Source organism: Armatimonadota bacterium (genome assembly GCA_029907255.1).
Lineage (GTDB): Bacteria > Armatimonadota > UBA5829 > DTJY01 > DTJY01 > JAIMAU01.
Genome location: JARYMF010000009.1, coordinates 115343 through 161670, shown reverse-complemented (window position 1 = coordinate 161670; position 46328 = coordinate 115343). Strand labels below are relative to the sequence as shown.

At 47.5% G+C, this 46328-nt stretch carries 37 protein-coding genes and 1 tRNA gene (1 of these 38 cut by a window edge); 24 read left to right on the top strand and 14 right to left on the bottom strand.

The features are described from left to right. Positions 1-3324: hypothetical protein (locus tag QHH26_10060; protein MDH7482299.1), on the bottom strand; the 3324-nt coding region annotated here is incomplete at its 3' end. 165 nt (positions 3325-3489) lie between these two features. Between QHH26_10060 and QHH26_10055 the strand changes: the two genes are divergently transcribed. From QHH26_10055 to QHH26_10030, 6 genes are all read left to right on the top strand, one after another. Then, positions 3490-5151, top strand: coding sequence for a hypothetical protein (locus tag QHH26_10055; GenBank protein ID MDH7482298.1), 1662 nt, complete (start codon positions 3490-3492; stop codon positions 5149-5151). Between the two features lie 182 nt (positions 5152-5333). After that, complete coding sequence (gene pfkB, locus QHH26_10050) at positions 5334-6266, top strand: 1-phosphofructokinase (protein MDH7482297.1); 933 nt, start codon at positions 5334-5336, stop codon at positions 6264-6266. Positions 6267-6275: 9 nt separating this feature from the next. Then, on the top strand, positions 6276-6605 hold the full coding sequence (locus tag QHH26_10045) for a hypothetical protein (GenBank protein MDH7482296.1): 330 nt from the start codon (positions 6276-6278) through the stop codon (positions 6603-6605). A gap of 85 nt (positions 6606-6690) precedes the next feature. Next, complete coding sequence (locus QHH26_10040; GenBank protein MDH7482295.1) at positions 6691-7272, top strand: sigma-70 family RNA polymerase sigma factor; 582 nt, start codon at positions 6691-6693, stop codon at positions 7270-7272. A 2-nt stretch (positions 7273-7274) separates the two neighbouring features. Next, positions 7275-7790: a zf-HC2 domain-containing protein gene (locus QHH26_10035; protein MDH7482294.1), complete on the top strand. Its 516-nt coding sequence runs from the start codon at positions 7275-7277 to the stop codon at positions 7788-7790. Next, positions 7780-8802, top strand: a complete 1023-nt coding sequence (locus QHH26_10030) for a MucB/RseB C-terminal domain-containing protein (GenBank protein ID MDH7482293.1) — start codon at positions 7780-7782, stop codon at positions 8800-8802. The genes QHH26_10035 and QHH26_10030 overlap by 11 nt, the downstream gene beginning before the upstream one ends. 73 nt (positions 8803-8875) lie before the next feature. On the opposite strand, the gene QHH26_10025 is transcribed toward QHH26_10030, so the two are convergent. After that, positions 8876-9151, bottom strand: a complete 276-nt coding sequence (locus QHH26_10025; protein MDH7482292.1) for an acylphosphatase — start codon at positions 9149-9151, stop codon at positions 8876-8878. A 398-nt stretch (positions 9152-9549) separates the two neighbouring features. Here QHH26_10025 and QHH26_10020 point away from each other — a divergent pair, with 398 nt between their 5' ends. The 5 genes from QHH26_10020 (at position 9550) to QHH26_10000 (ending at position 16356) form a co-directional block, all read left to right on the top strand. Further along, a complete protein-coding gene (locus QHH26_10020) occupies positions 9550-10461 on the top strand; it encodes a hypothetical protein (protein MDH7482291.1) in 912 nt (303 codons plus the stop codon). Positions 10462-10538: 77 nt separating this feature from the next. Continuing rightward, the gene (locus QHH26_10015) at positions 10539-11219 is read left to right on the top strand and encodes a hypothetical protein (GenBank protein MDH7482290.1); all 681 of its coding nucleotides are present in this window, start codon (positions 10539-10541) and stop codon (positions 11217-11219) included. Positions 11220-11633: 414 nt separating this feature from the next. Continuing rightward, positions 11634-13289, top strand: coding sequence for a diphosphate--fructose-6-phosphate 1-phosphotransferase (locus tag QHH26_10010; GenBank protein MDH7482289.1), 1656 nt, complete (start codon positions 11634-11636; stop codon positions 13287-13289). A 222-nt stretch (positions 13290-13511) separates the two neighbouring features. Continuing rightward, entirely contained in the window at positions 13512-15332 is a 1821-nt protein-coding gene (gene glmS, locus QHH26_10005) for a glutamine--fructose-6-phosphate transaminase (isomerizing) (protein MDH7482288.1), read from the top strand. 145 nt (positions 15333-15477) lie between these two features. Continuing rightward, a complete protein-coding gene (locus QHH26_10000; protein MDH7482287.1) occupies positions 15478-16356 on the top strand; it encodes a diacylglycerol kinase family lipid kinase in 879 nt (292 codons plus the stop codon). A 113-nt stretch (positions 16357-16469) separates the two neighbouring features. On the opposite strand, the gene QHH26_09995 is transcribed toward QHH26_10000, so the two are convergent. Continuing rightward, complete coding sequence (locus QHH26_09995) at positions 16470-19490, bottom strand: GerMN domain-containing protein (GenBank protein ID MDH7482286.1); 3021 nt, start codon at positions 19488-19490, stop codon at positions 16470-16472. A gap of 339 nt (positions 19491-19829) precedes the next feature. Here QHH26_09995 and QHH26_09990 point away from each other — a divergent pair, with 339 nt between their 5' ends. Beyond that, positions 19830-20666, top strand: coding sequence for a phosphatidate cytidylyltransferase (locus QHH26_09990; protein ID MDH7482285.1), 837 nt, complete (start codon positions 19830-19832; stop codon positions 20664-20666). A gap of 148 nt (positions 20667-20814) precedes the next feature. On the opposite strand, the gene QHH26_09985 is transcribed toward QHH26_09990, so the two are convergent. Continuing rightward, positions 20815-20889, bottom strand: a tRNA-Gln gene (locus QHH26_09985). Between the two features lie 35 nt (positions 20890-20924). Then, positions 20925-22625, bottom strand: a complete 1701-nt coding sequence (locus QHH26_09980) for a glutamine--tRNA ligase/YqeY domain fusion protein (GenBank protein MDH7482284.1) — start codon at positions 22623-22625, stop codon at positions 20925-20927. A gap of 200 nt (positions 22626-22825) precedes the next feature. On the opposite strand from QHH26_09980, the gene QHH26_09975 reads away from it, so the two are divergent. From QHH26_09975 to QHH26_09960, 4 genes are all read left to right on the top strand, one after another. Continuing rightward, positions 22826-23788, top strand: coding sequence for an ATP-binding protein (locus QHH26_09975; GenBank protein ID MDH7482283.1), 963 nt, complete (start codon positions 22826-22828; stop codon positions 23786-23788). Positions 23789-23906: 118 nt separating this feature from the next. Next, on the top strand, positions 23907-25100 hold the full coding sequence (locus QHH26_09970; GenBank protein MDH7482282.1) for a Gfo/Idh/MocA family oxidoreductase: 1194 nt from the start codon (positions 23907-23909) through the stop codon (positions 25098-25100). A gap of 207 nt (positions 25101-25307) precedes the next feature. Beyond that, on the top strand, positions 25308-26510 hold the full coding sequence (locus tag QHH26_09965) for a DUF1343 domain-containing protein (GenBank protein ID MDH7482281.1): 1203 nt from the start codon (positions 25308-25310) through the stop codon (positions 26508-26510). Between the two features lie 117 nt (positions 26511-26627). Next, complete coding sequence (locus QHH26_09960; protein ID MDH7482280.1) at positions 26628-29318, top strand: beta-galactosidase; 2691 nt, start codon at positions 26628-26630, stop codon at positions 29316-29318. An 80-nt stretch (positions 29319-29398) separates the two neighbouring features. Here QHH26_09960 and QHH26_09955 read toward each other — a convergent pair whose 3' ends face one another. Then, complete coding sequence (locus QHH26_09955; GenBank protein ID MDH7482279.1) at positions 29399-31174, bottom strand: hypothetical protein; 1776 nt, start codon at positions 31172-31174, stop codon at positions 29399-29401. A 62-nt stretch (positions 31175-31236) separates the two neighbouring features. Next, positions 31237-31845 carry a YIP1 family protein gene (locus tag QHH26_09950; protein ID MDH7482278.1) on the bottom strand — a complete coding sequence of 203 codons (609 nt, stop codon included), beginning with the start codon at positions 31843-31845 and terminating at the stop codon, positions 31237-31239. Positions 31846-32057: 212 nt separating this feature from the next. Between QHH26_09950 and QHH26_09945 the strand changes: the two genes are divergently transcribed. After that, positions 32058-32564 carry a PH domain-containing protein gene (locus QHH26_09945; GenBank protein MDH7482277.1) on the top strand — a complete coding sequence of 169 codons (507 nt, stop codon included), beginning with the start codon at positions 32058-32060 and terminating at the stop codon, positions 32562-32564. Between the two features lie 119 nt (positions 32565-32683). On the opposite strand, the gene QHH26_09940 is transcribed toward QHH26_09945, so the two are convergent. From QHH26_09940 to QHH26_09910, 7 genes are read right to left on the bottom strand one after another with little or no spacing between them, the layout of a single operon-like run. After that, positions 32684-35890, bottom strand: coding sequence for an efflux RND transporter permease subunit (locus QHH26_09940; protein MDH7482276.1), 3207 nt, complete (start codon positions 35888-35890; stop codon positions 32684-32686). Then, complete coding sequence (locus QHH26_09935; protein MDH7482275.1) at positions 35877-37322, bottom strand: efflux RND transporter periplasmic adaptor subunit; 1446 nt, start codon at positions 37320-37322, stop codon at positions 35877-35879. The genes QHH26_09940 and QHH26_09935 overlap by 14 nt, the downstream gene beginning before the upstream one ends. Next, positions 37309-37989, bottom strand: coding sequence for a hypothetical protein (locus QHH26_09930; GenBank protein ID MDH7482274.1), 681 nt, complete (start codon positions 37987-37989; stop codon positions 37309-37311). The genes QHH26_09935 and QHH26_09930 overlap by 14 nt, the downstream gene beginning before the upstream one ends. A gap of 25 nt (positions 37990-38014) precedes the next feature. Next, positions 38015-38842, bottom strand: a complete 828-nt coding sequence (locus QHH26_09925) for an ABC transporter permease subunit (GenBank protein ID MDH7482273.1) — start codon at positions 38840-38842, stop codon at positions 38015-38017. After that, positions 38832-39764, bottom strand: a complete 933-nt coding sequence (locus tag QHH26_09920; protein ID MDH7482272.1) for an ABC transporter ATP-binding protein — start codon at positions 39762-39764, stop codon at positions 38832-38834. The genes QHH26_09925 and QHH26_09920 overlap by 11 nt, the downstream gene beginning before the upstream one ends. Before the next feature lie 11 nt (positions 39765-39775). Continuing rightward, on the bottom strand, positions 39776-41131 hold the full coding sequence (locus tag QHH26_09915) for a TolC family protein (GenBank protein MDH7482271.1): 1356 nt from the start codon (positions 41129-41131) through the stop codon (positions 39776-39778). 33 nt (positions 41132-41164) lie between these two features. Continuing rightward, complete coding sequence (locus tag QHH26_09910) at positions 41165-41425, bottom strand: AbrB/MazE/SpoVT family DNA-binding domain-containing protein (GenBank protein ID MDH7482270.1); 261 nt, start codon at positions 41423-41425, stop codon at positions 41165-41167. A gap of 268 nt (positions 41426-41693) precedes the next feature. On the opposite strand from QHH26_09910, the gene efp reads away from it, so the two are divergent. The 7 genes in view from efp to QHH26_09875 are tightly spaced (at most 44 nt apart) and all read left to right on the top strand, a layout consistent with a single transcriptional unit that may run on beyond the window. Further along, positions 41694-42254 (top strand): elongation factor P, encoded by a 561-nt coding sequence (gene efp / locus QHH26_09905; GenBank protein MDH7482269.1) that lies wholly within the window; start codon positions 41694-41696, stop codon positions 42252-42254. Positions 42255-42298: 44 nt separating this feature from the next. Then, positions 42299-43429 carry a hypothetical protein gene (locus QHH26_09900; GenBank protein ID MDH7482268.1) on the top strand — a complete coding sequence of 377 codons (1131 nt, stop codon included), beginning with the start codon at positions 42299-42301 and terminating at the stop codon, positions 43427-43429. A 21-nt stretch (positions 43430-43450) separates the two neighbouring features. Continuing rightward, the gene (locus QHH26_09895; GenBank protein ID MDH7482267.1) at positions 43451-43888 is read left to right on the top strand and encodes an acetyl-CoA carboxylase biotin carboxyl carrier protein subunit; all 438 of its coding nucleotides are present in this window, start codon (positions 43451-43453) and stop codon (positions 43886-43888) included. A gap of 16 nt (positions 43889-43904) precedes the next feature. Next, the gene (locus QHH26_09890; protein ID MDH7482266.1) at positions 43905-44276 is read left to right on the top strand and encodes a type II secretion system protein; all 372 of its coding nucleotides are present in this window, start codon (positions 43905-43907) and stop codon (positions 44274-44276) included. Beyond that, positions 44276-45628, top strand: coding sequence for an acetyl-CoA carboxylase biotin carboxylase subunit (locus tag QHH26_09885; GenBank protein MDH7482265.1), 1353 nt, complete (start codon positions 44276-44278; stop codon positions 45626-45628). The genes QHH26_09890 and QHH26_09885 overlap by 1 nt, the downstream gene beginning before the upstream one ends. A gap of 32 nt (positions 45629-45660) precedes the next feature. Beyond that, complete coding sequence (nusB, locus tag QHH26_09880; protein MDH7482264.1) at positions 45661-46110, top strand: transcription antitermination factor NusB; 450 nt, start codon at positions 45661-45663, stop codon at positions 46108-46110. Next, positions 46091-46328, top strand: partial view of a bifunctional 5,10-methylenetetrahydrofolate dehydrogenase/5,10-methenyltetrahydrofolate cyclohydrolase gene (locus QHH26_09875; protein ID MDH7482263.1) — the 5' portion only. Its footprint extends 626 nt past the window's final position; the window shows 238 of its 864 coding nt (coding positions 1-238); the start codon lies at positions 46091-46093; its stop codon lies beyond the right edge, outside the window. The genes nusB and QHH26_09875 overlap by 20 nt, the downstream gene beginning before the upstream one ends.

Sequence of the window (46328 nt, the reverse complement as noted above, 5' to 3'; positions counted from 1 at the left end):
TGACAGCTTGAATACCATACAATCTACCATTTTTGCATAAGGACGGTCATTCGCCATTGTAACGAGCATATTCTTGCCCCTTGGCTCGGTAACCCTGATAATGAGCGCATGCTCACCTTTTGTCAGCCTAACATTACCATAATGATACCAAGCAAATATTTGCCGGGTATCCTCTAAAGCATTGTAAAATGTTACAACAGTAATGTCCCTCGGAACCAAAGTAGTCGGCACCCGCCTCCACGGACCATCATCAATTCTCCATTCGCACGGAGATGAGATTGAAAGTAAATTTTCGTGTATCCAAAATTCGTAATCGCCTGCCTTCTCTACTTTGAACTTCCAACTTGCATACCAACCGGTACCCGCTGGCGGCGGCACGGCCGTCTCAAGAACAAGGCAAGCGGCTCTAGAGAGTTTTGTCATCCCGCCCATGCGACTGTAATTCCAATTATGAGCGATGGGCATCTCGCCCTCGACGATGATTGCATCTGATTTCGCTTGTTGAGTACCTTGTTTTCGAGGCTTAAAATCCGAAGCTTGCAATTCAAAACTCGACCGGATAATCACGCTATCTCTCGAATGAAGGGAATCAACCATAATTCCCTCTGGCGCCCAGGGTAGGTTTGCTCTGACTAAAGTCGTGTCTTGGGGTGTGAGTCTAATCAACAACTTACCGCCCTCAACTTCGCCTGCTGGCGTGCCATCGGGATACCTGGCATCTAATTTCCCACCGGGTTTTGTGAGAATGACATACTCAATGGGCCTAGCAGATGTGCCGCCCACTGTCCCAGGAAAATAATTAAAGCTATGAGAAGTGCTTGCTATGTCCAAGACTGTAATCCATTCTCCGCCATCCCGGTATGAAAATCCGCCATCGAACAACTTTACCCCCAGAAGGTCAAACATCCCAAAATACGGGTCAATTGCCTTCTCAGAACCAACCACTAAGTCCTGGGGCTGATAGCCATGGAGAGGAAATACCTCTTTGCTGTTAATCTGAACCTTGCCATCAATGAGATTCCATACCTCACCTTTCTCATTTGCCCCAATTATCTTGCTTGTCGGTGTAGGCTTGAGCACTTGGAATTTTCGACCGTCTCTATCTATCGAGAACTCAGGGGTATAGTATTTATCTACTACAGGAATTGTCCCAATATCATGCCGAAAGCCAATTATCGTCACTCGCTTGTCATCTAAGATTGCTTGAGTAACTTCCTCTGCAAATCGCTCGCTAGCCGGCGGTTTTTCAAGGTTAATAATATGCATCGGCACATTGGCTTTCATATTCACTTCCGGCACAATCCAAATATTGTTCTGCGAGCGGCCAACTGGCTCACGCCACCACCAACCGCCATAATTTGAAAAGTCAGCATTCGGTTCGGAATATATCTCCATGCTATGCTGATTGAAGTGCGCAGGAAGTCTTAGATAAATTGGTGGTTTGTATTCTACTATTTGCTCGGAGTTTACCAGGATACGACCAAAAGTCGCCAACCACTCGAGCTGTCTTGGATCGCGCGAGATTGCATCGCTCCATGGTTCGCTTACCCCACGCCCGCCAATCATATAGTATTGAAATATACCTTTCGCACCGCCAGATAAAAGAGCATTAAAGTTAGCATACATTGTTCCAAGGCGGCTTGTATAGCCAATCCCCTTATTGCGCGATGGTGAAGCATCTTGGTGGTTGCCCTCTCCGGTTTCGGTGACTACCAACCAAGTGGTTTTCGTCGCTTGTTCAAGCTCACCGTACGCATGAATGCCCATAAAAAGTAGCATTGGCTCTCCCGTGCCGTATGATTCCATCCCCAAGCCATCATGTCCGCCAGCAGAGCCAGTGTCATTTATATGCCACCAGTCAACATCGGAGAAGCACTTGTAAATAACAGGGACATCGGCGAATTGAGCGATGTCGTCTGCAATACGATTGCAAAACTCAAGAAGCGCCCTGCCGTGATATTCGCGTACGTCATAGTTGAACTGACTCTTTGACGTATCAAGCGCATAGAGCTTGCCATTCTTACGATCGTAAACCCAGTCCCAAAGGACTCCCGAAGGGTGCGAAATACGTCTCATGGAGACAACGCTTGCAGCAGAAGCGAAATCGGGGAATGCACCTTCTTTTGGCCTCCATGCGGCGTTCAGCTTCTCAATAGTCCCATACCGCCGACTCAACCATTTCTCAAAGCCCTCGCGATAATCGTCTGTGTCAGGGATTATCCCATGGCGGGTGTTCATTTCATTCCAGAAAGGATCAACGATAAAACGAAAGCCTTTTCCTAGTTTCACTTTGCTGTAATGAGCGAGAACCTTATCACGGTATCTTTCATACGTCCCGCCCCAATAGTACATAATGAAGCCATGGTCAATCTTGTTCGGCAGGAAGTGGACTCGATATCTTCCAGGCGTGGGCACCTTAACATCGGCTTCCATAAACTTATTCTCCCTCACCGACGCCTCACCATAGTGCACCATGTCGCCAGTCGCTACGTCCTCGACCATAAATAATGCACTTTTCACATCTCTATCTTCGGAACAAACCCTCCCGCTGTCAGAAACTTCAACAACTGGTCCACCTCCTGGATATTGGTACCCGTAGCCTTTAGACTCTAGCGCCTGGAACTCAATCCCATAGCGAAAACCGTGATCATCGAGATAATCAATCGTTTTCTGGAAGTATGCATAGTCGTCGTCGCTGTAATCCTTCCAAAGATACGGTTGGTTTACGCCAAGGTGGAGATATATGTCTTTAACCCCGTATTTCTCGAGCAAATCAAGTTGAGCTTTAACAAGATTCCAATCACGGTCATAGATAAACATTCCGCCTACCGGAAGCCAAGGCACGCCATCCCAGATTAGCGTATGTGCATCATTTATGTGCCAGCGATGTGGAACGCCCTCCTTATCAATGAACGTTCCACGGGTAATAATTTTTCTTAAAACCTTTAATGGCGTTCCAGTAATGCGGATTTGCCCTTGCCATATCACTCGCTCACCAAATACACCAGCTTCGATTGAGTAATCGCCCGAGGGTATGTCTTTAGGAACGGATATGAAATGCAATCTGCGCGCAGGACCCACATAAGAAATATAAGTTTTCTCATTTTGGCTAAAATATAGAAAAACTTTCGCATCTTTTGGCAGCGGTTCTGAAACCTTGAAATTAAACACAGCCCTAACGGTCGAGCCAAGCACCGCTAGCTTTGGCACTTGAACGGCAACCGAGATTAACCTTGCTGGCTTCTGCGAATACTCTGGCGGCTGGCAAGCCAACGCAAATTTGGAAAGGAAGATTCCGATTGCAATTAAAACAACTCTCATCATACAGACGTATTATTCAAAAGAGATGGGGCTTCCTCCGAACAATATTCGCAGAATTGTTGAACGACTTAGCCATGAAGGATATTTTATTCCATTTCTCGAAAAGGTGAGCAAGCCTCAGTAATACAAATATCCTATCCGTAAATCCATTAGGAGGGTTTTCTAACGATGAGATATCTTATAGTTCCCTTTTTCTTATTCATCATATCGCCGCTGTTTGCCGAAAAATCATACACCGATTATCCGCAACTTCGGAACTTTTTCCCATTTGGTATGTATGTCGCGGCCGAAAGGATAGGGGAATGGGACAAACCTGACTCGCCCACGCACATGGGGCGGCCAATGATTGAACCTTATCGGCGTGACCTCCTCGATATGGCGCGCCACTATATCAACCTTGTCGCTATCGAAAACACTTCCATGATTCCTGTACCTATCCTAAAGCAAATGCTCGCTGAAGGGGAACATGTTGGCATATTCACCTGGGCAAGCGAAAATGGCCTACCAAACGAATCCGAGGCGGAAGCATATGCCCAGCGGCGAATTAACCAATTTAAGGATGAAAAGGGACTCCTCGTATGGTCGCCTTGGGATGAGCCATATCCCGAGAACATGGACAAATGGCTCAAATGGAAAAAGGCATTCGAAGAAGCTGATCCAAACCATCCAGTGATAGCCGTAACTTGCGGCGGGCCAAAAGGATTTGAAAACTATGATGTTATTCAAGCCTCCGACTATTATCCGGTTTATGTCGAAAACCCCGACCCATGGTCTGTGCGAGATTTTGTCAGGAGGTACATAGATGCTACAACAAAACCAAACTGGTTTGTAATCCAAGCATTCCAAGGCGAGGGAAGGCGCCTTCCAACGGTAGCTGAGAACCGGATGATGACATATATGGCTATCGGCGAGGGTGTAAAGGGCATACTCTACTTCATTTATGACCATCTTGTTACCCACTACAACTACCCCGTGACGCCGCAGTGGGAAGACATCGGCAAGCTTGGGCGAATTCTTCGAGCAATCGGACCAGAATTGCTTGACACGAGAATTGACCGCGAGAGTAGGCTGGTGGAAATGATTCCTGAGCCGAATACCGACTCGCGCCGTCCCAAGGATTGGCCAAGCGCCATATGCTCTGTCTTAAAATCACCGGCCGGACATGCGTTTATTGTTGTCTACAATACCAGCACCGAATCCCCTGTTCGCGTGCATCTTAAGGCGTCAAGCGGGCGGTTATTCGATTTGATTTCTCTCGTAGAAACAAATATATCTTCTGCCGGCAGACAAACCCTAGACCTACACCTTAATCCAGGCGATGGGCGCATCCTTCTCCTTGCAAACGATAAGAATTATTTGCGTATTGCTGAAAAGATTCGCACAAACCTTTACTTTGCTGAGAGGAAGCTGGTTGTGCTTGAACGCGAGTTAGCTGAGAAATGGAATGTTAAACTCGAGAAGGTAAATATACTACTTGAAAGAGCAAAAAAAGCCGTGTTGATAAATGATCCCAAAAAGGGTTTATCGCTTGTGCTCCAAGCCCGCATGGCTCTAGAAGATGCGAAAAAAGGCAATGCCGACTTCTCTACCGCTCGAAAGGTACTTGATAAAGTATATCAGCGCCTTTGGGATCTCGACCAAGCGCTAAGAAGGTTTAGAGAAAAGCATCCTGACCGCTGGGAAGACAAAATGAAGTGGCCCTTAGATGGCGCTACATCTCGGTTCCTTGAACTTGAACATCTGTTTTCTCTCGGCGATCGAACGGTAGCGGGGCGTGCAGAAGTACTATTAAGCGAAGTGGAAAATTCAATCAAGGAAATCCCGAAGTGAAACTTTCCTAGCCAGGTTAAGCTATAGCAAAACGCAGGGGATTTTGTTTCCGCAATCTTCTGCGATATTGGCTGCCACCATCTTTATTCGCATGAGCCGCCTTTTCACCTATAAATTTTTGCGCCAATTGCTAATAACTTGATATTATGCCTTTTTGACCATTCTGTGGTATACTTATCTCCGTGATTGCGAGCATAACTCTTAATCCAGCATTGGATAAGACAGTTTATCTTGACCAGCTGCTCCCTCATGATGCAAACCGAATCCGCAAAATCGAGGTTGATGCAGGTGGAAAGGGAATCAATGCATCAAGGGTGCTAAACGAACTAGGTAGTCCAACAGTCGCCCTCGGCTTTGTGGGAGGTAAAACTGGGAGCTACATTGAGCACGTCCTTGCAACAGAAGGCGTTAAGACGGACTTCGTGCGAACCGCCGCTGAGACGCGCACAAACATATGCATACAAGAATTTTCTGGTGCTCCACCCACTATGCTGAATGAGCCAGGGCCAAATGTCACCAAAGATGAAATCGAACAGCTTGTCACCAAGGTGTACGAATATGCTTCTAAGTCTTGTATGATGATTTTTGGCGGAAGCCTGGCAGCAAGCGTGCCGGAAGACATTTACCGTACACTTGTCGCTGGCATCAGTAAATTTGGAACAAAGGCAATTCTTGACAGTGACGGCCGCCCAATGCTGCTAGGCCTGGAGGCGCAGCCCTTCATGATAAAACCAAATCGAGACGAGGTAAAGCGCCTGCTAGGCATTGACATCAAAGACTTTAAGGACGCGCTCCCTGCAATCGCTCAGTTTGCTGAGAAAGGAATTGAAATCGTGGTGATTTCAATGGGATCCGCGGGAGCAGTAGCAGGTTCAGCCGAGGGCATTTGGAGCGCTGTCCCACCAAAAGTTAAACCAGTAAGCACGATCGGCTCGGGTGACTCAATGGTTGCAGGAATTGCACACATTCTTTCCCAGGGCGGGCCTCTAGACGAAGCTCTGCGATGGGGCACAGCTGCTGGCGCTGCAACTGCAATGACAGATGGAACCGAGATATGCAAACGCCACCAGGTACTTTCGCTCCTGGATGGTGTGCTCATCGAACGTCTGCGATAGGACGGTAGGTTGGCAGTGGACATACATGAGTTCAAGCGTCTATTATCCAAAGAATTTGGCAAGAAGCTGGAACATGCAACACCCAGCAACGTTCGCGACTTTCTGGATAGAATGCAGCTAAATGTTCTCGGCCCAAAGATGAAGGGGCCTGTTGTACTTCAAGAGAGCGCATCGTCCTATGAGGAGATAATTAAGGATTTCTTCGCGCGAGTACTAGATCTACCACGCGATGAGGCTCTTATCTTGTTATGGCTACTTGCTTTCGACCTTTCCTTCTCAGCCATTGAGCTACAACAAGCCGAAACATTTCGCTCACTTTTTGCTGAATACGAGGAGTAGTCTATACCCCTTAAATTGAACAAATCAGCCGTCAGTACGTCTATTTTTATGACGTGAAGATCGCGCTGAGGGTAAGGTGGTCTGTTTGCTGAATGCAGACACCGTCTTAGCGTCGACCCATCAGAACGACGATTGCGAAGCCTTCGACGAGATTGTCGCGCGCTATAAAGACGGGATTTACAACTATATATGGCGCATGGTTTCAAATCGCGATGACGCCGAAGACCTCGCTCAAGAAGTCTTTGTTCGAGCGTTTGCGTCCATGAAGTCATTCCGGCGTGAGTCAAACATACGAACGTGGCTCTACAGAATAGCCACGAACCTTTGTATAGACAAATATCGGCGGTCGAGTATTGAAAAGCAATTAATCACGCCGCTTATGCAAAGCGGTGACTGCAACGAAGATGCAAAGCCATTAGATGTGCCCGACATGACCTATGATCCGGAGCGAACATATGACCGCACAGAACTTCAGGCGGAGGTGCAGCGGGCGCTGTCGAAACTGCCGGATAAACTTCGGAGCGTAATAATTCTTTACGATATAGAAGGAATGTCTTACGAAGAAATAGCAGAGACGGTCTCTTGCCCAATTGGCACCGTAAAGTCGCGCATTTTTAATGCGCGCGCACAATTAAGAAAGCTGCTCAAACCTTATATTGAGGGTTAACTATGAACTGCAGACACTTAAGAAAAAACATCATAGATTACATGAGCGGCACGCTCAGCAAGGAAAAAACAGAGCGCATCAAAGAACATTTGCTGTCATGCGCTGAATGCTCCCAACTAATCGCTGAGCTCGAAGCAACTTCTCATCTTGTGCGTTCGCTTGACAGAGCTAAAGCGCCGGCGGGGTTCGAAAGTCGCCTCCAAGCGCGTTTAGCCTTCCAGCAATCTGTTCAGACTAATCGGAACCCAATCCGCAGGTTTGCTCGAGATTTTGCCCAAGCATTTATAGGTATGCACCGGCAATCGTTGAGGCCCGTAACTGCCGGAATATTATTTTGCCTCATGCTCGGAGTGTCCATTTTAATGATGATTAATAATAACGTGGCTCAAGCAACGGACCAAGCATTTATCAGCGTTTGTCAAGAACAACACATCTCGTTTGCTGCAGCCAATCCACTTGCGGATGATTCTGCGGTGCTCTTAAAAGATCGAGCTAGCGACCTTGTAAATGAATTGTAGCACGGACTTTTTAGATATGCGAATCGTGAAAGCAACAATTGCATATGCCATCCTCTGCCTAATTCTCGGACTGTGTCAACGTGCCGAGGCAAATGATGGCGCAACAATTCTCAAGAAAATGCTCATGTCCGAGGGAAATGTTTCCTTTACGGCGCATCAGGTGACCACCCTCGCAAAGGGACCTTTTCTCACCTCTGAGCAAGAAGTTTACCGAGATGGGTTTAAAGGAATGCGGACTGAGTACACTTTTCCTAACCAATTGGCTGGCGAGACTATGATTGACGACGGAAAAGTTCTCATTCGCTTCATACCCAGGAATAAAACGGCAAAGACGCAACCTTCAAGGCTCAACTTTCTTAAGCTAAGAACAATAGAAGCTAACCGCGCACTTGAACGCGGCCAAATCCAAGTAGAATTGGTCGGAAGGGACAAAATCGCAGGCAGAAATGCTTACGTTCTAGAGGTGAAGCCGCGTGCGAAACGCGCGGGCCCTACTCGCAAGTTCTGGGTAGATACCGAGAAATGGGTCAAATTAAAGACGGAAGACATCGCTCCAGATGGGACGGTAGTATCTACGTCCTATTACACTAGGATAGACTTCACCAGCGTTCCTCCTGAAAAATTCCGCTTTAAACCGCCTCCCGGCGTTCGTGTCGAGCGAGGCCCGGAACGCATGCAGATTATGTCTGTAGAAAAAGCCCAACGCATGGTAGACTTCCAAATTCGCGAGCCAAAATATCTACCAAAGGGATTTAAGTTGCTAGGTGCAACTGTCGTTCCTTTCCGGCATGGGAAAGTAGTTGGCCTTAGATACTCCGATGGTGTAAGTTCTTTCTCTTTATTCCAAGCACCAAGGCGTATGCTAGACCCTCGGTTCCAAAAGCAACTCCAGAAGGACCCCCTCCGCGCTGGACGTGGGGCATATGCGTGGAAGTTTGGTGAACTCAATTTCACTTTAGTAGGCCCAATTCCAGCTGATGAAATCAGACGAATTGCAGATTCGATAAAATAGAATTTCGACGGGAAAATTACAATATCTAGTCTGGGCAATACCAATCTATAACGCTATTGGAATAGCCCAAGCTTCAACCCCTCACAAAAAAGTAGTCATACCGTCCAGTAGGTTCCTCCCACGTCACCTCTACATCGGTGACGTGAGCCCTCCCAGGCCCTTGCCTTAAGAAAGAAAGGAATGTCTCGAGAGCGGAATCTTCGCCTTCAGCTACTACCTCGACAGCTCCGTCTGGTGTGTTGCGCACATAACCTTTAATCCCCAAGTCATTTGCAACTTGGCGAGCGAAAAATCGGAAACCAACCCCCTGCACTCGCCCACGAATAATTGCCCTGAACCTCCTGGTCATCGTTTATCTCCCGGTTAAATACTCCTTAACAACAACCATTGGCCATATTTAGGCTATAGCAAGCGAATTCCTGCATTAGAAGTTACACATCGAAAGGTTTTATCGCTTAGAACTTTGGGTATTAAACTTCCCGACATTATTTTTCCAATATTAATGGCCATAAAAACCGGCACTTGGCTTGCAGAAACTGGTATATTTGCTAGTTGACTCTACCTATTGCAAGCGATAGACTAGTTTAAATGGATACTCATGTCGGTTTCTGACGGGCAATATTGGAAGCTAGTACCTATGAGCAGGCGCCATGAAAAAACAGTCAATTACCTATTGACAGCTTGCTAACTATATGATAAACTACTATAGAGAGCTGGCTAAATCATGAGCGCCCAAAAGGAGCAGATATGAGACCCACAATAAAAGTTTTATGGCTTCTCATGCTTTTTTTGTTAATCCCCAGTCTAAGCATTGCCCAATATAAAATAGACTGGTTCTCAATTAACTCAGGCGGCGGGTCAACTGAAGCCGCCGGTTCATATAAGATGAACGGCACGGTAGGCCAGGCTGAAGTCGGAGTAGTTGCTACGCCCGCCTATTCTCCAGATCCTCATATTCATTATATAGGATTTTGGTCTGGAGACATTGCCCAGCCCCAGCAGGTAGATTCGCCCTCCGAAGTCAAGCTCAAGCGTGATGGCGCTTATGTAGCTATTGCGGGTGTGTACGCAACAACGAACTACTCAGCGGATTTCAACGACAAGATTTACATAGAGGCAGGCGACCGCTCGTCGGGCATCCAGTTTTATCACGGACAATTGCAAATTCCTTCGGTTGCTGAGGGAGATAAAGTCAGTGTAATCGGCACCTTAGCCACCAGAAACGGTGAGAGGGCAATTGTTGGCTCAACGGTTACACTCCTAGCTCCAGACACGCCACCGATTTCTCCTTTGAAGCCACTTGGGATGCAAGCACTCGCAGTAGGCGGAAGCGACTTCCAATATAACCCCGAGACAGGAGAAGGACAGCTTGGCGTGAGCCAAAACGGCTTGAATAACATTGGTTTGCTTGTAACAGTATGGGGAGCAGTGAAAGGGACCGTAATGGAGTCCGACGGAAATACATATTTGCTTCTCGACGATGGGTCGAAGCCTAATGCCCCACTAAGGATTGACAAATCTAAAATCGGTAGCTATCCTGACAATAGCATAATCCAAGTTACTGGAATAAGCTCTGTGGGGTATATCGACTCACAATTAGTTCCAATTGTCAGACCTAGAAGACCAGCTGACGTCATACAGATTTGGCCACAGCCGTAAATCGCTGTACATGCAGGTTTTCGAAATATAAACGCACAAAATTAAGTTTTTGAGAAATAATCAGAAGAGGTGAGAAAATGAAAAGGTTTATATTCATAATGGTGCTAATTGCACTAGTCACTCAATTGGTAATGACGATTGCATCAGCAGAGGTAACAAATGTTACCTCCCCACCATTAGCCAGAAAGTGGAACCTCATTAGTTTGCCTGCAATCCCCAAAAACCCAAATCCTGAGGTTGTATTCGCAGGCTTTCCGGTGGGAAGTGGTATTCTCTGGAGATATAGCGCGCCGGACTCAAATTTCTACTACTACGACCCTTGGGATCCTGAGCCGTTTGGTGGCGCGCTAATCACCGAAGGTTACTGGCTATGGTGTGAAAATGGTGGGATGACCATATCCTACGAAGCCGTGACCGAAAACTACAATACCGACATGTGGATTAGCCTTCCTGGAAAGCCAACCGATACTATCGGAGGCGGTTGGACGCTTATAGGAACGCCCTACAACTTTAATTATCCTTGGGAAAACGTAAAGGTAACAGACGGTACGCAGACACTAACTGTAGAACAAGCATGCAATTTGGCAGATCCCTGGTTAGCCAAAATACATTGGTGGTTTGATGCTACAGCACAATCACTAATGACCCTGAGCTATCCAGACCAATGGCCTGATTCAACAGAATTGCTACCATGGCACGGATATTGGATACAATCTCTTAAGGACAACCTTGCCTTGATTCTAGAGGTACCATCTTAGTTAAAGGATTCTCGACACTCAACAAACATAAAAAAGCGATTAGCTTTTGGCTAATCGCTTTTTTATTTCAAATAAAATCTATAATTTCAATCGTGCCGCCAACAATTAGGTTCGAATTAAACGTTCCTATGTTGACAGATTCGCTGAGCACGTTTACTAATATATTTGACTAGCTTTCGGTGAAATTTCGTAATTCCACTCAAACATAAAAAGCCATGAATCTAGCTGACCTCTTTTTACTTTCCCTGCAATCCTATGCAAACACACCCCCATTGAAGCAAATCGATTCCATCTTAATCAAAAGCAGGCCAACCACAGGCTTTGTCAAATGTGTACGAATCTTATATAATACAGAATGGTGTCCTAAAATGCGGCGCCCCTATGCAGAAAAACTTCGGGGAGGAGTTTAAAGATATGGGAACTGAAATATCAATTTTGCAGAAAGCGCGAGCAGCCTACCAACCCAAGTTGCCAAAGGCATTGCGCGAAGGAAGAATCAAGGTTGAACTCGGACCGCCTTCCGAGCCCGCAACAGACAAAGTAGAGATACAGGCATTATTCCCAAACACCTATGGCCAGCCGATTGCAACATTGGTTGAAGGCGACGGAAATCTTAGCACAGCCCCTATGAAAGTTGGAGTCGTCCTTTCTGGCGGACAGGCTCCCGGCGGCCATAATGTCATCGCAGGTTTGTTCGATGCACTAAAGGCAGCAAACCCTGAAAGCAAGCTTTATGGCTTCCTCAAAGGGCCAGGTGGGGTTATAAAGTGTAAATACAAAGAGCTTACAGCTGATGTAATAGACAAGTACCGCAATACTGGCGGTTTCGACATGATTATGAGCGGCAGAGACAAGATAGAAAAGATTGAAGAACTGGAAGCATGCGAAAAAAATTTCAAGGATCTCGACCTTGATGGGCTAGTAATCATCGGCGGCGATGATTCGAATACAAACGCTGCTGTGCTTGCAGAGCACCTTAAAGCCAAGGGTTCTAAGACTAAGATAATTGGAGTGCCAAAAACAATCGATGGCGATATGAAAAATGAACATATCGAGGCTTCCTTTGGATTCGATACTGCCGCAAAGTTATACTCCGAACTTATCGGCAATATTGCTCGCGACGCAACCTCTGCAGTTAAATATTGGCATTTCATACGCTTAATGGGACGTGCGGCAAGCCACGTAACGCTCGAGTGCGCGCTTCAAGTACATCCGAACATAGCACTGATTTCCGAAGAGGTCCAAGCCAAAGGCACAAATTTAGAAGAGATAGTTGACTATATCACCGATGTGATTGTCAAGCGTGCGCAGGCCGGAAAAAACTACGGTGTGCTGCTCGTTCCAGAGGGGCTTGTAGAGTTTATCGCAGACATAAAGACAATGATAGATGAGTTGAGTGCAATTCTCGGCAAAGACGAGGAATATATCAAGAGCCTGCCAGACCATTCCGAGCGTGTACAGTATTTAAGCAGCTTGCTGAGCGAACATAGCGGGAAAGTATACAATTCACTACCGGTGGACATCCAGGAAGTTCTTCTCAAAAGAGACAGCCATGGGAACGTCCCGCTCTCACAAGTTGAAACCGAAAGGTTGCTGATTGACCTGGTTTCCGACAAAATACGCTTCCTGCAAGCTCATGATGGCAAAGACTTCGTGAAGTTCAGTCCGCTATCACATTTCTTTGGGTATGAAGGCCGATGCGCGGCACCGACTAACTTTGATGCAGATTACGCATATTCGCTTGGCTACGCAGCGGCACAATTAATACGAGCTGGCCTGAGTGGATACACCGTAATGGTGAAAAATCTAACACGCCCAGCAGATGAATGGGTAGCGGGTGGTGTCCCAATCACAATGATGCTTAATATGGAGGTCCGCAAAGGAAAGCGTATCCCTGTCATCCGAAAAGCGTTAGTAGACCTCGACGGCGCACCGTTCAAGGAGTTTGCAGCCAATCGAGAAAAATGGGCGCTTAATGACGAATATATTTACCCGGGTCCAATTCAGTATTTTGGACCACCTGAAATTTGCGATGCACCAACAATAACGCTCACCTTAGAAAGGCGTTGACAAAGGGGCTTTAAAAGAATCGGAGCAGTCATATTTTATGCTGCTTTGGATGACGGTGTTGAAGTCATCTATTCTAGCGACTTTACTATTATGGCACGTCTGTGGTAAGATAATGCTAGGTCCCCCTTGACAGAAGATTCATACTTTGGGGACCTAGTGTGTAATCGTTTCCATACCGGCAATGGTCGGCAAATACTAACTAAATACTTTAGAGAGGTCAGTATGTGTGGAATTGTTGGATTTATTGGAAGCAGGAACTGCGTATCATCCTTGCTTGACCAACTTTCAAAGCTAGAGTACAGAGGTTATGACTCGGCAGGCATTGCAGTTGTGGCAGACCATTCTTTGAAAGTCGTCAAGACCGTCGGAAAGATCAAAGATCTCCGACAAATTGTTGGCGATTTAAGCGGAAATTTAGGAATCTGCCACACTCGGTGGGCAACTCATGGTGCACCATCAACTCCAAACTCACATCCCCATACAAGCTGCGAAGGCGACATTGCAGTTGTCCACAACGGCATCGTAGAGAACTACCTTGAACTGCGAGAAAAGCTCACAAAAGAGGGACATGTCTTCAAATCTGAGACTGACACAGAAACAATCGCCCACCTAGTCGAAAAGCACTACAAGGGCGATCTTCTCGAAGCCGTTCGAGAGGCTGTAAAAGAGATAGAAGGATCATACGCAATAGGCGTCATTCACAAAGACCATCCTGACATCTTGGTAGCAGCTCGGAAAGATAGTCCGCTAATCGTCGGCATAGGGAAAGGCGAAAACTACATTGCCTCAGACATTCCAGCGCTTCTTGGCCATACCCGCGAATTCATGGTACTAGAAGACGGCGACCTAGCCCTCCTAACGAAGGATAATATCACACTTACTTCTGTTTCAGGGGCTCCGGTCAAGCGCGAGGTATTGCAGATTACGTGGGACGCCAACGCCGCGGAAAAAGGCGGCTACGAACACTTCATGATAAAGGAGATACATGAGCAACCAGCGGTCATCAAAGAAGCCTTGCGAGGTAGACTAACCGCTGACGACACCGTGAGTCTTGAAGAAACAAAACTCACACCCGAACAACTTAAGAGGTTCAACCGCATTTACATTGTTGCATGCGGGACTGCGTACTATGCGGGTTGCGTGGGAAAATACTTCTTTGAGAAAGTACTTGGCGTGCCAGTTGAAGTTGATTTGGCATCCGAATTCCGATATCGCGGCCCAATACTTGACGACAAAAGCTTGGTAATCGCTATAAGCCAATCTGGTGAGACCGCGGATACGCTAGCTGCGGTTCGTCTAGCTAAAAAGTTTGGCTCTACAACTGTGGCAGTTGTAAACGTAATCGGAAGCTCGTTATATAGGGAATGCGACAGTATTCTTTATACTCGCGCGGGGCCTGAAATCTGCGTTGCATCAACAAAAGCATACATTACTCAGATAATCGGCCTCTACCTGATGGGTATCTACCTTGCCCGCGCAAGAGGCACAATGTCTCTAGAACAAGAGAAGGAATACGTCAGAGAACTGCGAAAGCTCCCTGAAGTAGCTGAGAGAGCATTGCAGACCGAAGACCAGATAAAGGAAATTGCAAAGGCACTGGCTCCTCAGGAACACGCTTACTTCCTTGGTCGCGGCCTGGACTACGCAGTTGGTTTGGAAGGTGCGCTCAAACTTAAAGAAATTTCCTATATTCATGCCGAGGCATACGCCGCCGGCGAGATGAAACATGGCCCACTTGCATTGATTACAAAAGGCACTTGGGTAATAGTCCCGGTAACCCAAGAGCATGTCCGCGAGAAAACAATCTCGAACATCAAGGAAATGCAAGCTAGGGGTGCAACCATCCTAGCGCTTCTCAAGGAAGGTGATCCCGACCTGAGCCATGTTGTTGACTATGTGGTCTGGGTGCCAAAGGTACACGACCTATTCATGCCTGTGCCAACTATGATTCCACTTCAGTTGCTTGCATACTGGACATCCCAAATATTGAATCGCGAGATTGACCAGCCTAGGAATCTGGCAAAGAGCGTGACAGTAGAATAAAACATTAGCTCATACAAAGCGATAGTCGGCACGATTTGCTGACTATCAGAGGCGGATTGTTGCACTAAAAGGGAGATTGGGTGCGAGAAAAGGGGTATTTCTCCAAGTATCTTAGTTCACCTACTCTCCCTTTATTTACACCATCATGAGCACCGTTCTTATTTACAATCCAACCGCAGGCCGAAGCCATTCAAGGCTGTTTAGAAGAGGATTAGAGCAAGCCATTCGAGAACACGGCTTGGAATGCGAAATCAAGTCAACAGCCAAGCCAGGTGATGCGACGATTTTTGCGCGTCAGGCGGCAGAAAAGGGCGCAAAGCTAATAATTGCAGCCGGCGGGGACGGAACAATTAACGAAGTTGTCACTGGAATGGCCGGTTCAGGCTCTACTCTGGGTATTCTACCTCTTGGCACTGTCAATGTTCTTGCCCGCGAGCTTGGAATTCCACTAAAAATCAATAAAGCCGTTAAAACTATCCTTCAAGGGCATGTCAAGAACATAGACATTGGCGTCGCAAACAGCAGATGCTTTGTACTGATGGCAGGTTTCGGATTTGATGCAGAAGTAGTCGCAAACATCGTTCAGCCGCTTAAAGACCTCATAGGCGCTACAGCATATGTGCTTAAAGGTCTCGAAACCCTTGCAAGGTACAAGGCAACGAAATTCACCCTTGAAATGCCAGATAACCGCTATTCGGGCTTGGCATACGTGGTGGTGGTTGCAAACTCCCCGACTTATACATACAAGCTAAAAATTGCACCATATGGGTCGCATGACGATGGTCTCCTAGATGTCCTTGTTTTCGAGCAACCAGTAACGTTCAAATTGGGGTTTTTGCGCCAAATTCTTGAACTATTCATGCAAAAACATGTTTATAACAAAAACATCCGTTACTTTAAGACAACAAGCGTGATTGTGCGTTCAGAACCGGACACAATGGTTCAACTTGACGGCGATTCTTTTGGCAAAACCCCAGTAGCAGTCTCCATCTCTCCACACGCCCTTCCTGTCCTTGTTCCCTAGTATTTTCCGACAAATATGCTATTTAACACTGCTAAAAGATAAGGCAGGGATTTCTCCCTGCCTTGAAGTGTTCCTTTATGGCAGGTGGGCTTTAACCTGCCTATATGTTGTCTTTAGTACTCGATGCTAAACTGGACGAAGTCCGTCGAGCTGGAGTGAGAAGTGCTCTTGACAGTGGTATACTGCCGCAGTCTGATCTCACCTGAAGCCGAGATATAACTCGCTGGCGAAGTTGTGCTCCAAGTTATGGTGACATCACTATTGCCTACCGTTCTGCTATCTATCTCCACCCATGACGAGGTAGACCAATTGTAAAGGTACAGCTTTTGATTCAAAGAGGTGGAGAGCTTACCATCAAATGTGATGCTAAGCTTCGTTACGCTACCGGGTGCCTCCGCTATCGAGACACTGCTGTACCAATCAATAATCTGGTTTTGACCCTGCTTTGCAGAGTTAATCACCAGATATGAGGAATCATTTGAGGCTAAGTTGCTTACAGAACCCGAGGCCACACTGCCTTTTGTAAGCGTGATTGATGTGGGCGCATAGTTCTTGGTCTGGACGCCAGGTGTAGTTGCATAGGCTGGGGCGCTTTGAGCCGATTCGTTGCCCGCCGCATCATAAGCGCTAACAGTATAGGTATAGCTGGTATTCGGCGAGCAAGTGGTGTCTGAATAGCTAGTCGCAGCTGCGATACCAATCTGAGCACCATTTCGGTAGATTTTATAGCCAGCAACTCCTACATTGTCCGTGGAAGCAGTCCACGAGAGATCAACACGGGTCTTGGACACCACCGTGGCAGTCAGGTCTGTCGGCACACTCGGTGGCTGGGAATCTATATCACCGACTTTCAAGAACCTCGCCGCGTCAGCCATGACCACCAGACTGCTCTCGCCTGTAGCATTGCCAAGTCTCAGGTAGCCGCCAGTTCCAGTAGCAAACGGTTTGGAGCTGACCAAAATGTTCCAGCGGCCGCCGTTCGTCTGTTGATTAACCTCAACCAGCTGGGAGCCGCCGTTCCAATACACAGTATACGGTGCCTTTGTGGTACGGTTGCTTCCCTGCGGATACCAGCAGTAGACATCATAGTAACCAGCCAACTGAATGTTTGGCCTCCAAGTAGCTGTGCCTGTCTCGGTTGTCTGCGTGCCTATATAACGGTAATCCGACCCATATTTATCCACAGACATTGTGCCAGTAGACCATGTCCCAGTGAACGTAGCGTCAGGATTGTCAATAATGAAATCGGTAGTCGCGGGAGTAGTCACGACTGCCGGAGCGCTTCTCCCAGACTCGTTCAGGGCACCGTCATAAGCCGTTACTTCATAGGTATAGGTTGTATTCGATGAGCATGTTGTGTCGGAGTAACTAGTGGTTGTGCTCACACCGATTTGGGAGTTATTCCTATAGATTTTGTAGCCAACAACGCCTACATTGTCGGTCGAGGCGCTCCACGTAAGATTTACCTGAGTGGGCAAAACTGGCACAGCGGCAAGGTTCTGCGGGACGCTTGGCGGCTGGGTGTCTGGTTCACCACCCACTTGGATTGACTTTTGAACAGTTGCGCCAAACCATGTTACGCCATCGCGAACCATCCGCCAATCGGTGATGTAGTTACCAGGTGTAGTCGGTGCCGTCAAAGTGAACGTCCAGGTGTATGTATCGCCCGGGTTCACCTCACCTGTTATAGTATGGCGGGTTTGGGTTGTAAATGGGTCGGAATCATCAACTGCACCAAGCCTAAATGCCTTTGCCTCCGACCAAACTACTCCCCTATTGCGGAGCGTAATACTGACTTGTCTGACTTCTCCGGGCGCCATTTGGGAGGGTATAGTGTCGCTCACATATTCCGACGAATAGAAACCCCAGGTAGGAGTTGTTCCGAAATACTGACAGATGCCTTTGTAGATTCCCCACATAGCGCCTGAAGTCCAGAACGAATCCCTCAGCCTAATAGCATCGAGGTCGCAAGTGTCATGGAAGGCTAACTCAATGAGAATCGCCGCCCTATCTGGGATTCGGATTTCGCCATATGCTCCGTTCGAGTCAGCCTTTCCTCGGTCTACCCATCCCGAGTCACCGATTTCATTGCGGATTGTGGATATTAGACTATCGTGAACCGCATTAGCAAGATTTTGGCTGACATTGCACCAAGCGGCATGCTCGGCGGAGCAATCATAGTAGGTAATCGTGCCTGTCGGGCATGTTGTGCCATAGCAGTCACCTTGATAGCCATTCGTGTGGAGGGAAATGTAAATGTTCGTGTTGTCATAGTCTGAGGCAAGTGGCCTCGCACGTATATCGTCGCTCGACTCGCTGGCGCCGGTTCCCAGCGTGCAGTCGCCAGTATAGCTAGCATATACACTACACGGATATCCTACATGCTGAAGCCAGTAGGAAGCACCCATTTTCCACCAATCCTGATTGGAAAGCGGACAAGTACCGTAGTTCTTGTCTGTACAACGAACCATCTTGACAAGCATGCCGTCGGCTTCGAGGTAAGACTTCAGATATATTGAGTAAGTAAGGTTATGGAAGTCCTCCTGGTCAAGTGGCGCACAGTAGACGGGACGGGCTGTATACCAACCACTGCCATTCCAGTATATACCGTGGCCTGGTGAAAGCGTTATGCTCCGTCCGCTAAGCGATTGAATGCCGACTTCGCCAGTAGGCTCAGTCGTTCCAGCAGGCTCGATTTCGGGCGCAGGCGGCAGGAAGTTCGACATAAGTTCTCCATTGACTGTGAGCCTTATGCTCTTTCTAGGGATGAACTGCTCCACTGTTGCCTTGGTTTGCTTGAAGATTGCCTCTAATCTGGCTTCGTCAAGCCCCGCTAGCACTTCTTCGGAGAAGTCCACGATTACCGTGTCCCCCTCAATATTCATGCCTTTGATTTTCGTACCCCTTGGGATCGCTGAACCTAGCCCGCCAGCACCGTATACCATCTCAGGCCCTGCGGCAAGTGCGCTTAGAGCGGAGATTGGATCCGCTATTGCAGGGTCATTGATGCCGACCATTGAACCGTCCTGGCTCAAGAAATACACCGTGCCTGATTGGCACGCTCCTCCTAAGAGCAAGCTTAGAAAAAGGGTCAGGGGCAAAATAAGGTGGAATGGAAAACGCATGCCTTTCATTGGCATCCCTCCCGAGAGATAAAATTCCGCACGGCAGCATGAAGATCGTTGGTGGCCTCCGGGAGAAATGCTAGCAAGTAGTGGCTAGCTAGCGCGGAACGATCATTTGTGAGTGCCGGGCGATACCAAAGCCATTTTAATTTATTATTAAGTGTTTGTCAACTAAATAAACTACCGCAAGAAAGACTTGATTCCTACCCTCGATGGAAGTCTTCCCAACTCACGTCAAACTTGATAATACCAAATAAACTGTTTTAGCCACACTGTTGCTTGCTCCTATTTCATAAGCGTGCTATAATGCCAACCGAATTCTATTTGAACGCGCACCGAGGCAAGAACATGATTATGCGTTTTGTCAGCGGGATTATTGGCATCCCGCTGATGATTCTCTCGCTTCTTGTATGGAATGGAACACCCTTCATCTTAGCTATTGGATTGCTTTCGCTGCTAGGCTTGAACGAGTTCTACCGAGGTGTGCGCAGGACCGGCGCCGAACCCCAGGAATGGCTTGGCGTTGGGTGTGTAATACTTTTCCTTTTTGCCGCACGAGAGAGGTTCAATCCACCTGTGATTTTAATACCAGGCGTTTTGACCTTCTTTATAATTTCCAGCTTGTCCATTGAGCTCTTAAAACGCGACCGGGCCCCGATTCGGAATCTTGGTGTGACATACCTGGGAGTAATCTATGTCGGCTGGCTGTTCTCCTATCTAGTGGCTCTCCAAAGCATCCCAGGAAAAACCCAAATGAAAATCACTGGCTTCGAGGTTCCATGGGGAGCATGGCTTGTACTATTTGTTGTTTTTGCAGCATGGGCGGCGGATACTGGAGCATACTTGATAGGTCGAAAATGGGGTTATCATAAAATGACACCAGTTCTAAGCCCCGGGAAAAGCTGGGAGGGTGCATTTGCTGGCATCACATGGTCTGTCGCTATGTGCGTGGTTATGGGGCTACTCGTCTCAATGCCTTGGGTCCACATTTTGGTACTTGGCGTTAGCATCGCACTCGTAAGCTTGGTTGGCGACTTGGTAGAATCGTCCTTGAAGCGCGAACTTGGACTCAAAGACTTCGGCAGCATCCTACCGGGCCATGGGGGAATTCTTGACCGCTTTGATGGCCTTTTCTTTGCGGCTCCGTTCTTCTATTACTACATCACGCTTGTTATGAAATTTTAGCACCGACGTAAATCATCCAAGCCTTTGAGAAATTAATAAACAATCAAATTGGCTTATTAACAGCTTAGAATTTCCCACCGCGCCAAATTAAGAACTACTTTGAGATCTTTAACCGGCTTATGAATTGAATTTGAGAGGATAATAAAAATGGCTGCCGGACCAGGACTCGAACCTGGAACATCGTGGTCCAGAGCCACGCGCTCTACCATTGAGCTATCCGGCAGCGCACCTACATGATATCATGCATCAGGTCAGATGTCAACTCCCTGTCTTTAGCGACTTTTCGATTTTCGCCCACGTATCGCGAAGTGTAACCGTGCGATTGAAAACCAACCTCTCCGGAGTAGAATCCTTGTCTACGCAAAAGTATCCTATGCGCTCAAATTGGTATTTCGTACCGGGTTCCGAACCAACAACGCTAGGTTCAACAAAGCAATCGGTCACTACAAGCGAATTTGGATTAAGGTTTGATAAATAACTTTGCCCAGGCTCCACATCATCTGGATCAGGCTTTAGGAACAAGTGGTCATAGAGCCTTGCCTCAGCTTGGACAGCATGCCGAGCAGAAACCCAATGCAGCGTTGCTTTCACCTTGCGGCCGTCGGGAGCATCTCCGCCGCGAGTAGCTGGGTCATACGTGCAGTGCAACTCCTTTACTTCGCCATTTTTATCTTTGACAACCTTTTCACACTTGATGAAATAAGCGTTTCGAAGCCTTACCTCACGTCCAGGCGCTAATCGGAAGAATTTTGGTGGCGGCTCTTCGCGGAAGTCATCGCGCTCGATATAAAGTTCGCGCGAGAACGGTACTTTGCGAGTTCCAGAGCTAGGGTCTTCTGGGTTGTTGATAACATCTAGCTCCTCAACCTGATTCTCAGGATAATTAACCAAAACAACCTTGAGCGGATTCATTACCGCCATCCGCCGCTCTGCGCGTTTATTAAGATCATCTCGAATGCAATCCTCCAAAACGGCAATATCAACTACGCTCTCGGTTTTGGCAACCCCAATCCTCCTGCAGAACTCCCGAATTGCTTCGGGTGTATAGCCACGTCTTCGAAGCCCGGCCAGCGTTGGCAGCCGAGGGTCATCATATCCATTTACATAGCCGCCGTTTACAAGCTCAATAAACCGCCGCTTGCTCATAACGGTATAAGAGAGATTAAGGCGCGCAAATTCGATTTGCCGCGGATGATAAATCCCCAATTGGTCAAGGAACCAATCATAAAGCGGGCGATGATTTTCGTATTCCAGTGAGCATAGGGAATGGGTAATTCCCTCGATTGAGTCTTCGAGGCCATGAGCCCAGTCATACATGGGATAAATGCACCATTTATTTCCCTGGCGGTGGTGGGTTTTGTGCATAATCCGATACATAACTGGGTCGCGCAAGTTCATGTTTGGCGAAGACATGTCAATCTTCGCCCGCAACGTGCGCGCACCATCAGGGAATTCACCCGCCCGCATGCGCTTGAAGAGGTCGAGGTTCTCTTCAACACTGCGATTACGGTAGGGGCTCTCGATACCAGGCTCTGTTGGAGTACCTCGCGTTCTGCTAAGCTCCTCTGCAGAAAGATCGCAAACATATGCCTTGCCTTTTTTTATAAGTTCAATTGCCCATTCATACATCTGCTCAAAGTAGTCCGAAGCAAAAAACAAGCGATCGCCCCAATCCACGCCCAGCCAACGAACATCCTCTATAATGGCATCCACAAATTCTTTCTCTTCTGTTGCTGGATTGGTATCATCGAACCTGAGGTTAAAAAGCCCCCCAAACTCTTGCGCAATGCCATAGTTAATCCATACAGCCTTAGCATGGCCGATATGCAAATAGGCATTCGGCTCAGGAGGAAATCGAGTATGAACGTGGTCAAACCGCCCGCTACGAAGGTCCTCTATTATAGCCTCCCGGATAAAGTCGGTCGGACTGTCGCTAGATATTTCTTTTTTTTCCTTCATTCCCAGGCAATCTCCCTCTTTTCAAACCTGATCGCTTCTTATAATAGCATTCTGGGCAGAAAATTGCCAGAACCTGGAAAGTTTCATCCTTAATTTTGCCACCTAGCTTGCAAACTAATTACGGCTAGAAGGATTGAGAGCGGGATAAGCGAATCTACCAATGTAGGCAAATAAAGTCAACCACAAAGGAGCATTAGAAGATGATCAAGGAAATCAAAGCGCAGGAACTCGATCCCGAGCGCTTCATAAGTGAAAAGGTCAAAGAGATTAGAGATATAGTAGGCGACGGTATGGCAATCAACGCTCTTTCAGGAGGCGTAGATTCGTCAACAGTCACTATGCTAGGACACATTGCCTTAGGCGACCGACTAAAAACAGTTTTCATTGATAACGGCATTATGCGCGAAAATGAACCACAAAATGTGCAAAGCCTATTTCGCGAACTTGGAGTAAAGGTTGACATAGTCGACGCTCGAGATGAGTTCTTCACAGCCCTCAAAGGAATTACCGATCCAGAAGAAAAACGTGAAGCGATCACTCAGACCTTTTATAAAAAGGTATTCGGCCGAATTGTGAAGGAAAGCGGGGCAAAATACTTGCTCCAAGGCACGATTCTAACCGATGTTGATGAAACGGTTGCAGGCATCAAACGCCAGCACAATGTCTTCGAGCAACTTGGCATTGACCCACAATCAGCATTTGGCTATAAAATCATCGAGCCACTCATCCAACTCAGAAAAGATGGGGTTCGCAAGCTAGCAGAAGCATTGGGACTGCCAGCCAAGGTATATGAGCGCATTCCATTCCCAGGTCCTGCATTAGCTGCGCGCGTTATTGGCGAGGTTACGCCCGAGCGTATTGAAACTGTAAGAAAAGCGACGGCCATTGTCGAGCGCCTGCTAATAGAAACTGGTGCGTTTCAATATATGGCTATTCTCCATGAGGATAAGGTTACAGGCATTCGAGATGGGAAGCGCGAATTTGGCCAGCAAATAGAAATTCGATGTTGGGACAGCGTTGACGCGCGAACCGCCACTCCTACAAGACTCTCCTTTGACATACTGGAGAAACTAGCCTTTGAAATCACAAGCAAGGTGCCAGGCGTGGTGAGCGTAACATACAACATTACGCCGAAACCACCTTCCACTATTGAGGCAGTTTGAGCAAGAAGACGCAGGCTATTTAGGCGAGGTCCTGCAAGAACTGCATCGGATTGCGTAATCCAAAGCCTTTCCTTAACAGGCGTCCATTGTGAAATCCCTTAGGAAGGATGATTAATAAATGGCAGAAAAGGTTAGAATAGGCGTTATTGGCGTCGGGTCGCGCGGGATTGGTCTCTTAAGTATTTTGCTCCAATTTCCAAACACAGAAGTCCGAGCAATCTGCGACGTCAACGACTTTACCGTTAGAAATGCCCTAGACATAATTGAGCGAAAGACTGGCCTTAGAGCGGACGCGCACAAAGATTGGCGCAACCTATGCAACCGAGACGACCTTGATGCGGTGGTAATCGCTACTCAATGGGAATGGCATGCACAAATTGCAATTGCCGCAATGAAGGCTGGCAAATATGTAGGCGTAGAAGTCCCTGCATGCATGACAATTGAAGAATGCCATGAGCTGATAAAAACATCAGAGCAGACCAGCATGCCCTGCATGATGCTAGAAAACGTAAACTACCTCCGCAGTGTGCTTGCGATTACGAGAATGGTACGAGAGGGAATCTTCGGCGAGTTGATCTATGCTGAAGCAGGCTATCAGCACGACTGCCGCTCGCTGGCTTTTACAGAAGATGGGCACCTCACTTGGCGCGGGCATTTCTTTGCAGAAAAGAACGGCAATCAGTATCCTACCCATGCCATTGGGCCTATCGCATGGTGGCTCAACATCAATAGAGGTGACCGATTTGTCCGTCTGAGGAGTGTGAGCTCGAAGTCGCGTGGGCTGAGGGAATATGCACGGGCGAAGTTTGGGCCCGACCATCCACTCGCTAATCGCGAATATGCCCAGGGTGATATCAATACAACTATCCTCGAGACCGCAAACGGCGTGACTGTAACTCTATACTTCGATGTATGTTCGCCCCGCCCTTATGACCCCATCTTCCGCCTGCAGGGAACAAAGGGAATTTGCGAAGGAAGCGCTGAACGAATCCACATCGAAGGAACGTCACCCAAAGACCAGTGGGAGCCTCTAAGTTCGTATTTGGAAAAGTATGACCACCCACTTTGGAAAAGCATGGAGTCAGAAGCGCTTAGAAATGCTGGCCATGGCGGCTGCGATTATGTAGTAATGCATGAATTTGTAAAAGCAGTTCGCAACCGCACACAAACACCTCAAGACGTCTATGATGCAGCAACCTGGAGTGCGATTATCCCGCTCTCCTTCGAATCAGTGAAAAACGGCGGCATGCCCGTGGAATTCCCTGATTTCACATCTGGCAGGTGGAAAACCACCCCGCCAATTCCGGTTTAAGGCGCTGACGCCTATAAACCAATTTTTCCAACATAAAACCGTAAAAAAAACAACCCTTCACACTCTCCAAGATGGGTATAGGTGAACATTGCAAAAGCAATGATATGTCGGTACAATAAACAAGAAACCTATGTCAAAGCTACCCAAAACCTTTAGGTACTGCTAATTAGCTATCAACAACGACCATAAACACTAAAAGGACACGCCATGAAGCTAGGAATTGACGAATTACTTCGGAATCGAACTTTACAAAAGGCTATTGAAGGCAAAAGGCTAGCTCTTCTTGGGCATCCTGCTTCCGTAACGCATGACTGCGTGCATACCTTGGATGTGCTGTTTGAATTGCCGGGCTTGAATGTTGTTGCGGCATTTGGGCCACAGCATGGAATGCGCGGCGATAAGCAAGATAACATGATAGAATCAGAGGACTATGTCGACCCAAGGTTTGGCATTCCTGTCTTCAGCCTATATGGAGAAGTTCGCCGACCGACCAGCGCCATGATGGACGTGTTCGACATACTCATTGTAGACCTTCAAGACGTGGGCACGCGAATTTACACGTTTGTTACAACTATGACCTATATGCTTGAGGCCTGTGCTGAACACAATAAAAGCATGTGGGTGCTTGACAGGCCAAACCCCGCAGGCCGCCCAATCGAAGGGACAATTCTCGAACCTGGGTGGGAAAGTTTTATCGGATGTGGCCCGCTCATCATGCGCCATGGCCTCACTGTTGGTGAGATTGCCCGCTGGTACGTAGACCTCAAACATCTTGATTTGGATCTGACAGTCGTTCCAATGGAAGGTTACAGCCCCAACGAAGCACCGGGGTATGGGTGGCCGATTCTAGAACTATCATGGGTCAATCCTAGTCCAAATGCTTCCAGCCTAAACATGGCTCGTTGCTTCCCCGGCACAGTGCTTTTCGAGGGCACAACGCTCTCCGAAGGGCGAGGCACCACAACTCCGCTTGAGGTAATAGGCGCTCCAGACATTGATTTCGAACGAATACTTAAACGCATGCGTTCTCTAGCACCAGAATGGCTACAGGGATGCTTTATCCGACCGTGCTTCTTCGAGCCAACCTTCCACAAGCACGTCGGCAAACTCTGCTCAGGCATACAAATCCACACGGATAACGACCACTATGAGCACGACCACTTTAGACCATATCGGATTGGCGCCCTCGCGCTTAAAGCCATTCGGCTTGAATACCCCGACTATGAAATATGGCACAACCTTCCCTATGAGTATGAAACTGAGCGCCTAGCAATTGACCTACTATCAGGCGGCACATTCCTCCGCGAATGGGTGGACAATCCGAGCAGTACACCAGCAGACTTTGAGGCTCGTCTTTGTCCCGATGAGCAAGCTTGGGCTGAAATCAGAAAGCCATACTTGCTATATTGAAAGCTACTTACATACACAACCAAATCATAAAAGACAATGCCGTCAAATAGCGGAGGAGTTCGCAGCTCCTTCTAACAAATTATAGGAAAAATATGACATCCAAGGAGACGACTTGCCATGCCCAAGCCGATGATTATGCTAATGATACTTTGCCTCACTATAGCAGCGGCCAACGCTGGGGAAAGAAGTCCCTATGGTGGCTGGACCGCTCTAAAGGGTAAAGCTACCGGCTTCTTTCATGTCGAGAAAATTGGCGATAAGTGGTGGTGTATTGACCCATCCGGAGCAGCATTCTACGCAATAGGAACCGACCACTGCAACTACAACGTCCATTGGTGTGAAGCACTAGGTTATGCGCCGTATGCTCAGAATGTCCGCAAAAAATATAACAACGATGAATCTGCTTGGGCGAAGTCGGCAACCGACCGCTTGAAACAGTGGAACTTCAATGCCCTTGGTGCAAACAACTCGCCATCAACTCGAGGGCGCGGCCTTGCGTATATGGAATTCTGCGGCCTAGGCGCGGATTACGCTGGGAAAGATCCCCTTGTACAACGCGTCCATTGGACCGGCTTCCCAAACGTCTTCAACCCTGCGTTCGAAAAATACTGCGAAGAAAGAGCGCAAGCTCAGTGTGCACCTCTAAAGGACGACCCATGGCTATTCGGGTGGTTTCTTGACAATGAACTCGAGTGGTATGGCAAAGGTGGCGGCGATGCTGGCCTTGCAAATGAAGCAATCAAACGCCCCGCAGACCATGAAGGCAAAAAGGCACTTGTAGAGCTTCTCAAGAAAAAATACCAAAAAATCCAAGAATTCAATGCCACATGGGGAACATCGTTTAACAGTTGGGAGGAAGCGCTCAACTCTTCAAATTGGAACGAACATGCAACCGAAAAGGTCTTTCAAGACAAAATTGAGTTTGTTCGTCTTTGCGCAGAGAAGTACTTCGCCATCACAACGAACGCGATTCGAAAGGCAGACCCGAATCACATGATACTTGGCTGTCGATTCGCAGGAAATGCACCTCCAATTTGGGATATCGCTGGAAAGTACTGCGACATAGTAACTTTCAACATCTACGGCCAGGTTGACTTACAAAAGCTAGAGCCGATTGGCTTAGTGGAAACTATAACAAAATGGTATAAGCAGGCAAAGCGTCCGATGATGGTAACCGAGTGGAGCTTCCCCGCGCTGGATTCCGGTCTTCCCTGCCGCGCAGGAGCAGGCATGCGAGTTCGAACCCAAGCCGAGAAAGCAAAATGCTTCGAGGTATACCAAAAGACTTTCTTTTCCCTACCCTTCATGGTTGGAAGCGACTACTTCATGTGGGTGGACGAACCTGCCCTTGGAATTTCAAAAAACTTCCCAGAAGATAGCAATTATGGGCTCGTGGACGTAAACGATGAACCTTGGCAACTTTTCACTGATACCGTAGCCAAAGTAAACGCCAAAGTATACGAAATTCACAGCGGGCGTACATCCGAGCTAAGCATAACCGGCGTTGAACTTGTTGATGCAGAGGGTGGCAAGGAAGCACAAATTAAAATCAAGAACACCGGGGTAATTGATGCAAAGTCGCCCGTATTGGCGAGGGTTGACGATAGACAAGTGAAGCCAACCTTATCAATCCCGGCTGGAGGTTACGGATATGTTCAAGTTAAGTATCCGCTGAAGCCGGGGGCGCACTACATCGAAGCAGAAGCCGACCCTGATGGGTTGCTAAACGAAGTCAAACTAGGCGACAACCGAATATCGAAGTTTATCTACGTTCCCGGCGCCTTTGGTAGAAAAAAGGGCATTCCCATCGGAATCTTCGGAAAGTCTACTGGCAAGTTTACGATTTCTATTCCCCTTTCAAAGGCATCCAGCCTCTTAAAGAAAGGCATATCCCCCGAACAACTAAAATTGATGAATGCGGAGGGCATGACAATCCCGGCCGAGATATTTGACCTCGACGACTCGGGAACGGTGACAGCGGCGGATGAGTTGGCATTCGAAATCCAGGTTCCCGCATCCCAACCGCAGACATTGTTTCTCGAGATTGCACCAAAGCCCTACGACAGTGATATCACAATAATCAAACCAAAGAAAGCACGCTCGTTCAGTCATGGCAGCAAAGGGCTCAGAATTACAAAAGCATTCAATAGTGGTAAGGCAATAGACGCTATTAATCTTGATGACATGCCAATGGGTTCATTTGAAGTGCTTATCCAGCAGGTCGCCGGCGACACGTGGTGGGATCGCCCAGACTGCACAGAAGAGTTGGTCATTTGGGCTGGATCAACGCGTACAAGATGCGAGGTGACGTTGAGTAGAAAAACACCTGGCACTGCCTCTGGTCCGTTCGCCTTCCGCACAAAATACGCTTTTGAATTCTATCCACAGAAAAACTGGTTCACCGCTCGGTTCATATCTCTTACGAACACCGACAACCGGCCGTGGACGATGGAGAGCTACTTCTACTATCCGCAGTCGGCTATTGGCGGGAATATGGAGGATGACGAGGTTGGACTTGTCGGAGCATGTGGGACGGGGGCTTGGATTGATCAGAAGGCAGGTGGATGCTATGGAATCATTGCACCTTCCTCGTCGGGTGTGACAGTCTATTTCTGGAAGGACGACGCTGGTAACGAACACGCAGACGCAAGAAAAACAACAAGCAAGTTGTTAAAGCCAGGAGAGACTTTTGCCCAACCTGGCGAGCCAGTATTCATATTCTGTGCAACGACAAAGAATGACCCGGAGCCATGGAAGGCATTTGAACAGGAGATTGGATTACTGCCAAAATGGGAGATATTCCGCTAGAAGGGGCTGGGCGACAAAATCGTTCTTTTTGCTCTTGATTTGTGAAAATTACTGCGTAAGTCCTTGAGAACTAGAGGACTTCAAAATTCCTGCTTATCAGTTTTGCAATCTTCGCCGAATGCCATGCGCATTAGATTGGCGGCAGCATTCAAAAGGATGGCACCTCTAGCGGCGTCAGGATCGTCCACAATCAACCGCCATATGCCAGATTCAGTCCGAGAGCCACGTGCGAAGATAAACGCTTTGTCGCTACTATCCTCAAGCTCAATTCGCCAACCGCCGGTTTCGTCGCCGGTCCGCTTCTCCACTTGGTCTGTCCCCTCAAAGTTGACGAACCGGTAGGAACGATAACTGGTTGATAACAAGGGCCAAACCTTGCGCACAAAGAGATCCTCCATGCGAGCCTTTATTTCGCCATGCGGCAAGGCAGGTCCTTCCATACGTAGCATGCGATTGAAGTGCTGAGGCAAGGTAGCAAGTATTCCAGGCAGACGAAGCTTACCACTCGGCGGAGTAAAGCCGTTTCTTGCGAGGGCCCACCGCAGTTGTTCTGCCAGTTTCGGCTCCTCATCGCCTAGAGCCGCGCACAAGGCGGTCTGAAGGCCATCACGACAGGTAGATTCCCCGAATATTGTTCCACCATTTGGCCCCTCAACGCCAACAGGCACATCGTATCCATTTCGACGCAGTTGGTGCATCTTAGTGACGACATTGATTTCGCCAGTCTCAACCATAAAGACCTCTGCGCCAAATATGCGAGCAACTTTTTCAGAAATGCCAGAGGTTGCATCCGAGACAACAACCGCCAATTTTCCGCCATGCTTGCCCGAGCTCTCCCTATGCGCAAGTACAAGAGCGATGTTCATTGCCGCTACCTTTTGGGGATGAATGATTGCATCTTCATCATTGCCAGGCAAGACGATGTTTCCGCGATCAGCATCATAATCGAACGCTATTCCAAACCTTGCATTCCTCCGCTGGGCAGCGCGGGAAATTCTTAGAAGCATATGGCGACCGCTGGCTGGGTCAATGCCATCAGTATCAATTGAGTGTTCTGGATAGCCAATTTCAGCGTTCTCTTCGATGGCCCGGACGCCGAAATGCTCAAGAACCCTGGCACCGATTCCGCACGCAGCACCACCATTCGGGTCGAGGAGCGCCGGACCTAAGGTGAGGGGTTTCAGACAATGTGGTATAATCCCCCATTCTTTACCCATGGCATCAAGATAGCCACGTTCTGCCCTTACTCGGTGAAAGCTATCATTTATGACTACTTGTGCTATGCTTTTTTCGTCAATTTTATTGAGTGAGGTTAGGAAATCGCCAACATCTCCGTCGGCGATTTTGCGCACCTGCTTTACAATAGCCGCCATAGTGTACGCAGATAAGAGTGCACCAGGTGGAGCATTTCTTGAATCCGTCATTCGAACACCGGTGAGAAATTTGAACCCATTGTCGGTCAGTGGGTTATGGCTGGCTGTTATCATAACCCCGCCAGATGCTTTCAAGACTCGAACGGCTGTCTCAAGAATTGGGGTAGTAATGATGTCCAAATTGAGGATTCTTAGACGGCTTCCCGTGGAAACAGCCCCTGCAAGAAATCCACAGATAAGGGCCGAAGCAATGGCCTCGCCTGTTGGCCTGGGGTCTCTGCCTATTAGAAGCGTTCCCCGTGTTGTCCCTTCAAGTACATGCCTTGAATAAGCAAAACCATATGCTATTGCAAGCGCCTCTTGAGCGTCTGATATCCCTGGCCCACTTCCAAAAGAAGTTCGGACACCTGAAAATGACTGCACCAGAGAAGAATCCGCAAGCGCCTCGCTAAGAAGTCTTATAATAGACTCGCCAACTTTCATATCTACTCCGACCTTAGTTTATCGAAAAACAAGGTCGGATGTCCAGATTCCCTCTCATGAACTCACTGAGGACCCCTAAAAACGGAAAAAGTGGATGCAATTAGTGCTTTGCTAACAATTTCGGCAATTATAAGACCTAGCACAAAAGAAACACCTATTTTTGCACCTTGAACTCGACTGGCATATCGGTAGCCATAAAAGAGGATTACAATCGACCAGATAGATAAGCCAACAATCACAAGAAGACTAATAAGAAGCAGAGGTGTCATCATCTTCTCTGGCCGAACCACAACCTGGTCGCGTGCCAAAGTAACCGCCGCCAAAAAGACCTCTCTCACGGCAGGTTGAGCAATGACAAGCGCCGCAATTATATAGGGAAAGCGTGCTAACCCTGCTGCCGCTAGATGTGCACCAATACCTCCATTTCCTCTGAAAATTTTTGATGTCAAAAAGAGGAAAACTCCAAGACTCAACCAGGCAATCAAAGATTCAGAAATCAGCAAGCCGGCTGGCGAAGTCCCCGTTGTTATGTGCATATCTAGAGCGCCATCGAGATGAACCTGCCCAAAAACTGCCACTGCAGTTAAGATTATTACAATGAGCAATGCTATTACAAATCCTTTGCCCTTACCCAAAATTGCAAGCGGATTGTAAAGAATTCTCCAATCCATTACACACACCTCCTAGCCCAAAAGGTTACTTTAGCGTTGTTCCCAATTGCTTTGCAACAAAAACCTAAATATAGCAAGCGGATAACAGTATATCATGCCACCAACTGTTCTTCAAAAGCCTGAGCTTTGTTACGCTTATTGACAAATTGAAAGCAAATGACGTAGCTTAAATCCAGCAAATCCGCTCTAAGTGGACGAAAGAGGCTGCGAAAATGAGAAAATATCTCCCCGCTGCCGCGGACTTAATTGTTTATAAGGTTACAGGCGCTCTCATAGCCTTTGCGATACTGATGCTTGCACTTGCAGGCGGACTGACTATGCTGCCAATGCCCGTCGTAATAATCATGTACAGCTTAGCAGGCGCAACAGCCATTATTCTCAGCATCGGCTGGCTGATAAGGCCATCACGATATGAAGTAGGCAACAATAAGATTACGATTGCAAGGACTTGGCCATTTCCGCCAATTACAATCCGTTTATCTGATATCAAAGATGTCCGTCATTTAACTCTTGAATCGCTCAAGCCCGCTTCGCTTGCACTTCCATGGATTTTTGGCTACTCTGGACGCTTTAAAAGTAACGAACTTGGCGACTTATTTATTTCGGCAACGGGAATTAAAGAAGTTGTCCTTGTAGAAACAAATGACGGGAAGTTTATCCTAAGCCCATCGAACCCAAAGCGCTTTGTGAAGCACGTGCACGATGCAATAGGCAGATAACCGAACCAACCTCCTCGTCAACATTCCAAGTTAAACACTTTTGAGATAAAGCATTGGCACATAATTACAACTTTTTTGATGATGCTCCACTATTTATTAAGCATATGGGAAAAGCCAGATTAAACTTGCATTTCGACTTCTTCTTTGCTTTCAACTTCTGAAGGAACAACCGCCAACCGCCCGAGTAGTCTACGCTTTCTATCCTGCCATCCAGCCATCAAATCATCGAAGACGGAATAGAGCGTTGGCACTACTACAAGCGTAAGCAATGTGGATACAATCAAACCCCCAATAACCGCAATTGCCATGGGTGCACGGAACTCAGATCCGCGCCCAAGCTTTAAGGCAGTCGGCAACATGCCAAATATCATGGCAAGAGTTGTCATTAGAATGGGCCTCAACCTTGTTGGACCAGCCTCGAGAATTGCCTCATTTCGTTCCTTGCCCCTACTTCTGAGGGTATTGGTATAGTCAATTAGCAGGATTGCGTTCTTTGTCACCAATCCCATGAGCATGATAATACCAATCATGGAAACAATGCTCATAGTTTCGCCTGTAATCACAAGAGCAAGAATCGCTCCAATCAGCGCCATTGGTATACTAAACATTATGATGAATGGATTTAGAAGGGATTCGAACAGAGCAGCCATAAGCATGTAGACAAGTAGAATTGCAAGGATTAGCGCACTACGCATATGCCCGAAGCTTTCACCCATCATCTCCACTTGGCCACCCCAGCGATAACGCACATTCCCCATGTCAATCGCTTTTAGGTTGTTATCAATAGCCTTCCTTACCCCTTGGAGGGCATATCCTGGCATTAGATCGGCTGTGACAGATATCTTTCGCTGACGATTCTTCCGCTCAATCATAGTCGGCCCGGTAGTTCTCACAATATTAGCGACATCTTGAAGAAAAATTGGCCTACCATTCACCGAACCTACAACTGTGCGGCCAACATCTGACAGACTATAGCGATCGTATTCATTCAACCGAACTCGAATATCATATTCCTTTCCTTCTTGTCGGAATTTGGTATCAGTATTGCCCGCTATTGACATGCGCAAAGCTGATGCAATCTGCCCTACTGTCAGCCCCATATTTGCCGCTTTCAAGCGATCAATATTTGCCTTTACCTCTGGTTTGCCAACCTTCCATGAGAGGTCTGCGTTCATTACGCCGGGGGTACCCGCCACGATATTTTTCACTTTTTCAGCAATCTGGTTTCGTTCGGCATCCGTTCCACCCGTAAGCTCAATATCAATTGGCATCTGGCCGCCACCCATGCTAGCTTGGGCTTTCACTTTGATAATTGCACCTGGGATATCTCCTATTTGCCGCCCAAGGTCCCTAGCTATTTCAGAATCCAAACGAACTCGCTTGCGTTTATCTTTTGGAGTGAAGGGCCGCAAAATTCGGTCAAATGTGCTTTCCTTCTCTTTAAGGGCAATGGTCACTTCCGCAAAGTTCGGACCAGTCGAACCCGCTTGTATTCTGCCACCTCCGCTAGTACCAACCTTAGTGAATATATCCTTCGCCTCGGGAATCCTAGCTGCAATATCCTCAATATGAGCTGCCACAGCATCCGTGGCGGCGAGGGAAGTACCTGCAGGCATTTCAATGCTGACGCCAACTGCACCCTGGTCAATTTCCGGGAAAAAGTTGGTACCAAGGAATGCGCCCGCTACCAAGAAAACAAAGAGCAGAGAACCAAACCCAATGGTAATAACTTGCCATCTATGTCCTAGTGCCCAAGATAAGACATTTCTGTAATGTCTATCCAGGGAGTGATAAAATTCATCGAACTTGGCAAACAACCCAGTCTTCGCTTCCACTGCCTCATCCTTGCGGTACCATCGCGAAGCAAGCATGGGGGTGAGCGTAAACGAAACTAGGAGCGAAAAGAGAGTTGCCGATGCAACAGTTATGCCGAACTCCCTAAAAAACATGCCGACGATTCCGCCCATAAAAGCAATGGGCACAAAAACAACGACATCAACCAGCGTTATCGTAATAGCCGCCAGACCAATTTCGGTTCGCCCATTTAACGCTGCTTCTGGTGGCGACTCTCCTTTGGACAAGTGGCGGTAGATGTTCTCGAGAACAACAATCGAGTCGTCAACCAAGATGCCCACCGCCAAAGACAAACCCATCATAACCATCATATTCAGGGTAAAGCCGGCAAAGGATATTGGGATGAATGTGGCTATAATTGACGTCGGGATGGCGATGGCAACGATGAATGTGCCTCTGATGTTATGCAGGAATAGAAAAACAATTAAAACTGCAAGGAATGCGCCAAGGAAGAGACTTACATTAACATCCGAAAGCGCTTCGCGTACGCGCTCTGACTGGTCAAGCACGATTGCAATCTCGACATCTTTAGGCAGGATGGCTTTCAAAGCATTGAGCTCTTCCTTTGCGGCATCAACCACTTCGACAGTGTTGGCATCCGATTGCTTAATGATTTCAATGCCGATGCTTTCCTTTTTTTGAAGGCGAGTAAGCTGTTCACGCTCTGCTGTCGTGTCCTTAACCTCTGCTATGTCGCTTAAAGTCAGCACTCGCATGCTGTTCTTTGGTCCAGGTAAGCTCAATTTCAGGTTACGAATATCATCTACGCTTTCAAACTCACCCACAGCCCTAATGGCATAGTCGCGCCTTCCTTCTGTTATCCGTCCACTCGGGAGGTTAAGGTTGGCTACTGCAATTGCTTGCGCAATTTGATTTATCGAGAGGCCGTATGCTTCGAGGCGGCTTTTATCAACATTTACTTGTATTTCACGAATATCGCCGCCAGTAATGTTAACAGATGCTACACCTTTTAGCTTTCCAAGCTGGTCTTTGATTATATCGTCTGCGATCTCCCTTAGTTCCTTCGCAGGCCGCTTGCTTGACATGCCGAGCGTCAGTACGGGAATAGCACTAACGTCAACCTTTTGAATTACCGGCGCTTCAACATCATTCGGTAGCTTGTCTCTTGCCGCGTCAACTTTGGCGCGAACGTCAGCCATTGCTACGTCAACATCGGTCTCTAACTCCAGCTCAATGCCAATAATCGAGATGCCTTCTTGAGAATAGGACACCAAGTTCTTCATACCATTGACAGCACCTACGGCGTCCTCAATTGGCTTGCTTACAAGGGTCTCTATCTCCTCTGGACCAGCCCCGGGGTATACAGTCATTATGGTTATAAAAGGAAACTGTATCTTAGGGTATAAGTCGGTGGGCATTCGCGATCTGGACTTAATGCCCAATACAGCAATTGCTGAGAACAGCATCAATATGACAATTGGGCGTTTGATTGATAGGTTAGTCAACCACATGAACTTTCACTCCATCGGAAAGCTTATCTTGGCCGCTCACGACGACTTGGTCGCCGGCCTTGATTCCATCTAAAATCTCTGCTTCGTCCCGGGTCATGAACCCCACTCGGACTTTGCGCAGGTGGGCAACCGAATCAATGATTTGGTAGATGGTATAGCCGCCACCATCTATCATCAATGCGTCCTTTGGTACAATCACCGTATTGCTATGGCGGGCAATGCGTATGTTGCCCCTAGCAAACATGCCAGGCTTTATCTCATTATGTGGATTAGGCACTGAAATCCACACTCTAAGCTGCCTCGTGCTGGTATCCGCTGTTGGCAATACTTTCAAAACACTGCCCGTAAATTTGCGGTTTGGAAAAGCATCTACTTGGACCTCTACGGGCTGGCCTGGTTTGATCTTCTGAATATCAATTTCCGACACGGCGGCGTCGAAATAGACTGTATTCAACGCTACAATCTCGATTAGTGGCACGCCTGGCGTTGCCATCTGCCCAGGCTCAGTCATGCGCTTTGATACTGTTCCAGAAATCGGGGTGCGAATATAAGCGTTCTCCAGCTGTTGTTTCGCATAAGCCAAGTTTGCTTCAGCTTGAGCAACACCTGCTCTTGCAGATTTAATATCCTCAAGCCTTAATTCCTTTTGACTGCGGTTTGCCTGAGCTATCCGAAGAGCCTCTTCGGCTTGTTCGACTTGCTTCTGCGCTGCCTCGATTTCCTCTTCACGTGCTCCTGCTTTTACCAAGCTTAATTGTTGTTTTGCGCTTTCGTACTGGGCTAATGCGACATCGTATTGCGTTTGCGCCTGGTCCATCTGAAGCGGAGAGATGGCACCTTGGGCAAAGAGGTTTCTCATTCGCTCAAGATTTGACTTTGCATTTTCGTAGTTGGCTTTCGTGGAAGCGACAGCGTTCTCTGCTTGGGCGATCTCCTGGCTTCTAGCGCCCTTCTTAAGCATCTGCAGGCGGGCTTTTGCTGCTTCTAGCGCGGCCTTTGCTGACACAATCTGCGCTTCAGTCTGCGTATCCGAAACACTCTTTGTGGTAATCGCCTGAGAAAGTCGAGCTCTGGCTGCTTGAAGAGCTGCTTCGGCTTGCTGAACTTGCGCTCTCAGGTCGGACGTATCCTGCTGAACTACAACAGCACCCGCGCTAACCCTGTCACCCTCCCGGTAGGGTACTGAGACTACGCGGAGCGGCGCCTTAGCTGATAATGTGACGGTCTTGAGCGCTTTAATATCGCCCGATACCTCGATTAACGAATCCATAGTCCCAATTTGCGCAAATGCAGTTTTTACTGAAACATTCACGTCTGATTGGCCAACAAGCTTACTTGTCTTCCGGCCAATCTGTCTCGATACAAATACTCCGAGCAAAACAACTATGATTAGTAAGATATAAATAGTGACTTTTGGTTTACCTCTTGCCATTTTTCCCCTCGAAAATTTTATCGCTCAGGCCAGTATTGACCTGGTAATTTGAGAAACTCATATATATCACCGCCGGCTTCTGCGCTGCAGGCTTCCTCTCTGCCTGAGAGCCTGGAATCGGTGGGATGATTATAGTAGCGTAAGATTGTGAAGGCAACCAGAACTTATCTGCTACCTTTGTATACCGAAGCTTCATTCTTGTGGATGGACCCCAATCAGGATTTGAGTTTATTCGAAGTATTAACCATCGCCGATTATCTATCCACAGAGTAGTATCTACACTACGCCCTTCGCGCTCATAGGACGCTTTGACAACATGACAACGGCAACCGTCAACGAACTCGGTTCCAACAAGCGAGAGTTTAGATGCCGCCATTATCTCTCGCACTGGATTGCCAACTAAGAGCCCCTGCCTCGGAAGCATGGCAAATCCTTCCTTGCTTTCGACATAGAGCTTGTTTGGTTTTTTAAAATAGATTTTCACTGCCGTCTCAGGTACATGGATGGTGGAAGATTCAACCTTTACCTTTGCTTCAACAACATAGTCTCGAACGGCGTCGTAGTTCGTAGCAGCCTTTTCCAGAATCTGCTTTGCAGTTAGAGTCCCTGCAACCGCCTGAACACAACTTAAAATATAAATTAGTAATGCTACACCTACTATGGGCATCAGAGCCCGTTCTCCCTTCCACTATCTATGAAAGCACATCTCTTCTTTGGAAAATTACCAGTCCGATGATAAACGCAACGGCTGAGTAGACAAGCAATACACCCAATGATTCCCAAATAATCGTGGTATCTATCGGCTCAACAAAGAGTCCCTTCCATGAATTGAAATAACTTGTTAGTAAATAAGGCTTGAGGAACTTAAAATACTCAATTTCCTGCAAGATTGCGGACATATAAAGCAAACCCATTCCACCAATAATAGCAACGTTGGCGTTGCTCAGAAATGTCGAAATTGCAAACGACACACTTCCTACAGCAAGCATTGCCACTGCAACTATGCCATATGTTGCTAAAAGTCTCAAGATTGCGCTCCATTCGGGGAAGACCCATATGCCGTCATTGAATACTACCAAACTTCCCTTGCCTAGGAACGCCCAACCAACCATATATGCCGCAACACCAGAAAATATTGCAAGCACAAATATATAGAATGCCCCGACCACATACTTTGAGACAGCCCAACCCACTTTGCTGATTGGACGACACAATACCGTTCTCAAAGTTCCATCCGACGCCTCCGAGGCAATTAAATCTCCACAAACTAGGCATGCAAATAGGGGCAAGAAAGTATAGACCACACCCTCAAGCAAATATCGCGTCAGAAACGCGGCATTGATAAACGAACCTGCTATGATAAAATCTTGGCTGATGCGCTCCCGCATATGGCGAAAAGGATCGCCATATTTAATAGCAATCAGCATCAGAATTATCATCAACGTCATGCTTATAAAACCAAAGTAAGTTCTGGGCTTACGCCACAGTTTTAGAAGCTCCATCCGGATACTAGTTATCATGCCTACTATCCTGAATGACGTCGAGGAAAAGATCCTCTAGGTTCATTTTCTTTGGAATTATCGAGAAAACCTCAACTCCAGCTGTCACTAATGCCCGGTTGAGTTCCGGTATAATCTCTTGGCGCACCCTTACAACCAAACAATCTTGGCCGCACGAGACAACGTCAACCTCGCCATTTCGTGCCGCTATCTCTGAAGCTCGCCCTACGTCATTCACCCCAAACTCAACCAAGTTCATTTCTTGTTGAAGAAGTTTATCAACTTCGCCTTCGGCAATGAGGCGGCCATTATTTATAATCCCAACCTTTGTACATATTTGCTCTACTTCGTAAAGGAGATGGCTTGACAAGAATATGGTAACCTTCTCTTCTTTGACAAGGTGCTTGATAAGCTCTCGCACTTCCTTCATGCCCTGAGGGTCCAACCCCGACGTTGGTTCATCAAGGATAACAAGCTTCGGCTTTGGAAGCAGTGCCTGAGCAATCCCCAGCCGCTGACACATGCCGTGTGAGAACGTTTTAACTTTGTCATTTGCATGGTCAAGCAAGCCGACGACATCCAGCACCTCATCTATTCGCCTGTCATCACATGCACCAGAGAGCCTACTCAGTAGTCTAAGGTTCTGCCTGGCTGTTAAAAATTTATAAAAACTGGGCGATTCAACCAAAGCCCCGACATACTTCAATGCCTTTATACGATCTTTCATAATATCATGGCCCAAGAGCCTTGCCACACCGCGATTTGGCCGGATTAAGCCAACCAACATACGTATCGTGGTGCTCTTCCCTGCACCATTCGGTCCGAGGAAACCATAAATATCTCCCTCCGCAACCTGCAGGCTTAGATCATCTACCGCAAGTCGGCCTCGAAAGTTTTTTGTAAGCCCAATTGTCTCTACAATTTGATGTTGTATATGCTGCATTGCCGAGTATGCTAATTTTTAGACCTATCTCCAAGCAGCTTAGCCATCTGTGATGGCCCGCCAACAGCTCGCTCAAGTTGGGCAAGTGCAATTTGGTAGTCGTAGATTGCATTTACGTAATTTGTTTGCGCAAGAGTTAAGGCCGCTTGAGCATCGAATACTTCAACTTGGGTGGATACTCCTCCTTGATAGCGCACTTGTGCAAGGCGCATACTCTCGCGTGCTTGCTCTAACGCCTTTTCTGCAGCCTTAATACGCTCCTGACTCTCCCTAAGACTGAGATATGCCTGCTGAACATCTAGCGTTACTCCACGCATTGTTTGCTCACGCATTGATTTTGCACTCTTTGCATCGGATGTGGCTTTTCTGACAGAAGCTTTGGTAGCGCCCCCGTCAAAAATATAATAACTTGCCGTCAGGAAAGCCCTCCATGATGATTCGCGGGGACTAAAAGTGCTGACATCAAAGCTTCGGTTATATGCCCACCGCAAGTTAATTCTCGGCTTGCCAGCGAGCATGGCTACCCTTGCTACTTCCTCGGCCGCCTTGACCTGCATCTCGGCTTTTTTAATCTCCGGACGCATGCTTAGTGCAACATCTACGCAAGCTTTTAAATTGACCTCAGCAAACTGAGGTATCTCTGGCTCAGCTAGGTCTACTTGCGCATCAAGAGGTCTAGCTAGCACGTTATTGAAAGCTGACTTCGCAAGCTCAAGTCCATTTTGGGCGATGATTAGCTGTTGCCTCGCATTTGCCACCTGCGTCTCCGCTCGAAGCACCTCGAACTGTGCCACAGTTCCAGCAGCAAGGTGAGCCTTCGCATCCGCCAGATGGGCTTCTAGAGCTTTGACATTTTCCTCCTGAACCTTGAGGAATTGCTCTGCCCGAAGCACATTAAAAAAGGCTTTCTTTGTCTCAAGAGTAATATCGTTTATGACTTGTTCATACTCTGATTTGGAAGCCGAAGTATTATACTTGGCAGTCCTCTTACCTGCTCGAACAATCCCAAAAACATCAAGAGGTTGTGTAAGTATCAAATCAGCCGTGCGGGTATATAGTGAGCCTAATGGAATTTCCCTTTCGCCGAATCTTACAACAGAAACCTCATCAAGTCTTTGGTAAGTGCCCTCCAAACTGAGCTTCGGCATTCCCTGACTTGTAGCCTCATCAACAGTTGCGTATGCCTTCTTTACATTCTCTAGGGCAATGTGCGCTCGAGGATTGTTTTGCACCGCCAGTTTTATGCTCTCTTCAAGCGTAAGCTTTTCTGCAAAGACGGCTGACCAAAGACTTAGTTGGAAAATAACCAATACAATAATGATAGGCGAACGAATGAATCCGCATCTTTCTACTAACCGGTCAATCATTGTTGTTGCTCCCGCTTTACATATTGTCCAACGCTATGAATGCTCCGAGCATTCGTTTGCCTCATTTGACTCGGCCAAGCTGAGACTCCTTGTTAGGTGATCTAAAAATTCGCGCATTGAGTCAATCTTGAGCAAAAATAAACCACCCTTGGTAGGATGGCTCATTATGAATAACTTATCGCCGGTATGAATGCCAAGCTTCTTTCTCGCTTCCGCAGGAATTACTACTTGGCCGCGCTCGCCCACTGTAACCGTCCCAACGAAGCATTCCTCTAATGCAGACTTAGGCATCATTAGTATGTTCACCTCTTATCCGCAACAACGGAAATGTCTGATAAATCAGACGTTGGTTACAATGTTAGAACATTCTCCAAACCCTGTCAAGCATTTCCTCTAGCGTGGCTGCCTCTGCCGTTCTTGTATTCTTTCGCCCGTTCAAGCCGATTGCGAAAGCATTCCCTCCTGTGATATAATTATTTTAAATTAGGTTAGTAGGCCAAAGTTTTTGGTTGCACGACAAGACAAGAAAAACATCAGTAGATACCGGGAGGTCTTTCGGGACGTGATAGATACCAGCGATTTCAGGAACGGGTTACACATAATCCAAGACGGCGAAATCTACACAATAGTGGAGTTCCAACACGTTAAGCCAGGTAAAGGTGGGGCTTTCGTGCGAACAAAGCTCAAGAATGTTAAAACAGGTGCAGTCATCGACAAGACATTCCGCGCCGGCGAAAGGATGGAGCAAGCTGTGCTGGAGCGGAAACCAATGCAATACCTTTACCATCAAGATAGCGACTACTACCTGATGGACATGGAGACCTACGACCAAATCTGCGTCCAGAAGGAAGCCTTTGGAGACGCCGTGAAATACTTGAAGGATAACCAAGAAGTCTGGGCATTAACCCACGAAGGCAGAATAATCGGCGTTGAACTGCCATACACTGTGGAGCTTGAGGTAGTTGAGACTGAGCCAGGCGTACGAGGCGACACCGTATCAGGTGGTTCAAAGCCAGCAAAGCTTGAAACGGGGGCTGTAATCCAAGTTCCATTCTTCATAAATGTGGGGGATAAGGTCAAGGTTGACACTCGCACAGATGCATACCTTGAGAGAGTAAAGTAGCCCATCATATTTAATCTACCTTGGCTAGGATAGGAGAGCGCGACATGAACCGCGCAAGCCGTGGAAGCTCGGTTAGACCAAGCGGTGTGACCGAGCCTTTTCGCAATCTAGTAGCACTTGGGTGGCAGGTAGGCGGCCTGGTATTTATACTTGTCGCTGGCTACCTAATCTGGGGACTTGCCACAAATTCGATAACCAACTCCTTTTCACTGCCTCCGCAAGACAAGCTGCGGGTAATACGCAACATCATTTACGCGGCCAAAATCCTAGGGGCAAGTGGAATAATCTTCCTCATCGCTGCTGCCATCCGCTTCTATGATGAGGAAACCGTAGGGTATTTACTCCTAATTTTCGGCGCCATCCTATATTGGGGAATTCCATCAACGTTTGCTGGCAAAATCCAGCTTCTCCCCAAGTCAATGGCTTACCTGCCAATGTACGTCCTTGGGCAATTCAAGCTCGTAGGAATAGCAGCCATTCTTCTTTCCGCGGTTTTCATAATAGGAGACCTCTACTTAAGATTATCGGGCGTGCGCCGTTTTGTCGAACAAAGGACATCTGAAAGGCGAACGGGAGCCGCTCTAGCAGCGGAGGAAGTAAAGCCTGGGAGGCTTTACTTAGCGTGCTGGCAAACACCTTACTGTCGCCCCCATATTAGGAAATACTGTAATGCTTACGAAAAGCGCAAAACTTGCTGGCGAATAAAAAGCGGCTGTTACTGCGACGAGGAAATGGTCATACGCATTCTCAGGCAGAACCAGAAGGCTGTAAAAGGCTTTGACATAAAGTTCAGCGAGACAGCAACCAGAAGGCAAAATCTTACACCAGCTCAAAAAAGAGAACGTTGCAGGAATTGCTTCCTTTATGCAGAGCACCAAAAGCAGAAATATAAAATACTCAGCCCACTTGTTTTCCCGGCGGTTTTCCTACTAATGTTTTATTACTTGCAACCCATAAAAAGTTTTTTACATAAGGCAATTGTATTTACAGAGCACTTTGCAGAAATCGCTTCCTTCGGCGCCAGGCACGGACAACCTGGCTCACAGCCGCCGTGGGCGAATCTTCCTTCCACGGCAAACGCAGTTGAGTGGCTACTTATATTTTGCATTTATCTTGTGATTGTAACTTACGTACTAAGATTTCTCGAATACTGCATTTTCAAGTGGCAGATATAGCACGCAAAGGATTGGTGAGAGTTGGACATAAAAGACATCGAACGGCTAATAAAGCTCATTAGAAACGCAAGAATCTCAGAGCTAACCCTTACTTCGGGAACATCAACAGTCAGGTTAAAAAAGCCCTTAAAGCAAGCTACGGCCCCAGTGGCGAAGTCAGAACCAGGCTATGCCATGAAACCAATAACAGCCGAAGAGACACCTGAGAAAGCTGAACCCCAAGAGGCTGAACACCTAATCACCGCACCAATGGTCGGTATATTCCACAGCATAGAGAGCCTTTCCTCTCCTGGAGCAAGCGTTAAGAAAGGTCAGACAGTCGGAGCCATCGAATCTATGAAGTTGATGAACGACGTGGTTGCGGATTGTGACGGAATAATTACCGAGGTGTTGATTGAGGATGGGATGCCGGTCGAATATGGCCAGATTCTCTTTAGGCTCTCAACTACTCAAACATAATTAGCGGAGGAAAAATATGTTGCGAAACAATCGTGGGCAACTCTTGCTAATTGAAATACTCGTAGTGGTTGCGATTCTGATGTTAATCGGGTACTTTATCATCCCCCGATATTTAGGGGAGCGCTCGTCGCCTGAAGAAGGCACGGTTGCAGGTCCGAAGGAGCGCGCAGAGAGCGTTGAGTGCATGAACAACCTGCGGAATATTCGAGCAGCAATCGAAATGTACCGGCAGACTGGAGAAGGGAAATTTCCGACAACGCTAGCCGAGCTTGAGTCTAGCGGCGTATCGGAAAGCATCCGGAAGTGCCCTGTTTCGGGCAAGGAATACAAATATGACCCTTCAACCGGTACCGTGAGCTGCACATATCCTGGGCATGAGAGGTACTAATGTTCAAGAAAATCCTAATTGCAAACCGTGGTGAGATTGCCGTTCGCATCATTCGAGCCTGCCGGGAGATGAAAATTGCCACAGTCGCAGTCTACTCTCAAGCAGACGCAAACTCGCTGCATGTACGACTAGCGGACGAGGCAATATGCATTGGGCCGCCAGCAAGCAAAGACAGTTACCTTAACGCACCAAATATCATAAGTGCCGCAATAATTACCCGTGCAGAAGCAATCCACCCTGGGTACGGCTATTTTTCAGAGGTTCCAAGTTTTGCGGAAGCATGCGAAGCATGTAAAATCAAGTTTATTGGCCCAAAGCCCTCTGCCATTGAAAAAATGGGTAATAAGGCTAAGGCGCGAGAAATAATGCAATCGGCGGGAGTACCTGTGATACCAGGTACGAAGGGAGTGCTCCAAAACGAGCAAGTGGCAATCAAAACCGCCGCAAAAATGGGATATCCCGTGCTTTTAAAAGCAGCCGCTGGTGGGGGTGGCCGTGGAATACGACTCGTCAGGAACGAAGACGAGCTCATTAAAACACTTAAAATCGCCCAAACAGAAGCTGAATCTGCATTTGGCAACCCAGATCTCTACATGGAAAAGTTTATCGAAGAACCAAGGCATATCGAGGTGCAAATCCTGGCAGATGAACATGGGAATGTAATCCACCTGGGTGAGCGTGAATGTTCCATTCAAAACAAGCGCCACCAGAAGATGCTCGAGGAGGCACCATCAGTTGCTTTGACCCCATCGATGAGGGCAAAAATTGGGGAAGCGGCAGTACGTGCAGCAAAGGCAGTTGGTTATACAAATGCTGGAACTGTTGAGTTCTTGCTTGACGAAAAGAAAAACTTTTACTTCATGGAAATGAATACTCGCGTCCAAGTGGAGCATCCGGTCACCGAGGCGGTGACCGGCGTTGATATCGTGAAAGAGCAAATACGAATTGCCGCAGGTGAAAAGCTTAGCTTCAACCAGAAGGACATCCAGCTTAGGGGGCATGCAATAGAATGCCGAATCACCGCTGAGGACCCCGAACGAGACTTCGCACCAGCCTCGGGCAAAATTGAGGGGTTGACACTCCCCGGTGGATTAGGCGTTCGCATCGACACTCATATATATCCGGGTTATGTCGTTCCTCCCTACTATGACTCCCTACTTGCAAAGCTAATCGTGTGGGATAATGACCGAAATGGCGCAATAAACCGCATGGCTAGATGCTTATCCGAGTTTACCATTGAAGGCCTTAAGACAAACATACCATTCCATATGAAAATTATGAAGAATGCGGATTATCGCCGAGGAGATTTATCTACAAGCTTTATTAGGCGTATGTTAGAAGAAAGCGGATAAGGAAAAAACCTTACCAACCAGGCAGCAACGCAATGGGTACTAAAAGCAGAAGAGCAGCCAGAGAGCTGGCACTGAATGTTCTCTATCAAGTTGATATTGCGCGAATACCGCCTCAAGAAGCGTTAGATACTGCCCTAATAAATGCAAAGCTTGAGGAAAGCAGTGCAAAGTTCGCAGAAGAACTAGTCAAAGGCACTTTAGAACACTTAAAAGAGATTGACGAACGCCTCAAGCGCCTATCCGTCGGCTGGGAACTTCAACGCCAACCTGCTGTAGATCGGAACATCCTCCGGATGGCGATTTTCGAGATACTTTATCTAGATCAAATACCACCGAGCGTCTCAATTAACGAGGCGGTCGAGCTAGCCAAGAAATATAGCACTGAAGATTCCGGACGCTTCGTGAACGGAGTTCTCGGAGCCTTGTTACGTGAGCAAGGAATCAAAATTGAGGAGCAACAAAATGAGGGCCAAAATTCTTGATGGATTAGCAACTGCTAGGACTATTAGAGAAGAGGTAAAAGCCGGCGTTGAGAAATTAATCGCCGAGCATGGGATAGTGCCCAATCTCGCAGTAGTCATCGTCGGCGAAGACCCTGCATCTAAAGTGTACGTAAACATGAAAAGAAAGGCCGCTATAGCGGCGGGAATGCTTTCGACTGTTCACGAATTGCCGACAGACTCGACACAAGAAAAAGTCG

What these genes read in the sequence shown, in the direction of transcription:
- QHH26_10055 (MDH7482298.1), top strand. Translation starts at nt 3,490, where the DNA reads ATGAGATATCTTATAGTTCCCTTTTTCTTATTCATCATATCGCCGCTG.
- QHH26_10035 (MDH7482294.1), top strand. Translation starts at nt 7,275, where the DNA reads ATGAACTGCAGACACTTAAGAAAAAACATCATAGATTACATGAGCGGC.
- QHH26_10030 (MDH7482293.1), top strand. Translation starts at nt 7,780, where the DNA reads ATGAATTGTAGCACGGACTTTTTAGATATGCGAATCGTGAAAGCAACA.
- QHH26_10025 (MDH7482292.1), bottom strand. Translation starts at nt 9,151, where the DNA reads ATGACCAGGAGGTTCAGGGCAATTATTCGTGGGCGAGTGCAGGGGGTT.
- QHH26_10020 (MDH7482291.1), top strand. Translation starts at nt 9,550, where the DNA reads ATGAGACCCACAATAAAAGTTTTATGGCTTCTCATGCTTTTTTTGTTA.
- QHH26_10015 (MDH7482290.1), top strand. Translation starts at nt 10,539, where the DNA reads ATGAAAAGGTTTATATTCATAATGGTGCTAATTGCACTAGTCACTCAA.
- QHH26_10010 (MDH7482289.1), top strand. Translation starts at nt 11,634, where the DNA reads ATGGGAACTGAAATATCAATTTTGCAGAAAGCGCGAGCAGCCTACCAA.
- glmS (MDH7482288.1), top strand. Translation starts at nt 13,512, where the DNA reads ATGTGTGGAATTGTTGGATTTATTGGAAGCAGGAACTGCGTATCATCC.
- QHH26_10000 (MDH7482287.1), top strand. Translation starts at nt 15,478, where the DNA reads ATGAGCACCGTTCTTATTTACAATCCAACCGCAGGCCGAAGCCATTCA.
- QHH26_09995 (MDH7482286.1), bottom strand. Translation starts at nt 19,490, where the DNA reads ATGAAAGGCATGCGTTTTCCATTCCACCTTATTTTGCCCCTGACCCTT.
- QHH26_09990 (MDH7482285.1), top strand. Translation starts at nt 19,830, where the DNA reads ATGATTATGCGTTTTGTCAGCGGGATTATTGGCATCCCGCTGATGATT.
- QHH26_09980 (MDH7482284.1), bottom strand. Translation starts at nt 22,625, where the DNA reads ATGAAGGAAAAAAAAGAAATATCTAGCGACAGTCCGACCGACTTTATC.
- QHH26_09975 (MDH7482283.1), top strand. Translation starts at nt 22,826, where the DNA reads ATGATCAAGGAAATCAAAGCGCAGGAACTCGATCCCGAGCGCTTCATA.
- QHH26_09970 (MDH7482282.1), top strand. Translation starts at nt 23,907, where the DNA reads ATGGCAGAAAAGGTTAGAATAGGCGTTATTGGCGTCGGGTCGCGCGGG.
- QHH26_09965 (MDH7482281.1), top strand. Translation starts at nt 25,308, where the DNA reads ATGAAGCTAGGAATTGACGAATTACTTCGGAATCGAACTTTACAAAAG.
- QHH26_09960 (MDH7482280.1), top strand. Translation starts at nt 26,628, where the DNA reads ATGCCCAAGCCGATGATTATGCTAATGATACTTTGCCTCACTATAGCA.
- QHH26_09955 (MDH7482279.1), bottom strand. Translation starts at nt 31,174, where the DNA reads ATGAAAGTTGGCGAGTCTATTATAAGACTTCTTAGCGAGGCGCTTGCG.
- QHH26_09950 (MDH7482278.1), bottom strand. Translation starts at nt 31,845, where the DNA reads ATGGATTGGAGAATTCTTTACAATCCGCTTGCAATTTTGGGTAAGGGC.
- QHH26_09945 (MDH7482277.1), top strand. Translation starts at nt 32,058, where the DNA reads ATGAGAAAATATCTCCCCGCTGCCGCGGACTTAATTGTTTATAAGGTT.
- QHH26_09940 (MDH7482276.1), bottom strand. Translation starts at nt 35,890, where the DNA reads ATGTGGTTGACTAACCTATCAATCAAACGCCCAATTGTCATATTGATG.
- QHH26_09935 (MDH7482275.1), bottom strand. Translation starts at nt 37,322, where the DNA reads ATGGCAAGAGGTAAACCAAAAGTCACTATTTATATCTTACTAATCATA.
- QHH26_09930 (MDH7482274.1), bottom strand. Translation starts at nt 37,989, where the DNA reads ATGCCCATAGTAGGTGTAGCATTACTAATTTATATTTTAAGTTGTGTT.
- QHH26_09925 (MDH7482273.1), bottom strand. Translation starts at nt 38,842, where the DNA reads ATGATAACTAGTATCCGGATGGAGCTTCTAAAACTGTGGCGTAAGCCC.
- QHH26_09920 (MDH7482272.1), bottom strand. Translation starts at nt 39,764, where the DNA reads ATGCAGCATATACAACATCAAATTGTAGAGACAATTGGGCTTACAAAA.
- QHH26_09915 (MDH7482271.1), bottom strand. Translation starts at nt 41,131, where the DNA reads ATGATTGACCGGTTAGTAGAAAGATGCGGATTCATTCGTTCGCCTATC.
- QHH26_09910 (MDH7482270.1), bottom strand. Translation starts at nt 41,425, where the DNA reads ATGATGCCTAAGTCTGCATTAGAGGAATGCTTCGTTGGGACGGTTACA.
- QHH26_09900 (MDH7482268.1), top strand. Translation starts at nt 42,299, where the DNA reads ATGAACCGCGCAAGCCGTGGAAGCTCGGTTAGACCAAGCGGTGTGACC.
- QHH26_09890 (MDH7482266.1), top strand. Translation starts at nt 43,905, where the DNA reads ATGTTGCGAAACAATCGTGGGCAACTCTTGCTAATTGAAATACTCGTA.
- QHH26_09885 (MDH7482265.1), top strand. Translation starts at nt 44,276, where the DNA reads ATGTTCAAGAAAATCCTAATTGCAAACCGTGGTGAGATTGCCGTTCGC.
- nusB (MDH7482264.1), top strand. Translation starts at nt 45,661, where the DNA reads ATGGGTACTAAAAGCAGAAGAGCAGCCAGAGAGCTGGCACTGAATGTT.